Below are 57,671 nucleotides of genomic sequence, written 5' to 3'. Positions count from 1 at the left end.
CGTCAGCGACGTCGGTGCGCCACAGCGTGTCCACCTTCGTATCCGCACGCCCCGGCCCGCCATTGATCACAGCGGTAGGTTTGCCCTGCTTCTTCGCATCCAGAATGAACTTGTAGCCGCTCATCACCGCAAGCGACGTGCCAATCGCAACCACACCCGTCGACTCCGCCAGCCACTGATCGGCCTGTGTTCGCGTGGCCTTTGGCACGTTCTCGCCGAAGTAGACCACGCTAGGCTTCAGGCGCTCCGAACCACAGTTCGGGCAGGTGATCATGCGGAAGCGCTCCACGTCCTCTTGGCGCAGTTCCACGTCGCCGTCCGGGTTGATCATCGTCCCGACCACCTCGACAGAATTGAAGTAGTTGGGGTTGGCGGCGGTGAGGAGGTCGTCGATAAGCGATCGCTCATGCATCACATTGCAGTCCAGGCACACCACATGCTCCATATCGCCATGCAACGCAATCACGTTTCGCGAGCCCGCCTGTGTGTGCAGTCCATCGACGTTTTGCGTGACAATGCCACGAATCAGGCCGGCCTGCTCGAGCTCCGCAAGCGCAAAATGCGTCCGGTTTGGCCGCGCCGCCCGCATGAACTGCATACCGACGAACGCACGCGCCCAATACCGACGCACCTGACGCGGCGAATGCGCGAACTCCTGAAACGTCATCGGACGGCCCTTGGTCAAACGGCCGGTTTCGGAGCGATAGTCGGGAATGCCCGAATCCGTCGACACACCCGCGCCCGTGATGACCAGCGTTTTTGGGTTCCTTAACTGTTCTATGACGCGTTGCTGCGCGTTCGGGGTCGGCGTTGCCGTTTCCTTGACCACCCGCTCAATCGAACGCACAGCGGACCGATGCGCCATCGCAATCGCGGGGTCGTCGAAGAAAGTTTCCATCGCCAGGCAGTGTACAAACCACCTAGGATTTCCTGCATGGGGGAATGGAAAACCGAAATCAGAACCAACCTTGTCGACGTCCGGGGGCAGACATATCTCAGCAGCGACCTGCTTCGCCTATCCACGTCACACGCGCTGGCGCGCCGCTCGTTCGACGCCTTGAAGGTCCACCAGCAGCACTGGGCCCGGGCCTACTGCGCGGGCCTTGCCGTCCACGCCGCCGTGATCACCGGTCGCGCCTCCGCGTACCTCAACGACATGTGGGTCGTGAACACGCCGCTAGACCAGGTCGCGCTGGTGTTGCCGTCGGTGCCACGGCGCTCAACATGGCCCGCCGGCGTGCGCTACGTGCAACGCACACTCCCCGCCTCCCGGATCCGCCGCGGGGAAGCCATGTCCACTACGTCACCATTGCAAACCTTTCTGGACATTGCCCGCCTCGACGGCTTCACCCACGCACTCGTCGCCGCAGACTGGCTCGTCCAACGCGGTGGCTTCACACCGGCCCAGCTGCAGCACCTCGTCGAAACTGAGCCGCGCTTCCCAGGCAAACCCGCCGCCCGCCTGGCCGCGCAGCACGCGTCGACCCTGTCCGAATCCGCACCCGAGGCCTACGCGCGCGCTTTGCTCATCGAAGCCGGCATCACCGACGTCCGCGCCAACGTCACACTCACCCGGTGGAGGTACCGCGTTGACCTGCTGATTAACGGGTGGTTGGGAGTTGAGATCGATGGGCGCGTGAAGTACGACGACACCACCTTCGGCCCTGCGCACAAGGCACTTCTCGACGAGAAAACGCGCGCCGACCGCCTCGGCAACGCCGGCCATCCCCTGCTCCGGTACGCGCCGCGCTACCTGGAGGAGCACCCCGAGGAGTTCGTCGGGGCGGTGCGGGCGCGCCTCGAACTTGGCCGTTAGGTGTGCGAGGTTTTGTTCATATGCAGGGCTCGATATGCGTAAGTGCAGGTCAGCGCGTTTTCAGAAATTTCGGCCAATTTTCCGCAAAACGCCGTGACCAGGGGTTACGCATATCGAGCCCTGCATATGAAGCCGCGAAGGGCCTACCGGAACGGGACCTCACCGATCGTGCGGCGCAGCTTCCGGGTCCGGAGACGTTCGGGGCGCCGGGCAAGCTTCTCCATCGCACGCACGGCACACATGACGTGGGCTTCCTTGGAGTTGGAGTAAAACGCCTGGGCGCCGGCGGGCAGTTTCGGCACGGCATGCAGCGGCAGGTCGGACACCGCGAGCAGGGCGCCGTACGGGACGCGATAACGGTAACCGTTGGCGGCGATTGTGCAGGACTCCATGTCTACGGCTGCGGCGGTGGATCCCCGGAGCCATTCCCACAGGTCCTGCGGGTCTTTCCACTCCCAGTTCCGGTCGCCGGTGGACAGGACGGTGCCGGTGCGCATCAACGACGTGTCGTCGCCGTACACCTTGGTCACGGCCTTTTCCAGGGTGCGTTGCACTTCGGGGACGGCGGGGATGGGCAGTTCGCGGCGCAGGTAGTCGTCGAGAACGTGGTCGTGGCGTTCGTAGGCGTTGCCGAGGATGAGGTCGCCGATGCGCATGCGGGCGTCCAGGCCGGCGCAGTGGCCGATCATGATCCACGCTTCCGGACGCAGAACGGCCAGCGAGTCGGTGATGGTTTTGGCGTTGGAGGGGCCGACGCCGATGTTGATCATGGTGATGCCGTCGCCGTTTTCGGTGATCAGGTCGTAGCGCGGCATCTGGAACTTCGACCCCAGCTCCAGGTCTTCGAGCGCGACGGTGTCGGAAACTGTTTCGCCGGAGGGGAGGACGAGGCGGGTGTAGCGCGAGTCGGGGTCGGAAAGTTCACGCAGGCCGAAGCGCACGAATTCGGTGACGTGCATGGCGTAGTTGGTGAACAGGATGTAGCGCTGCAGGGTGTCTACGTCGATGCCGGTGTAGTGCTCGAGTCGCGCGATGGCGAGGTCGAAGCGTTGCGGGCCGAAGTGGAACAGGGGTTTTTCCGGACCGTGGAAGGCGTCCCAGTGGCCGTCGACGATGGCGTCGTGGACGTCGTCGAGGGCGGGTCGGGGCAGGTTGCGTGTTTCGTCGATAGGCGGTGTGCCCTTGATGTAGGCGGGCGGGATGACGATATCGGAGTACTCCACACGCATGGAGCACGGATAGTTCGAGGTCAGCGCCTCGAGTTGGGCGGTGAGGTAGTCCTCGAGCAGGTCGGGGCGGGAGAGGACGGCGGAGTAGGTGCCGGCTTTGTCGACGTAGCCGAAGGTTTTGGAGCGGTCGATGGGGCGCCATTCGAGCACGTCAACGGTGAGTTTGGGGTAGCGCACTTCCCCGTAGCGTTCGAAGTCCCCGGCGCGTGCAATGTCGCACGACGCGTTGTACAGGGCTTTTAGCTTTTCGACGACCTCACGTACCTGGTTCATACCCCGCCAGGCTACTCACGAATGAGCACGCGGCGCACGGCTTCGGCGCGGCGACCAAACTCCTCTGCGGGAACGCCTTCGCGGATGCACTGCTCAATGAGTTGCTGCATGCCTGCGATGTAGAACCGGGCCATATCGTCGACAAGCTTCATGTCCGCGTTTTCCCAACGGGCGGCGCGGGGCAGGAGTTGTTCGCGCATGGTGGGCAGCATGACCTCGTAGACCTGGTTATCCAGGAGGCTGTGGATCGGCGAGTCGATGATGCGCGTGGCGGCGGTGTAGTGACCAGCGGTCGCCTGTGCCAGTGCAGTGACCGACGCTTCAAAGTTCTTGTCAATGCTGAATCGTTCCGCGAAACTGCCGTAGGCCGCCAAGACCCACTGCGCTGCGGTGGCGAGCACGAGGGCGTCGCGGTCCTCAAAGTGCTGGTAAAACACCTGACGGCTCACGCCTGCTTCTTTCACGATTTGCGAGACGTTGAGCTCAGCGACTTCGTAGTCGTTGAGGAGGCGCATGGTGGCGTCGATAAGCGCCTTTCGCGTGCGCAGTGCACGCGGGTCTTGGCTGTCCGAGCGGCGGCCCGGGAGGGTAGTTTCAGTCATCCCATGTCTCCAAAAGATTTCCGACATTAGTGTTATGTGGTATGAGCCTAACCGATGACACCCTGGAACTGTTACATGCCCTTATTAGAAATAGATGTGTCAACAATCTCACGACAGATTCTGGACACGAGGAAAGAAACGCCCGCACGCTGCAGGAATTCTTCGGGGATACCCGTGTAGACGTAGAACGCTTCGAACCCCATCCGGGTCGAGTTTCCGTAGCGTTTTCCATCGAAGGCACCGACCCCAACGCTGAGCCACTCACCCTTTTGGGCCACACCGATGTCGTGCCCGTCGACGAGGATAAATGGACAGTTGACCCGTTCGGGGGTGAGATCAAAAACGGCCGCATGTACGGGCGCGGCGCCACCGACATGCTCTACATCACCGCCGCCATGGCCGCCGCTGTCCGCGACGTCGCCCTCTCCGGCACGCAACCCAAAGGCACCCTGACCTTCGTGGGCTGCGCCGACGAGGAAGCCCGCGGCGGCCTCGGCGCGGCGTGGCTCGCCGAAAACGCATCCTTCTCCTGGGCGAACTGCTTATCCGAAGAGGGCGGCTCACACCTGCCCGTGTCTGACGGCTCCGACGCGCTCGTGATCGTCGTCGGCGAGAAGGGCGCCGCACAGCGCCGCTTGACCGTGCATGGCGACGCCGGCCACGGCTCCGCGCCGTTCGGCCGCGACATGGCGGTAACCAAGATCGGTGAGGTCGCGCGCCGCATCGCCACCATCACGCCCGAGGTGCGTAGCGACGACATCTGGGAGGGCTACGTCCGCGCCTGGAAATTCGACCCCGACACCGAAGCGGCCCTGCTGCGCGGCGAAGGCTACGAGACGTTCGGTCAGCTGCAGAGCTACTCCCACGCCATGAGCCACCTCACCATCTCCCCCACCGTGCTGCGTGCCGGCGAGGCGATCAACGTGTTGCCGTCCGTCGCCTGGATGGAGCTCGACATCCGGCCCTTGCCTGGCCAAACGCAAGAAGAGATCGACGATCTGCTGCGGGAAGCGCTCGGCGACCTTGCCGACGAGGTGGAGATCACCCACCTCATCACCGAACCCGGCACCGTCTCCCCCACCTCGGGCCCGCTTTACGACGCCATCGTGGACACCTTCCACGAATTCTTCCCCGACGTCCCCGTCGTCCCGACGATCGCGGCGGGTGGATCCGACCTGCGCTTTGCTCGTCGTAAAGGTGGCGTCGGCTACGGATTCGCCCTCCACGGGCGCGGCGAAACGCTGGGGTCTGTTCTAGGTGAGCTCCACAGCCACGACGAATCCGTCTCCCTCGAAGACGTCGACCTCACCGTCCGGGCGTACCGTTCCCTGATCCGCCGCTTCGTCGGGGCGTAGTTCCGCCATTTCGGTTCATATGCAGGGCTCGATATGCGTAACCGCTGGTCACCGCGTTTTCCGAATTTCGGCCACAATTTCTCGAAAACCCTCCTACCTGGACTTACGCATATCGAGCCCTGCATATGAAGGTTTCACGCCCTTCCAAGGCTCGCACCACCTGTCACATCTGCCCCATCCGTGACATACTGTCCCGCATGAAGTTTCGTACTCTCGCTATGACCGCGGCGCTGGCCGGCACGATCGCCGCCGCGCCGACCGCCCAGGCTGACGCCATCGACGACACCCTGGCGAAGCTGCCCGCGGGTCCGATCTCCTGCGACCAGGCCTCCCGCTACTGGACCAATGACGCCGACTACCAGCAAAAAGTCCGCCAGGCGCGCACGATCGCGATGTTCGACCGTCGCGGCCCGCAGATCCTGGACGCGCTTTCGCGTGTCGACGAAGCCGCGAACCGCTGCGGCCTCAAAGGTACAACCGGCGGCAACAACAGCAACTCCAACAACGCCAACAACGCTGCGCCGAAGCAAAACGCGCCCGCGCAGCAGCCAGCACCTGCCCAGCAACCAGCCCCGCAGCCAAAGCAGCAGCCGAAGATTCAGCCGCAGTTCCCGGAGCGCATCAACCTCACCCCGGCTGGCGTGCCGTCGGTTGATGTGCCGGTCGCGGGCGTGACCACGCTGCAGTTGCCGGACCTGCTGAAGATGCTGCAGGACGCGTTGGCGCAGATCCTGGCTTACTTCAACATCCAGCTGTAAAGCTCGTTGCCGTCGGCGTGGATGCGCACGCCGGGCGTGGGGTCAAGCCACAGGTCAGTCTGGAGGGTGTGTTCGCCGTCGGTGCAGGTAAACGAGATCGTTTCGTTGGTTTTATCCAGCACCTCAACGCGTGCGCGTGTGAGCCATGCGTTGCGACGACGCACCCCAATCAGCTTCTGGTACTCCCCATAAATCCAGCCGCCCAGGGGTGAGAGTTCCGCCGGGGTGGCTGGCAGGGCGGGGCGGACGGCGTCGTCGGCAGACCAGCCCTCGCCGCGCGTGCCGGTGAAACCTTGCTCGTCTCCGTAGTAGATCGATGGCATACCAGGCACGGTCATCAGAATCGCGGCGGCGAGGACGAGTTTGTTGGTTCCAACCGTGGAGGCGATCCGGTCAACGTCGTGGTTGCCAATGAACGTGTTGGTCAAAAGGTCTGCGGGGTGGCGTTCGAGGGCGTGGGCGAGTTCCCAAAAGTTGGCGTCCACAAGCGATGACCAGGTGGCTTTCCATAGTTCATACTGGGTGACTGCGTCGAGCGTGCCAGCTGCGGCGATCTCTGCGTAGTCGCCGTGGATGACCTCCCCGAGGAACATTGCGTCAGGGAACTCCTCGCGAACGCGGGAGAGCACGTCGCGCCAGAATTCGGACGGGACGGCGTAGGCGACGTCGAGGCGCCACCCCGCGATGCCGCGGCGCAGCCAGTGGCACATGATGTCGACGACCGCATCCCGGATCTCTCGCTCGTCGTGGTGGAGTGTGGCCAGTTCGTTGTGACCCTCCCAGTCCGTGTCGCCGGCAAGACCTTGCTCAACCCAAGGGTGGGTGCGGGCCACGTGGTTAAAGACCCCGTCGAGCATTATGTTGATGCCACGGGTTGCGCAGGCGTTGATAAGCCAGTCGATGTCGGTGTCGTCGCCAAGCCTTGCGTCAATGCGCAGGTGGTCGAGGGTGTCGTAGCCATGGGTGACCGACTCGAAAATGGGACCGAGCAGCAGGCCATTGCAGCCGAGTTCGACCAGGTAGTCCAGCCACGCCTCGAGTCCGCGTAGGCGGTGTGCGGCATCTTTAGTGTCGCGGATCGGCGCGCCGAGCGCGGCGAGCGGGTAGACGTGCCACCAGATTGTGCGATCCAACATGTGCCCGAGCCTACGCACCGAGCAGCGCCAGCGGTACGACCGCGATTCCGTCGGGGCGGCGGTAGGCGCGGGTGCCGGTGGTGAGGATCACCGCGTCCACAACATCGTCCGGGAGTTTCTCGCGCAACCAAAGCAGGTGCTTGACGTCGTCGTCACCCACGTTGGCGGCCAGTTTGACCTCCAATGCCACGATCGCACCGTCTTGGTCCTGCGCAATGAGGTCGACCTCTCGATCCCCTTTGACCGTGCGGAAGTGGCCGACGGTACCGAAGGATGCTTGCGCCGCTACCCGCACGGTGAGGGTGGCGAGCGACTCGAACAGTGGTCCGAGCAGATAGTTAAACCGCCCCGTGAGTTTCGCAGCTGGAATCTCCAGCAGACGCAGGACAAACGCTGGGTCCGCAAGCTGGTGTTTCGGTGCTTTCGCGAGGCCAGCGAACGGGGAGCGTCGCATATCCCAAGCTGGCACGGGGTCCAGCATCCACAACTCGGCGAGTTTTTCTCTGTACACCATCGTCGTGGATTTAGCGGGTTTGTTGGTTTGTCCGGGCGTGGCTGCGTCGAGAATCTCCTGGTAGCTCGTCGTCGTGGAGCTGGCTGCTGCGTACGCCGCTAGCCAGTTCATCAACGCTGTTGGGTTGCGCGCGGTGTAGCCCTGCTCAGGGAGGTCGCGATCCACCACACGGGTGAGATAGGAGTCCAGCTGCTGGTTGCGGAGTACCGGTGGCGCTTCATAGAAGCCCGGGAAGCCGCCGGACGCTATCGCGTCAATGTAGTCTTTCAGGGTTTTGTCGGTCTCGCCTGCGATGGTTGCGTCACCTTGAAAAAGTTCGCGCATGCTTATCGACGACTCCCAGCCACGCCGTTCAAACAACGCCAACGGTCTCATTCGCATTGACAAGATGCGCCCTGCTCCGCTGTGAGTATCAGTCCCGGCTACGGGAGTGGCTGAGCCGGTCAGGAGAAAACGCCCGGCGGGAGCACCATTATCCACCGCCCGCCTGACGTAATCCCAGGACTCGGGGTGGCGCTGCCATTCATCGATCAAGATCGTGCCATCAGGGCTTGCGGTGAACGCCGGATCCGAGGCGAGAACTCCGGCACCCTCATCCGTGTCGAGCTTGAGCACCGTCGACGCTCGCCGGCGCGCAGTTTCGGTTTTGCCGACACCTTTCGGCCCCTCAACCGCAATAGCAGACGCATACGGAAGGAGCTGGTCAAGTTGGGTGTCTACGGCCCGTTGCAGGTATCCCATAGACACGAACCATACCAATTTTCCGTCGTGAATCGGTCGTTTTTTCCGTCATGAATCGGTCGAATTTTCCTCCCTGCGCCCGATGAGCGGCTGCAGGCCCTTGGCAATGCGTTCCTTCCATGCGGAGGCGATTTCTTCGTAACCGCTGTCGTGGGGGCGCATGCCGCGGTGGGTGAAGTTGACCTTGGTTTTGCCGGACTCGTCCTCTTCGATGTCGAAGATAAGCGACGTGTCGTCCCACTCGTGGTCTTCCTTGGGGTTGTCGGTTGGTTCGACGTCCCAGACGATGCGCTTGCCGTCGTCGGCTTCCTTGACGGAGAAGCCGACGTAGCGGTCATCGTCGGAGTAGTGGAACTCGGAGCCTTGTTCGGCGGCGTCGCCTTCGACGCGTTCATCCCACCAGGTTTTGGGTTTGGTGATCGCTTGGTAGACCTCTTCGCGCGTGGCGGGGACGGAGAAGGAGGCGGTGAAGTCGCGGATGGCTTGGGCTGTGGTGCCGTCGGCAAACTCGTAGTCCGACAGCGTGTGGTCCGGGTCGTAGATGGAGATGTTGTAGCCCTCGTCCCGGTACTGCATGAGGCCGTCTTTGATCAGGTCGCGGCCGGCCTTGTTAAATGCGGTCACGCCAGAGACGTCAAGGATGAGGTTTGTGCTGGTCAGGCGACGCTGGGAAAGACCACGGAGGATCTTCTCGGCAGAGGTGAACGTGATCATGCCTTGTAGTTCGACGATTTCGGCGTCATCGCGGCGTTCGATCCGGCGGATGCCCGGCGCGAAGTAGAAGTTCGACGACAGCAGGTTCAGGCCCATGGAGCTGGACAGTTCCTGGAAGATTTTTACTCCGCGCACGGAGTTGCCCTGTTTATCCAGGCGCGGGCTTAGCGACGCAATACCTAACTGGCCCGGCAACGTCCCGATCAAGCCACCGGCCACGCCTGACTTCGCGGGGATGCCGACGTTGACCATCCAGCGCCCGGAGGCGTCGTACATGCCGGCGGAGACCATCACGGCTTGGGCGAGTCGGGCCGCTTCCGCCGAGACGATGCGCTCCCCGGTGACGGGTTGGATGCCGGCGTTGGCAAGGGTTGCCGCCATCACCGCGAGGTCCTTGACGGTGGCCAGGATGGCGCACTGGGCGATGTAGGAGGCGACGGCGTCGTGGGCGTCGTCGCTAATGGTTCCAGCTTCACGCAGCATGTGGGCGAACGCCTTGTTGCGGTCGGCAGTGGCCTTTTCGGATTCGAATACCTGCTGGTCGATGCGCAGTTCGCGGCCGGCGAGGCGGGAGAAGTAGGCGCGGATTTTCTCGCTGCGCTGCTCCACGGGGATGTCGGGGCCACCGATGAGTTGGTTGACGGTGATGGCGCCGGCGTTGATAAGGGGGTTGGCGGGCCGGCCTTCGCTATCAAGCGAAAGTGCGTTGAAGGCCTCGCCGGAGGGCTCGACGCCGACGTGGGTGTGGACCTCGTCGGGCCCGTACATGTCCAGCGCGAGCGCGTAGACGAACGGTTTGGAGATGGACTGGATGGAAAACTCGTAGTCGCAGTCCCCGACCGCGTAAAGCTGTCCGTCCGCAGTGCAGAGTGCGAGGCCGAGCTTGTCGGGGTCAGCGTGTTTGAGCACGTCGATGTAGTCGGCGCGGTGGCCGGAGTCGTGGTCGCGCACGGATTCGACGATGTCCTGCAGGTATTCAGTCACTGGCGAACGCATGCCGCAAGTGTAGGACCTGCGGAGGATACTAAGGCCGCTTGGTCAGACGGGCCCCGCACTCCCCTGGCCGGTCGTGGGGGCGCAACTGCACCTTGAAGCCGTCGAGGCTTTCCTCCAAGAACCCTTCGTGCAGCGCACAGATGACCGGGGCAGGGCGCTTGCCACTCTCCGTGATGAAGGGACAGGCGTTGAGGCCGAGTTCCCGCACTTTCCGCGTTGTGGCGTCGGGGCGGTGCAGCGGATCGAAGCCCATCTCCCGCAGCATCTCGGCGGTCTGTCGCTCCGCACAGTCCAGGTCTGTTGCGGTACCGCTTTCAGGGCGGGCGTTGATCCGGTTGGCCCATTCGCGGCCGATGGCCTTAGCGGTGGTGGCGGTGGCGTCGTCAGGCAGTTTGCTCGCAAGCACCTCCACCAGTGCCACAATTGCGCGCGATGCACTGCTCGTGCGTGCAACCCGAGCGGTGTACACGTGCGACGGGCGGCCCCTGCCTGATCCGGTAGCGACGTGGCGGCTGACCACGCCTGCGCTCATCAGTTCGTCGAGGTGGCCGCGCACTGTGTTGGGGTGCATGCCAAGCGCCTCGCCGATCTCGGCGACTTGGACTCCCTCAGGGTGGCGCTGCACCTCGTGGAACACGTCGACCTGTTTCGCGGTCAGCCGGTGAACGGCTGCGATCAGCTCACCAGATGGTCGCGGTGCATGTCTGCGTTCCATGCGCATTCTCCTGGACGTGTTACGGGCATTCCTGAAATTATATGCCTTACTGAGTTGTACTCCAATTTGATTTTCGCGAGTCGTACAATGAGTGTTACGCAAACTCACTACTAAGGAGCCGTCCGTGGCGCGCAACACCCACATCGCAGCTTGGTCCGTGGTCGCGGCCCTGATCACTGGGACTGCATCCGCAGCAACACTCCTGGCGCCTGCCCAAGGCGAGCTTCCAACTGGCGACGACGTCGTCCACGTTGATGTGGACATCGAAGGCATGCGGTTTATCCCCGACCGTGTCGAGGTTCCACGTGGCACCAAACTCGTGGTCAACCTGACAAACTCCGGCGACAAAGAACACGACCTGAAAGTTGGCGAGGGCTACTCGGGACGACTCAGCCCCGGCGAGAGCGCGAGCGCCTATTACGGCGAGTTCAACGTTGACACACTCGGCTGGTGCACCATCGCGGGACACAAGACGATGGGAATGCTCTTTAGGGTCGACGTGACGCCTTAATCAGCGCAACCTGCGCCTTTACCGCGCGGGTCAGCAGCGGGATAAACGCCACAAGCACGCCAAACACGAGGAAGGACAGGACAATCCGCGCGTAGGAGTTGTTCACCGCAAGCCATGCCAAAAGGGCCACGTTGAATAGGCCGACGCGCAGGTAGGCACCACGGTTGAGTTCCCGCAGTCCGGACTTTACCGCTGCTGGACCGCCGCCCATCATGGTTGGCATGAGGTAGCTCATCGCGCCGATGAGCAGTTGTGCTGCAAACCCGAGCAGCAGCGGCAACGTTGGAATGTCGGCAGATCCGCCGAACAGGCGCACTGCGTACCAGGTCAGCCCGCCAATCAGCCACGCAACCGCGAACAGGGCCGATAGCGCTGGGTAGGTGATGCGACCTCGGGGATCGCGAAGCACCGTCAGCGCGTTAACCACAAAGCCCTGGTAGAGCCACGCCCAGCCCGCAACGATCACCATGGTGCCGATGCCGGTAACCACGGACATCCGCAGCAGCGCACCCGCGACCGCCACGGTGACGCCAGCGCCAGCGAGCACCAGTGCCACACCGACCCTCCCCACGGCGCGCGTGCGCCACATCGCGGGAAACAGCACGCTCAGCGCGCCCATGGCTGCAAAGCCGACGAAGCCGCCAACGTTGATGAACATGTGCGCCTGGCGCACCGCACCGTGCCACTGACCAGGCAGTCCGGCCGACAGCGCCGCGCCGAACAGCGCACCGACCGGCAGACAGCACGCCGAGGCCACGAAGCCGTACACACTCGCATTGCTTCGTTGCGACGCCCTCACCTGCCCCGCCAACACCACCGCATGCCACGCCACCACAATGCCGACGACCAGCGCGCCGACCCAGGTCAGCCAGTACCACAGCAGCATCTGGCCAATCAGCGTTGCGACGATGCCGGCGTTGAGCAGATAGGTGCGGGTGAGCTGGGCGGGGCGGGTGGCGTCGTCAAGCTTGCGCCCCAGGAAGCGCTCAGTGAGCGTCTGCGACCACAACAGGATCGAGTTTGTCAGAATGCCCAGCGTAAAAATGTGGATGAGCAGCCACGATCCCTCAGGGATGAACGGGTGGACAAGCCCCACGATGATGAACACGCCCATCCAAATGCTCACCGGCTTGGAGGCTTTGCGGTGCCACGCCCGCGGATTCATATCAGGCATTGACCGACCCCGACTTCGGGTTGTCGCGGAAGCACCACCACGTGGCCGCCGCGAACACAACCGCAGATACGGCCAGCACGAACAGCACATTCTCGTACGACTCGGTGTACGTCGCGCCACCATCCAGACCCCGCTGGAGCAGCGAACCGGTCAGCGCGACGGTGGTCAGGGTGCCGAACTCGTAGGAGACCTCCTCCACACCCGCCGCCATGCCGGAACGGTTCATCGGAGCCGCGCCAATGATCGCAATCGACGACACACTCATCACCGAGCCCACCGCAAAGCCCAACACCGCAAGCGACACAACCTCGAACAGCACGCTATGCGACGACGCGCCCACCACCAGCAGACCAGCCCCCACCACCGATAACGCGAAACCACCAGCGATCAACGGCATGAAGCCAACCTTGTGCAAAAACGCACCACCGAGCGTCGACGCGGGAATGGCGGCCACGGCCATGGCGACGACGGTGGTGCCGGCCTTCAGGGGCGTAAATTCGTCGACAAGCTGCAGCTTCTGCGTCGTCATCAATTCCGCGCCCGCCATGATGAACATGCCACCCGCCGCGGCAACAACGCCGCCGGTGAACATGCGGGACCGGAAGATGTCGAAGGTGAGCAGCGGGTCATCGAGGCGCGCCTGACGCCGCACAAACAGCCACGAGCCCAACACGCACGCCACGATCGAGCCGACCAGCAGCGCGACGCTTTGGGTGTTCGCAGCCTGCTTGATCGCCATCGTCAGGCCCGACAGCGCAACCAGCGAATACAGCGAAGATATGACGTCCCACGCCTTGTTCGGATTCGGCAGATTCGGCGGCGCCAGCCACACCGTAAGCACGAGCGCAAGCAACACAATCGGCACGTTGATGAGGAACACCGAACCGACCCAGAAGAACTCCAGAAGCAGACCACCAACCACCGGTCCGAGCGCGCCGCCAACCACGGCAACCGCGCCCCAAATACCGATGGCAAGGTTGCGCTCACGCTCGTCGGAAAACGTCAGACGGATCAACGCCAACGTCGCCGGCATCATCACAGCCGCACCAACACCCAACATGGCGCGCGCCGCGATCATCTCAGCCGTGCCCGGCGCGAACGCCGCACCCAGCGACGCCACACCGAAAATCCCGAGACCGATCAGGAACATCTTGCGGTGGCCCACCCGGTCCCCCAGCGTGCCTGTGCCAAGCAAAAGGCCCGCAAGTGCAAGCGGGTAGGCGTTAATGATCCACAGGCCCTCGCTGGGACCTGCGCCGAGACTACGTTCAAGCGCGGGCAACGCCGTGTACAAAATTGAATTATCCAGCCCGATCATGAGCAGGCCGAGAGATACAACAGCAAAGAAGCCCCAGCGCTGCGCGGGTGTGCTGGTGGATTCCATGCGGGGAATACTACCGCGCGGTTCTTTTTCACCTTGTCGCAGGATCTACGCCAGGTAGGCCGCACCTTGCTGCATAAGTCGCTCTAAGTACAAATAGCGCTGCTTAGTCACCCAACCACTGCCTTTACCGGACGCAGTATTTTCAATTTCACTTGGCAAAGTCCGATGCGCTCCAAGTGGTTGCGTTTCGTCCTTTGAGGTCAACACAAACGCTTGATACCGACCTTCAACCCCACTGCCATCACACCATCCATTTTGAGATAGCTCTTCAATGGCTTGCGCGATTTTCCGCAGTTCAGGCCTGTTGCGGTCTTTTGCCTCTTTCCTTAAGAGCCGCGCCTCGTTCAAATTCCAGGTGATATTGTCCTGCCGATACTTGACCGCAGGAATCTCAGTTTGAATCTTTCTGTCAACATAAAACGCAAGATGACGCACAGGACGAAACGTTCGTCCTGATTTACAGACATACACAGACGTCTTTTTATAAAGCTCCCATTCCTTCTTTCCAGGAACTAACAAAGTATCTGCTGGTTCGGTCGGGCGCCGGTTGTACAGGGACTCAACGCGGTCTACTGCCTTAAGAAAATGCTCGAACGCAGGATCAACATAGTTCGCCACCGCAAATATTCGATCGCATTCAAACGGGACATCGGTATCAAGAATCGAATCGTGGTGAGCCACGCGATTACGAAAGTTCCTAATCCCTTCCACTGCGGCGCCAACTTCGCTACGACTTCGGGCATAAGGGAACGCGCGTTGCAAACAGAGGCGCCAGAGCTCGTCGTTGCCTTTTCCGAGCATTCGAGTCCAAAATCCGAAATGCAAGTTCGCGGTTATCTGCTCCCGCGAATCTCGGTGGTGGGGACTTAATCCCTCCCTTGTGTCTTCAACCCTTTCCCGGACTCCTTCTCCAATTAAAGGATTTCGAGAGAATATCCACGGCACTGAGCCAGCATCGTGTTCGAAATGCTCCCTGAGAGCCTTATCGATGACGTTTCTCAGCCCAACTTCAAAATGGGCAAGTAACTCCAGACCTGCAGAGGCAACCTCCCCAGCCCAAAGATAAAGCTCTCTGGCTTTCTGCACATCGTTGTTTGCTTCCTGCAGATACGGCGCAAAGCGCGAGTCACTGACGAGCTTTGAGAAGAAAAACTCGGAAGCAGGACCTTCAACCCCATCTAAGGACCCCAAAGTGTCAACCCCCTTGACCTTTTATGAATGTGCGCACAAATCCAGCACCTATGCTTGGACGTAGCGCCCTTTAAGTGTAATCTCTTTCTCGTACGCCCCGGTGTCGCCTCTGCTCAAGCAAGCGCCCGGGGCTTAAAATTTCCGGGTTAAGTAGCAAAATGTGTGTCCGGTCGGCGTGTCGTCGGTCGGACACTTTTTGTGCTATTTCATGGGGCCTTTTCTGATTCGTATCGAGTGGTTGTATTCGGTTGGGATAGCGTTGTCGTAGAAGGCTGGTCGTCCTGTTTCTTGGTCGGCTTTGTTGTGGTCTTCTTCGGCAAGATCGTTGACTTTGGCGAGTTGGTCTTGTCCGAAATTGCACTGCCTGGCGATCGTGAGTGGATCGTCAGGTCCGTCTAAGAGTCTCACGCGGGTGCAACGGTGAGGGGTGTAGAGAACGCACGGTGGGCGGTTGCGAATAAGTGACCACGCTGGCAGCCGAGAGGTACGAGCGATGAAAGATCAGCTCGAGCATTAGCGAACGTACTGACGTCGCTTTATTAGGTGTACTGACCGGGTACGTTGCGGGCACGCCGGTTCGGCGCACCGCCACAGCCGCTTGCGCCACACCAGCAGCACCGGCCGCCCCGCCGAGGGGATGTCACGCACCAGATGCTCACGCCGGCCGCGGGCCACCGCGACCACCCCGCACCGCGGGCACCCGGTCACCGACTCGGAGGTCTCCACCAACAGCTCCAGCTCACCGCCGTACTCACCGGCGGCAAGCACCACCAACCCCGAGATGCCGAGCATCGCAGCGGGCAGGACGGTAGCCTCAACACTCACCTGGGACTCCTCTCGATCCGTTGCTTGGTCGCTACGAATCGTGGAGTCCCAGGTCCGTCTTCACCAGCCCAACCCGGTCAGCGCGTCGCAACCCGGCTACCACGCTTGGTGAGGAAGATCTGCTAACGTGGGTTCGGCGACGGCCCGGGCACGTCCTTGTTCCTAACCGTCGTGCGCTGGGGTCCGCGTGGACCGCTCGGCCAGCGTCCATCCAGTCAGGAGGCAGTCAGCAGATGTTCGACGACAACGGCTCATTCCTACTCGCCATGTTCGAGTTCTTCATCTTCTTCGCATGGTTCATGTCCCTGTGGTGGATCTTCGGAGATCTCTTCCGCAGCAAGGACCTCGGCGGCTTCGCGAAGGCGCTGTGGGTGGTGTTCATCGTCGCGCTGCCGTTCATCGGAATGCTCGCGTACCTGCTTGTTCGAGGTCGGGGGATGACCGACCGCGCGGCCGAGGCGCACCAGGAGCTCCAGCAGCGGCAGGAGGAGTACATCAAGTCCGTCGCCGGCGGCTCCGCCGGATCGAGCCCGACCGATGAGATCGCCTCGGCGAAGGCCCTTCTCGACTCGGGAGCGATTACCCAGCAGGAGTTCGACCAGATCAAGGCAAGGGCGCTCTCCTCGGTCTGACCCTGGTCCGCTCACTCGCCAGCCGCAGCGTCGCGGTCCGAGGGCGAAGAAGTACCGTTCTAATGACAACACCCCGCAGGGAAACCTGCGGGGTTATTTTTGGGTTAAGGGTCAAAAAGGGGTTAAGTAGCAAAATGTGTGTCCGGTCGGCGTGTCGTCGGTCGGACACTTTTTGTGCTATTTCATGGGGCCTTTTCTGATTCGTATCGAGTGGTTGTATTCGGTTGGGATAGCGTTGTCGTAGAAGGCTGGTCGTCCTGTTTCTTGGTCGGCTTTGTTGTGGTCTTCTTCGGCAAGATCGTTGACTTTGGCGAGTTGGTCTTGTCCGAAATTGCACCGCCTGGCGATCGTGAGTGGATCGTCAGGCAGTTGCGTTTTTGCATACAGGCACCACTCGAGCATTTTTCGTTGGCGTTCTCCTGACCTGCCGCGGTGTGCATCGGCGATGCGTTTGAGCTGGGCGTTGATGCCGCCTTCGAGGCTGTTGGTTGTTGAGACCCACCGGTTTGGCTCGAGTGCGTTTTTGGGCGGCTGCAGGTAGGTAAACAGCCATCCTTTCCGTGAGAGGTGCAGCAGGGAGTTGTATGCCTTGCGAACTCGCAGGTGGGTCCATTCCCACTGGTGATTCAGCGTGCGCCGTTCTTTTGGCACGGGGGTCTTTTCGTCGAGGAATGCTTTATAGACCTGTCCGAAGTCGTGGAGACGCAGTGTCCATTCGCGTGCCTGGTCAAGTGTGGTGATGCGGGTCAGTTTCAACGCCAGTGCGTAGATCGCCTTGCCCGCGTCGGTGCGTGGTTGGGTCGACGTGTAGCGACGGATCGCGCGTTGGGCATGGACTAGGCAGCGCTGAATGAGCGTGTTTGGCCAGCACGCTTTAATGGCGGTGAGTGCTCCTTGTCCGCCGTCGAGGACCACACATAGTGGCTCGGCGATCTTTTTGAGCAATTGGGTGTAGGCGTGGGCGGTTTCGCTTTTCGCCCAGTGCCATGCGATGACGTGGTCATAGCTGGCCGCGACGAGGAGGCAGCCAGCGGCGGTGTAGGTACCGTCGATGAAGATCTGGTCATAGACGCGGTGAGGTTCACCATCGTTGGGCACATCGATGAGCCAAAACGGCGCGAATCGGCGATCTAGGGTCCACCGGCTGATGTTTCGCAGGCGAGCGACCTCGGCTAATGAGGCGGTGCAAGTCGCATAAGAGATGAACGCTTGAAAGTCGCGAGTTTGGGTGTGATCGGTGCGGCGGCGTGTCGTCGAGCTGCCGCAATCTGGGTTTTTGCACCGCCACCTGGTTGTGCCTTTGGAAGTGGTGCCATTTTTCTTCATTTCCCCAGCGCATACTGGGCAACGTGGTCTGTTTCTACTCACCCAGAAAGCACACCAATCCCCGACTAGCACATGAGGATGCCATTCCGGTGGATTGAACGAGAATCGAGCATATATAAGGTGCGAAACCTTATATACGGCCGATTTATGCCGTCTGAGCAGTGAGGACTGCGAAAATCAGACACACATTTTGCTACTTAACCCAAATTTCCTACCACCTTCAGGGGTCAAAACAGCAAAAGCCCCGACCCACACTCCGGAGAGTATGTGTCGGGACTTAGTTTGTGCCCGGGGGGGGACTTGAACCCCCACGTTCTTGCGAACACTGGCACCTGAAGCCAGCGCGTCTGCCAATTCCGCCACCCGGGCGGGCGACTTGATAAATATAGAACGACCCGCGTGAAAAGTACAAACCGCCAGTCCACACCAGGTTTTAGACACGCGCGCCGCGTTTTCGGATAGGTCGTGTCGGGGTGGGCACCTATACTGTCCGAGTTACTTAAATTCGCATGTGAAGAAAGGAGGTGCGTGGGAAGTGGCGGTAATGGACAAGCTGGCAAAGCTCGATAGTTCTCTGCAGCGTGGCTTGGATAACTCTATGGCTGCGCTGTTTGGCGGCAAGGTTGTGCCGGAGGAGATTGAGGTGCTGGTCAAGCAGGAGGCACAGGATTCGCTGGTGGTCACGGATCGGGACGAGTATGTCGCTCCGAATGTGTACGCAGTGGGTGTGTCTTCGAAGGACTTGGAAAACTTGTCTAGGAATCGTGATCTTCCTGCGGACCTCGCCGATCAGCTCATGCGGTACGTGCGTAATAAGCAGTGGTTCTTGGATGGGCCGGTTGTTGTGCGTATCGCTGAGGAGTCGGGTTTGAGGACGGGTCAGCTCCGTGTGTCGTCGTATATCGACACGATGCCGGATGTGGTGAGTGGATTCGACGCCATTGTGGCGGAGCCGAAGAAGCGTGCTCGTGCCTTGAGCTCGGAGAGTAAGGAGGATGCAATGTCCGAACCGAATGCCGCCAATCCTGCAAACGGTGGCGAGTCAACTGGGCAGAATGCCACGGTGAGCCTGCTGCTGCAGGATGGCTCTTCGCGTACGTACTTGGTGCACGAAGGGTCCAACATTTTGGGCCGTTCGAATGATTCTGATTTCCGTCTGCCGGATACGGGTGTGTCGCGTCAGCACGCGGAGATCACCTGGGATGGCCAGGTTGCGGTGTTGGTGGATTTGCAGTCCACGAACGGCACGACGGTCAATGACGAGCCGGTGGATAACTGGATGCTGGCGGATGGCGACGTGATTACGCTGGGCCATTCCAACATCGAGGTTCGTATTGTTGGCGGCCAGGATGAGGTGCCGATGAATGCGAATGAGCCGGACTTCACGGATTCGGTGTCGCACCCGAGTACTGAGTATTTCCAGCCGTAAAGCACCGGAAGGTTTGAGATGGATTCCACAATTATCCTCAGCGCGCGTTTTGGTTTGTTGGCGCTGTTGTGGGTCTTCATCCTGCTGGTGATGTGGACGCAGCGTAAGGATGTTGTCTCGGCGGGTGGGGCGGTTCGTCGCCAAGCGGTGGCTTCTTCGCCTGCGCCGAGGGAAAAGGCGCGCACTCTTGCGGTTGTTGCGGGCCCGTTGCAAGGCTCCCACATGGAGATTGCCAGCTTGGAGGAGTTCACTGTTGGTAGGGCTGGTGACAATGACTTCCAGCTGGGTGACGATTATGCGTCGTCACGCCATGCGCGCCTGTTCCGGCGTGGCAGTGACTGGTTTGTGGAGGACTTGGATTCGCGCAACGGCACCTTTGTCAATGGGGTGCGAATTGATCAGCCTGAGCGGGTGACCGTGGGCATGGATATGAAGATGGGACGCACGATTGTGAGGCTAATGCCGTGAAGCTCGCGCTAGATTTCGTCGCCGCGTCCGATCGCGGCCTGGTCAGGACTAATAATGAGGACTCGGCGTATGCGGGTCCGCACTTGTTGGTGCTTGCGGATGGCATGGGCGGCCACGCTGCTGGTGAGGTTGCTTCCCAGTTGATGGTGGAGCACATGGAGCACCTCGACCGCGACCCGAAAGATGCCGACATGTTGGCGTTGTTGGGTGCGGCGGCAGAGGACGCGAATGCGTCCATCGCGGAGTCTGTGGGGACTCACCCGGAGCAGGCTGGCATGGGTACGACGCTGACGGCGTTGATGTTCAACGGCCAGCAGTTCGGTCTGATTCACGTGGGTGATTCGCGAGGCTATTTGCTGCGCGACGGAAAACTTACGCAGCTCACGGTGGATGACACGTTTGTGCAGTCGCTTGTCGACGAAGGCAAGCTCGCCGCCGAGGACGTGTCCAGCCACCCGCAGAAATCCCTGATTCTCAAGGCGTATACGGGCCGCGAGGTCGAGCCCCACCTGGAGCTCGTAGAGGTCAAGCCGGGCGACCGCGTGTTGTTGTGCTCCGACGGGTTGTCGGATCCGGTCACGCGCGAGACGATCGAGATCGCGCTCGGCGACGGCACGCCTGAGATGGCGGCGCAGCGCCTGATTGAGTTGGCGTTGCGTTCCGGTGGTCCGGACAACGTCACCGTAGTGGTGGCCGAGGTCATCGAGGTTGACGACGACGCGGACGTCCCCGAAACACCCGCCGCAGTGAAAGCCGGCGCGTTGGTGCCGGCTGTGGAACAGACACACCCAGATTCCTCCGCGAGCCGGGCCGCGGCGCTGCTGCGCAAGTCGGAGACGATCACCCCGGACCACAACCGGGCGAAGACGCAGGAGTCGGATTCCGCCGACTCCGACGAGGAGTCCCACTCAGCAACCGCGAAGGCTAAGCAGCCGAGCTCGGTGTGGCCGTGGGTCGTCGCCACGCTTGTGCTGCTGTTGGCGCTGGTTGTTGGCGGTGCGGTGTGGTCGAAGTCCCGCATTGTGGACGAGTACGCGCTGACAGTAAACGACGACAGGCAGTTCGTCGTGGAGCACACCTCGCGCAGCAACCCATTCGCCGCAGAGAAGGTCGAGCGCATCCAGCACGCCTGCCTGAGCAAGGACGGCGATCTGCGTGTGATTTCGGCGAACTCTACGCCGGAGGACTGCCACCTGTTTAGCGTCGATGACCTGCCGCAGGAAGAGCGCGAAGCAATTGTCGACGAGGGCTTTACCGGCACGTACGACGAAGTGCTTGGCCGGTTGAAGGACTTGGCGGATGATGCCTTGCCGGGTTGTGTGGATAAGCAAAAGCCCGAGGACAACAAGTGCCGGGAGGTTCAATGAGCAGGCTGACTGCACGTAGCCGCGAACTGCTGCTGCTCCTGTTCGCCACCGGCCTGCTGCTGCTCATGCTGTTCGGGCTGGAGACCAGCCAGGGGCGCACCCTGTCCACCGAAATGCTGTACCTCGTGGGCGGGTTCATCGGCGTGTACGCGATCGCGCACCTGTCGCTGGCGTTTCTTGCGCCACACGCGGATCAGGTATTGCTGCCGATGGTGGCGCTGCTCAATGCGATCGGACTGGTGGTGATTTACCGGCTTGACCTCGCCGAACGCCCTGGATACGGGCCTTTGGCAGAGCGGCAGATGATGTGGTCGCTCGTCGGCGTGGGGCTGATGGTGCTCACCCTGCTCGTCGTGCGCGAGCACCAAGCGCTGTCGCGGTACTCGTACCTGCTGGGCCTGGTTGGCCTGATTTTCCTGGCGCTGCCACTGGTGTGGCCGCAGCCGGAAGGCCACGCGGATGCCCGCATCTGGCTGTGGCTTGGTCCGTTTTCTATCCAGCCGGGTGAGTTTTCCAAGATCCTGCTGCTGATCTTCTTCGCTCAACTGTTGGCGCAGAAACGCGCCCTGTTTACGGTGGCGGGTCGCAGGTTCCTGGGGTTGACGTTCCCGCGTGTGCGCGACCTCGCGCCGATTCTGATGGTGTGGGCGATTGCCATTTTGATCATGGCGGCATCCAACGACTTCGGCCCGGCGCTGCTCTTGTTCGCCACCGTGCTGGGCATGGTGTACTTCGCCACCGACCGCATCTCCTGGCTGGCCATCGGCCTGGCCCTCGTGGCCGTCGGTGGCTACGCGGTGTACCAGGTGAGCGGGAAGATTCAGGAGCGCGTGGCCAACTTCATCGACCCGTTCGCAGACTTTGAAGGCATTGGCAACCAGCCCGCCAACGCCCTGATCGGCCTGAGCTGGGGCGGTATGACCGGCACCGGTTTGGGCTACGGCCACCCAGAACTCGTGCCGGTGGCGCACTCCGACTACATCCTCGCCGCGATCGGCGAAGAGCTCGGCCTGGTCGGTATCGCTGCCGTGCTGTGTCTGTTCGCCATCTTCATCACCCGTGGATTCCGCACGGCGATGCAGGTGCGCGACTCCTACGGCAAACTGCTGGCTGCGGGCCTTGCGCTGACGACTGCGATCCAGATCTTCGTCGTCGCCGGTGGCGTGTCTTCCATGATGCCGATGACAGGCCTGACCACGCCGTTTATGTCTGCCGGTGGTTCGTCGGTGATGGCGAACTACATCCTGCTCGGCCTGCTGCTGCGCATCTCTAGCAGCGCGAACCGCCCGGCGGAGTACGACGAAAGCACACAGCGACGCCAGGTGGTGGGTGCCCGATGAACAAGTCGATCCGTTACGGCGCCGTCGTCTCCCTGCTGCTGATTACCGCGCTGCTTGTGAACTTCACCATCATCCAAACCATGCGTGAAGACGAATATGCCCAGGACCCGCGCAATTCCCGCACGGTGATGGAGCTCAAGCAGATCAACCGCGGCAACATCAAGGCCGGAGATCTGACGCTTGCAGAGTCGTTCAAGAACGAACAGACCGGCTACTTCCAGCGCACCTACCCGAACATGCCGTGGTCCTTCGCCCCGGTGGTCGGCTACGTGTCCGACCAGTACGGCACCGCCCAGCTTGAGGCGGGGCTCAATGGGGAGCTCACGGGTGAGGGTGGGTCGTCGTCACGCTTCCTGCGCACCGGGCTCGAGGATTCGAAGAAGGGCGACGATGTCGAGTTAACCATCGACCCGAACCTGCAGGCGCTCGCATTCGACCAGCTTGCGCAGCCTGGTTACAATGGTGCTGTGGTGGCGCTGCGGCCGTCGACGGGCGAGGTGCTCGCTATGGCTTCGACGCCGAGCTACGACCCCAACGAGATCGCCAACCCTGCTACTGCCGGCGACACGTGGGCGCGCGTGAACAACGACCCGGGCCGCCCGCTGCTCAACCACGCAACGCAGGAGCAGCTGCCTCCGGGATCGATCTTCAAGATCATCACGACTGCCGCTGGCCTGCGCAACGGTTACACGCCAGAGTCGCCGCTGACCGGCGACACGCAAATCATCCTGCCGGGCACGGACAACATCCCGCTGACCAACGACGGCGGCCAGCCCTGCGCCGGCGGCGGGCAGGTGCCGCTGCGCACCGCGTTCGCCCTGTCCTGCAACACCGCGTTCGTGCAGATGGGCCTCGCCATGGGCCCGGATGCGCTGCGCGACGCCGCCGCCCGCTTCGGCGTGGGCGAGCGCTACAACCTGGGCCTGCCGAATGCCGCCGGCTCGCTGGGCGATCTGCCCGGCGGCGCCGAGCTGGCGCAGTCCACCATCGGTCAGCGCGACGTGACCATGACCGCGCTGCAGGCGGCGATGATGTCTGCGACCATCGCAAATAAGGGCAAGCGCATGGAACCGCACGTGGTGCGGCAAGTGCGCAACGCCGACGGCAAGGTCCTGCACGAAACCGAGCCGGTGGAACTCAACGAGGCCGTAACGGAAGAGGAAGCCGCGACGATCACGGACTTGATGTTCGCGTCCGAGCGGTGGACCTTCGGCTACGACGGCAACGGATTCGCCTCCAAGACCGGCACGGCCGAGCACGCCGAAGGCGCCGCCCCGCACGTGTGGTACGTCGCCTTCGACCCGGCCAAGGACGTCGCCGTTGCCGTGGTGGTGAAAAACGGTGGCAACATGGGCGAGGCAGCCTACGGCGGCCAAGTCGCCGGGCCGATCGGACGCGCCGTGCTGCGCGCAGCACCCGCCGCCCCCGCACCCGTGGAAGGAGCACAGTAGATGAACACCGAAAACCGCGAGGACCTGCAACAGCTCGTCGGCGACGGCTACCAGCTGCAGTGGATCATCGGCCACGGCGGCATGTCCACCGTGTGGCTGGCAGACGACCTGGCCAACGAGCGCGAGGTGGCCATCAAGGTGCTGCGCCCCGAGTTCAGCTCCAACGCGGAGTTCCTCGCCCGCTTCCGCAACGAGGCGTTGAGCGCCCAGAGCATCAACTCCGACAACGTGGTGGCCACCTACGACTACCGCGAGGCAGACACCGACGCGGGCTTCACCGTCTGCTTCATCATCATGGAGTACATCCGCGGCGAGTCGCTGGCGGACCTCATCGCCCGCGAGGGCCAGTTGGATGAGGCGGTCGCGCTTGACGTCCTCGAGCAGGCCGCGCACGGTTTGGCGGTGATTCACCGCATGGGTCTGGTGCACCGCGACATTAAGCCGGGCAACCTGATGATCACCCAGAACGGGCAGATCAAGATCACGGACTTCGGCATTGCCAAGGCGGCAGCCGCGGTGCCGCTGACGCGTACCGGCATGGTGGTGGGTACTGCCCAGTACGTCTCCCCGGAGCAGGCCCAGGGCATGAAGGTGACGTCTGCCTCCGACGTGTATTCGCTGGGTGTGGTGGGCTACGAGATGCTCTCCGGCAAGCGCCCGTTCACCGGCGATTCCTCGGTGTCGGTCGCACTCGCCCACGTGTCCGCCGAGCCGCCTGCGCTGCCGATTTCGGTGTCTGCCCCGGCGCGCGAACTCATCGAGATCGCCCTGCGCAAGACCCCCGGCCAGCGCTTCCGCGACGGCAACGAGTTCCAGCTCGCCATCGCACAGGTCCGCCAAGGCCTGCGGCCTGCCCAGCCTGGTGGGAACACGCAGGTGGTGGCCATGGAGCCGTCCGCCACCGCGTCGACTCAGATGTTGGCCAACGTTGCCAGCGAACGCACTGCCCGTCCCGCCGGCGCGTACCCGCCGTCCGCAGCGCGAGCCGTTGCTTCTCGACGACCCCCCGCCCCCGCACCCAAACCAGCCCCGGCTGCCCCGGCTCCGCAGAAGAAATCGGCGGCTGGGCCGGTCGTCGCTACGCTGCTCGGGCTCGCGCTTGTCGGTGTGATCGCAGCTTGGGCGTACACCGCAGGCGTGTTCGACCGCTTCATCGGCGGCTCCACCCCGACCACGACTCCGACCGTGGCCACCCAAACCGCAGTGGAGGAAGAGGAGCCCGAGACGGATACCGTGGCTACCACCACGCACCACGAGCGCACCACGGTCACCGAGACGCACGCGCCCGGCACCGTGAGCTTCGTCGAGCCACCTGAGCAACACGAACCTGCACCGGACGACGAGGCACCCGAAACAACCGCGCCGACCTCGGCAGAGCAAGCCCCCACGTCGGCACCGGCAACCAGCGTGGCACCAGCCCCGACGCAGGAGACGAATGCGCCGGCGCCTGGGATAGAATTGCCAGACCTTGAAAACTTGTTCGGAGGTGGCAGGTAAATGCTGATCGCGGACCGATATGAACTCGGCAACATCATCGGCACCGGCGGCATGTCAGACGTATATGCCGCCACTGACGTCGCGCTTGGGCGTGACGTCGCCGTGAAGATGCTGAAGATCGACATGGCGCGCGACGAGAACTTCCGCGAGCGCTTCCGCCGCGAAGCCCAAAACTCGGCGCGGCTGAACCACGAGAACATCGTGGCGGTCTACGACACCGGGTCGGTGGAAACCTCCGGTGTGGACGTGCCCTACATCGTCATGGAGCGCGTCAACGGCATGAACCTGCGCGACATCGTGCGCAACGAAGGTCCGCTTACGCCCGAGCGTGCGGCGAAGCTGCTGCTGCCGGTCACCCGCGCGCTGCAGGCCAGCCACGACGCTGGCATCATCCACCGCGACATCAAACCCGCCAACATCATGGTCACCAACACCGGTTCGGTGAAGGTGATGGATTTCGGCATCGCGCGCGCGTTGGACGATTCCACCTCCGCCATGACGCAAACCTCCGCGGTGATCGGCACCGCTCAGTACCTCTCCCCCGAGCAGGCCCGCGGCAAACCGGCCGACGCACGCAGCGACATTTACGCACTCGGCTGCGTCATGTACGAAACCGTCACCGGTGTGCCGCCGTTTGAGGGCGAATCCCCCTTCGCCGTCGCCTACCAGCACGTGCAGGAGGACCCGGTGCCGCCGTCCGAGCGGATCCCGAACCCGCTGACGGACAACGAGGCCGTCAACGTGGATTCCGTTATCCTCACCGCGATGGCAAAACACCCGGCGGATCGCTACCAGACCGCCACCGAAATGGGCGAAGACCTGCAGCTCCTTGAGCACGGCAACGTCACCACCGCTGCGCGTAATCACCTGTCCGCCGCCGAGCACGACGCGGGTGCGCACGCTGTGGACAACACGGTTGTGGTTGAGGGTGCGGTCAGTGGGCCGGCTCCGCGTCGCAGAGAAGCAATGGCTCCAGAGGCCGCACAGCACACCCGCTACGCCGACCACCGCGCCGCCAACGAGAAGACCTCCTCGAACACGCTGAAGTGGATCGCGGCGCTGCTGAGCCTGGTGCTCGTCGGCGCAGTGTCCTGGTTTGCGTACGACTACTTCTCCGAGGGCAACAAACCCGCCATCACGCAGGAAAAGATGGTGCAGATCCCCGATCTGACCGGCAAGCCGCGCAACGAAGCCATCCAGGAACTCGAACGTCTCGGCTTCCAGGTCTCCGTCATGGACGAGCCGAGCCCGGACATCAAACGCGGCGACGTCATCGCAACCAATCCGGCAGCAGGCTCCGAACTGAAGCAGGGTGCGGTGGTGAAACTGACCGTTTCCTCCGGCAAGGAGATGACGGACGTGCCAGACGTGACCAACCTGACCACGGACGAAGCGATCGAGGAGCTGGAGAAGGCGGGCCTCGAGCTCAACCCGAACGTGCGCCGCGAATCCAGCGACAATATCGAAGAAGGCATCATCCTGGGCCAGCAACCCGCTGGCGGTACCCAGATTGCCAAGGGCTCGCGCATCGCGATCACCGTCTCCTCCGGCCCCGACATGGTCCAGGTGCCGTCGCTGGTGGGGCTGAACGTGGAGCAAGCCACCGCGACCCTGTCGTCGCTGCAACTGCGCGCCACTGTGACCAAGGTGGACTCCGAGCGTCCCGAGGGTGAAGTGCTCGCCGTCGCCGGTGAAAACACCGACGTGCCCACCGGCACCACCATTGAGCTGCGCATTTCCAACGGCATGCTGATGAAGATGCCGAAGATCACGCACCTCGAGCCGTCGGACGCTGAGCGCGTGCTGCGCGACGCCGGCTGGAGCGGCCGCATGGTCGCCGGGCCCACCGTGCCCACCGGCGCGCTTGTCGACGCCGGGCAGATCGGCCACCAAGAAATCCCCGCCGGCGACCTGATCCGCAAAGACCAGGCCATCAACTACAACCTGTGGAAGTTCGACGCCGGCGCCTTGCTGCCGCAAAATAACGCAGCTGCAGGTGAGGCTGATACAGTTTCACCCCAGAACGCTGTAAACGCGGCAAACGCGGTACGCAACATGGAACGCAGGCTCGGCCTGTAACCCCAGAAAGCAACGGAGACAACGATGCCTAAAGCGAAAGTAACCAAGGACCCGGTCCGCCCGGTCAGCAGCACCTCCACCGGCGTGTCCCGTACCCCTGTCAAGGTCAACACCGGTGGCACCCCAGTGTGGTACAAGGTCATCATGTTCGGCCTCATGATTCTCGGTCTGGCGTGGCTGATCCTGTACTACCTCGCCGGTGACCAAATTCAGTTCCTCGCCGAACTCGGCCCGTGGAACTACGCCATCGGCTTTACCGGCATGATCCTCGGTCTGCTGATGACCATGGGCTGGCGCTAAACCGGTTTTCCCTGCTTAAACGGGGCGTCGCGGAGTGTTTCCGCGGCGCCCCGTTTGTTTCGTTTACCCCCGGATTCGGTGAATTCTACAACAGTTTTCTGCACAAACCTGTGCACTCGATTATCACTTTATCAGTGAGAGTTAAATCTCACCTCAACGTTTTCAAAGGAAAAGTCACCGAGAAAGGACCGCCCGTGCGCGCAATCCGTTCCGCCGTTGCAGCACTCGCAGCCGTCGCCATCGCCGGCTCCGCAGTCACCGCAACCGCTCAAACCCTTGAAGAGTCCTATCCGGAGACTCCGGCAACCAACGATGCTCTGCCGATCATCCACACCTACCGTGGTTCTGACCACCTGAAGGCCAACGTCCTCAACCCACGTCCGGTCTGCAACTCCACCGAGGACTACCGCACCGTCGTGTACAAGGTGAAGGACAACTTCCTGCCGGTGGGCACCATCTCCACCACCAACCTGTCCGACAAGGCCATCCCGCTGTCCCAGGATCTGTCCCGTACCCAGTCCATCTCCGCGTCCGTCAACGGTTCTAAGACCGAGACGATCACGCTCGGTGGCTCTGGCTCCAAGGACGGCCTGCAGGGCAACATCGGCTACTCCCTGGCCAAGTCCCTCGGCTGGGACGTCTCCGGCTCCCTGAGCTGGTCCGTCGGCCAGCAGATCGGCCCGTACGAGGTGCCGGCAGGCAACACCGGCGAGGCCACCTACGGCTTCCGCACCGTCACCATGACCGGTACCCAGCAGCGCTGCCGCCCGAACGGCACCTGGGCCACCCCGACCGCCTGGATCGCCAACATGCCGGTTAAGAACGAGGTGCGTGTCAAGAACTACGCCACCCCGGCTGGCTCCTGGGCACCGAACAAGGGCGCACAGGTGACCACCCCGGTGGACAACCCGAACCCGGCGTACAACGAGGACGTCAAGAAGATCGAGACCGGCGCGAACCTCGATGACGTTGACAAGGTTGAGGACGACAAGGCAGCAGACGTCACCAACAACGACATCACCGACGAGGGCACCAACATCATCAACGAGGTCGAAGAGACCAACACCGGTGAGGTTGAAGAGGTCATCGAAGCAGAAGAGAACGCTGTGCGCGAGCTCGACCTGCAGCCGCACTTCACCACCTCCACCTGGAAGGCTTCCGGCTTCGCAGGCTCCGTCGCGCTGCGCGTGAAGAACGTCGGCGACAAGCGCTACTGGGGCGAGTTCCCGGCTGTCACCTTCCGCGTTGAGGTCGGCACCTTCGCCGGCCCGGAGGGCGTCGACCGTCTGATCACCACCACCCGCTACAACGGCTCCCACGTCCGTGACCTTGGCTACGACTTCGACCGCAACGTCCGCGTCTTCGAGGTCACCCTGTCCAACCCGGTCAACGCTGGCGACGACATGCTGCTCGCCGGCTTCTCCTTCGGCGACGGCAACACCAAGGAAGGCCGTCTCCACAACACCCTGACCGTCACCCAGACCGGCCGCCTCGCAGGCGACACCTCCCTGTACAACGACCAGAAGGTGTCCTCCCTCGACGCAACCACCTCTGACTTCGGTCGCCAGGTCCGCGGTACCTTCTAAACCCTTCTAAAACCGCGAAGCTGACAAAGCCCGTTGAGTCTGTTGACTCAACGGGCTTTACTGTGCGTTAGTTGTTCTGTGCCGCGCGCTTCTTCGCCAGCGACTCACGAACCCTGGTCTCAAGGTCAGTATCGACCTTGCCCCAGTACTCGTAAACGCGCTCCTCGACGTCCTTGTTCTTAATCGCCATCATCTTGTTGGTGATGTTGTGAACGAAGCGCTCCTTCTCCCCGTCGTCGAACACGTCGCGGTAGAGCGTGCCAGCCTGGCCGAAGTCGTCGTCCTCCGCGTGCTTGACGTACGCAGCACGCACAAGGTCAGTACCCTCCGGATCCGGGTTGACATAGAGGTTCTCCGCCTGGCCGTAATCGGTGAAGTTGGAGGAGGAATCCTCGCCGTTGTCCAGGTAGCCGGCACCCTTGTCGGTGCGGTTCGGCGAGTAGTTCGGCTCATTCTCCTCGTTGAAGAAGTACGCCATCGAGCCGCGCTCGGCGTAGGTGTTCACCTCGTTGATCGGGCGGTTGACCGGCAGGTCCTTGTAGTTCGTACCGATGCGGTAGCGCTGCTGATCCGAGTACGCGAACACGCGCGCCTGCAGCATGCGGTCCGGCGACAGACCCACACCCGGCACCAGGTTGGCCGGATCAAGCGCAAGCTGCTCAATCTGCGCGTGGTAGTTCTTCGGGTTGCGGTTCAGCACAAAGTAACCGACCGGGATCAGCGGGTAATCCTTCTGCGACCAGGTCTTGGTCAGATCGAAGGGGTTGAAGCGGTAATCCTTCGCCTCCTCGAACGGCATGATCTGCACCTTGACGTCCCAGATCGGGTAGTCGCCCTCGGCAATCGCGTTGAACAGGTCCGCACGCTGGAAGTCCGGATCGGTACCGGCCTTCTCGGTGGCCTCCTCGTCGGTGAAGCACTCCCAACCCTGACGAGTCTTGAAGTGGTACTTCACCCACACCGGCGTACCTTCTTCGTTGATCCACTGGAAGGTGTGGGAACCGAAACCATCCTGGTGGCGCGACGTCTTCGGGGTGCCGCGGTCGCCCAGGAGGTAGGTCACCTGGTGTGCGGACTCCGGGGTGCGGGTCCAGAAGTCCCACTGCATCTCGTCGTCACGCAAGCCCGAGTTCGGCTGACGCTTTTGCGAGTGAATAAAATCCGGGAACTTCATGCCGTCGCGCAGGAAGAACGTCGGGGTGTTGTTACCCACAATGTCGTAGTTGCCGTCCTCCGTGTAAAAACGCAGCGCGAAACCGTGCACGTCACGCCAGGTATCCGGCGAGCCAGTCTCGCCCGCAACCGTGGAAAAACGCGCCGCCATCGGCGTGACGGTGCCGGGCTGGAACAGCTTCGCCTTCGTATACTGCGACACATCCTCCGTGATGTGCAGCTCGCCAAACGCGCCGTGGCCCTTCGCGTGCGGGATACGCTCCGGGACGTTTTCCCTGTTGAAGTGGGCTAACTTCTCGATCAGGTGGACGTCGTTAAGCACATTCGCCCCCTGACGACCCTGCGTCACCGAAATGTTCTCCGACGCAACCGGCTGACCACTCAACTCAGTGGTACGGCCCTTGCCCGCAGGACGCTCGCCCTTAGCGACGATCTCCTCCGCCTTACTCTTCTCAGCCATGCTCACTCCTCAGTTCGCTGTTGTTGTCGTGTACCCCGCCCAGCGTAGGTACTTCCGCATGAACCGGTTGCCGAAACATTCGTAAGCAGCCTCGACGGTGGCTACCAAGTACGTTTTCTACGCTTCTCTACGTCGCCACCAGAAGGCGGCTCCACGTTGTAGCCGAGGTCCTACAGCCTCTTTCTCCACGCTTAACGCTCCCCGAGAAGTGACTCCACCCTGCGCAACTCGTCGTAGATGTCTCGCTGTTCGTAGGTGAACCCGCCTGACCAGGCAAGCTCCTTCAGTACGTCATCAGATGGCAACGCCATCCCCAACGATTCAGTTAACTTCGCGCGCAAATCGCGTTGGCGTGCTCGCAGCTCTGCATTGGTAAAGCGGCGCACTTTCAGCTTCATGAGAATCACCTTCTTCCTTTTGGCTTTGATCCTAACCAACGGCAGCGACATTGCTCTCCCGTTATTCGAACACTAACTATCCACACCTGTGGATAACTCTGTGCACAACTCCACAGGCACCGTGGATGTGCTGGGGATTATTCGAAAATCCCAGGTAACTTCGGCGTGTCGTTTTCGCTGTTCGACGTGTCGTTCGAGGAACAACACGCGTGTAGTTCTCCACATTGTGGATAACGCTTGTGGATAACTCCGGTTAGTACACAGGGATCGTCGACGGCAACGTCAACACCCACACCACCGGCACCGCAGCCACCAACGCCGAACACGCCGCCACCCACCGCGTGCGCACATTCGGCGAGGTCAGCCACCACCCCATCACCGCACCCGCGACCAGCCCACCCAGGTGCCCCCACAGCGACACCGTCGGCGACATCAGCGAATACACCACGTTCACCGCCACCAGGGTGAGTGGGGCGCGCAGGTCAGTTGATCGTCGATAAGCAACTGCGATGAGCACCGCCATCAGCATGTACAACGCCCCCGACGCGCCCGCCGTCGGCGTTGTGAAATTAAACGCAAGCACGCTAATCGACGACCACAGCACCCCCGCGCAATACGCCACCGCAAACGGACCCGACCCCACAAAGCGCTCCACCTCCGCGCCAATGAACACCAACATGAACATGTTCAACGCAAGATGCGTAATGTCCAGGTGCAGAAAACCCGCGCTCAACGTGCGCAAATAACCCCAGTCGTACACCAACGGGCCGAACAGAATCATCTGCTCCCCCACCGGCGAATCCCAAATCACGTCCATCACACTTCGCGACTGCACCGCCGTCACCACAAACACCAACGTGCACAACGCAGCAATGACAGAGGTGGCCGGCGCATTCTTCAACGTGTTCTTCAAAGCGTTGGGGAACATGGCCCTCAGCGTACTTCGGACACGAAAAAGCCCCCGCCAACTGGCAGGGGCTGATCGAGGCGTGTCTCGGGCGTGTCTTCTTACTTGACCTCGACCGAGTTGATCACAACGTCCTCAACCGGACGGTCCATGCGACCGGTCTGAACGTTCGCGATCTCGTCGACAACCTTCTTCGACGCCTCATCCGTGACCTCGCCGAAGATGGTGTGGCGGTTGTTCAACCACGGGGTAGCGTCCACGGTGATGAAGAACTGGGAACCATTCGTGCCCGGGCCCGCATTCGCCATAGCCAGCAGGTACGGACGATCAAACTGCAGCTCCGGATGGAATTCATCCGCGAACTGGAAACCCGGGCCGCCCGTGCCGGTGCCGGTCGGGTCGCCGCCCTGGATCATGAAACCCGGGATGATGCGGTGGAAAATCGCACCGTCGTAGAACGGGCCCTCGGTCGTGCCCTGGGCGTTCTTGGTGGCGTACTCCTGCTCGCCCGTCGCCAGGCCAGTGATTACCTCAACCGTCTTCGGCGCGTGGTTGCCAAACAGGTCAATCACGATATCGCCGTGGTTCGTGTGCAACGTCATCGTTTGTGTCTTCTGAGTCATGCCGACCAGACTACGCGGAATCGTCCGAGGGCGTTCGCCGGGTCGGCGGTTGAGCGTGCCGAGCCGTCCTGGGCTGTCTTGGTGTCCTGGGCTGTCCTGGGCGGTCCAGGACTTTGATCGCAAACCCAGCGAACCAATCCCAGCGAATCGTCGAAAACTGCCGATTCGCTGGGACTGGTTCGCTGGAAACTCGATCGGAGGCCTCGGTTAGCACGTTGCTCTTGTGCATCGGCTCCCCAGCGGATACTTTTAATCCAGCATCATAAACCGGGGGGTCATATGGTTGGGGAAAAGTTGACGCAATTGCTCGTCGGCCAGGCGGTCGCCGAGGCGGAAGCATGCGTAAAAGTTGCATCGCGTCGATACGTGCGCCTCGAAGCGTGGAACGCGCTGCGGCCGTACGAGCGCGAGTACTTACGCTGCTACGCAGCAGGTTCATCGGCCCATCGCTCGGTGTTGGTGAGTCGCTCGGCCGCCCGCCTACTGAACATGTGGACCATCCCGGACGGCAAGGAAGTCATCGAGCTCGCACAAACGCACGGTACGCCACCATCCACGAAAGACTGGCCCGACGGTCTGCGTTACCGTCACATGCGGATCCCTGAATCGGACGTCTACTGCATCCACCGGACCGACTGCATCGGTGCGGACCGAAAAATACAGGTGACAAGCCCAGAGCGCACCGCGATCGACATCGCGCGGTTTCACGGCGTGCGTCAGGGCGCGGTCGCGATGGACTGGCTTCTAAGCTTCGGCACCCTCCAAGAAAAGCGGAGACGATGGGAGACCATCCAAGCGAAAATTGCCCGTCTCAAGGGAAAACGAGGGATTGCGAACGCACGGCGGGCACTCGAACTTGCGTCTCCTTGGTCAGAGTCACCGTACGAGACCCTCCTGCGTGTGATCCTCCACGAAAACGGTATTGAGGTGGAGATGCAACTGTGGATCGGACCAGATTTCCGAGTCGACCTGATCTGGGGAAACCTCGTTATTGAGATCGATGGCCTCGATAAGTTCGAGAACAAGCCTCACGATGCCGTCCTCTCTCAACTCAAGCGCGAAACTTGGATTCGTGAGCAGGGATACGAGGTCATCCGATTTTTCACACGGGAGATACTCCGGAATCCGGAGGAATGCGTCCGCCGGATACGGGAGGCGAAAGCACGGGCAGACAAGCGCGGTGAGCCGCAAGTCGCCGCGACCCAGCAACGTCCAAGGCAACGCCAATCCCGATTCCCGTAAAGCGCGCCGCGCCGCACCCCTGAAACGAAGAAACCAGCGAACTACACCCAGCGAATCGCACATTTTGGGCGGTTCGCTACAACTAGTTCGCTGGAAACTCCACAGCGGGGGCGCGGGGCTGGCGCGCGGGAGGAGGAGGGGCCAGAACCCCAGAACCTACAGGCCGGCGACGACCTCGTCGCGGGCGGCGACCAGGTTACGCAGGGACGGGTCGACCTCGGCGTAGCCGCGGGTCTTCAGGCCGCAGTCCGGGTTGACCCAGAGGCGCTCGGTCGGCACATTCTTGAGCGCGGCACGCAGCAGGCCCGCGATTTCCTCGGTGGACGGCACGCGTGGGGAGTGGATGTCCCACACGCCGGGGCCGATTTCGGAGTGGAAGGTCTCGTCGATATCTTCCAGCAGTTCCATCTTGGAGCGGGCTGCCTCGATGGAGGTGACGTCGGCGTCGAGGCCGGCGACAGCGTCGATGATCTGGCCGAACTCCGAGTAGCAGAGGTGGGTGTGGATCTGGGTCGACGGCTTCGCGTTCAAGGACACGAGGCGGAAGGCGCGGACGGCCCAGTCGAGGTAGGAGGCGCGGTCGTCGGCACGAAGTGGCAGCAGTTCGCGCAGGGCTGGCTCGTCGATCTGGATGACGTTGATGCCGGCTTCCTCGAGGTCGGCGACTTCGTCGGCAAGGGCGACGCCGATCTGGTCAGCGGAGACCGAAAGCGGCACGTCGTCGCGCTTGAAGGACCAGGCCAGGATGGTCACCGGGCCGGTGAGCATGCCCTTGACCGGCTTGTCGGAGAGGGACTGGGCGTATGCGGACCAGTCGACGGACAGGGCGTTGGGGCGGGAGACGTCGCCGACGACGATTGGCGGACGGGTGCAGCGGGAGCCGTAGGACTGGACCCAGCCGTTTTCCGTGACGACGAAGCCGTCGAGGAGTTCGGCGAAGTACTGGACCATGTCGTTGCGCTCGGCTTCGCCGTGGACGAGGACGTCGAGACCGATCTCTTCTTGCAGTTCGATGACCTGCTTGATTTCGGTCTTGAGGGCTTCCTTGTAGTCGGCGTCGGAAAGGGTGCCTTCGCGGTGGTCGGCGCGGGCCTTGCGGATTTCCTGGGTCTGCGGGAAGGAGCCGATCGTGGTGATTGGCAGGGTGGGCAGCTTCAGTTCTTCGCGCTGGACCTTGATGCGCTCTTCGAAGGCCGGCTCGCGCTTGACTTCGCCCTCCGGCAGCTTTGCGACGCGGTCCACAACCGCCTGGTTGTGAATCGTCGTCGATTCTGCACGGGTGCGCACAGCGCGGTCGGACTGGGCGAACGCCTCGGCTGCGGCCTCCGGGCCGGCGACAAGTGCCTGGATCTCGGCGAGCTTCTCGTCAGCAAACGACAGCCACGGTGCGACCTCGACCGGCAGGTTGCGCTCGGCCTTGAGGGTGTGCGGCACGTGCTGCAGCGAGGTGGAGGTGGAGACGGATACCGGGCGGCCGAGGGACTCGAGGACCTCGGTGCGTTCGCGCAGGTTGGCGGCCCAGACGTTGCGGCCGTCGATGATGCCGGCGACGAGGTGGGTGGTCTCCGGGATGGTGGTGCGGATGCGCTCCGGGTAGCCGGCGTCGGCGTCGAGGGTCCACGGGGAAAGGTCGACGTGCAGTGCTTCCACGCCGAGTTCGCCGAGGACCGGCAGGGCCTCGCGGGCGGAGCCGTACGGGGTGGTCAGGTACACGGAAGGGCGGTCCTCGCGGCCAAGCAGGTCGGACCATGCGGAGCGCAGGTACTTGGCAATCTCGGCGTCCGGGGTGGACAGGTCTGCGACCACGGCCGGTTCGGCGATCTGGATCCACTCCACGCCGGCGTCCTTGAGGGCCTTAAATACCTCGGCGTAGGCGTCGACAAGCGCTGGCAGCAGCGACCACTCAGCAGGCTTGGACAGCGCAATGAGGGTGACCGGGCCAACGAGGAACGGGCGAACCTTGTGGCCGGCCTCGGCGGCTTCCTCGACGATGCGCAGGATGCGCTCCGGCACGGCCTTAATCTCCTGACCTGCCTCGATCTCCGGCACGAGGTAGTGGTAGTTGGTGTCGAACCACTTGGTCATCTCCAGCGGCACGCGGGTGGCGTTGCCGCGGGCGAGCGCGAACTCCTCGTCCAGATCCACCCCGCCCGGCACGAGGCCCACGGTCAGGGCGGTCTCGAGCACCTGGTCGTAGAGGGCGACGTCGGCGGGGATGGCGTAATCCTCGGTGAGGCCGAGGTCGCGCAGATGGTTGTAGTTGTTCACGCGGAGGGCGCGGGCGGTGGAGCGGAACGTGTCGGCGTCGATACGCCCTGCCCAGTAGCTCTCAAGCGCGTGCTTCAGCTCGCGGTTCGCGCCGATGCGCGGGTAACCCTCGATGGTTGCCTTGGGGAAGGTGGTCATGGTTTGTCCTTTATCTATTGGATGCCGATGCGGTCCAAGAAGTCCCGCGTGACGGCCAGGTTGTTGTGGGTGTACACGTGGAGTCCGCCGGTGCCGGCGTCCAAAATCTCCCGCGCAAGCTTGGCGGTGAGTTGCATGCCGGTTTCGTATTCGTCGTCAGCTTCGAGCAATTGCTTCTCGACGACCTCAGGCACCTCCAACCCCGACAACTCACCCATCCGGCGCACACGCTTCAGGGAAGTCATCGGCATAATCCCCGGAATCAACGGGATACGCACACCAGCCAGGCGTGCTACCTCGACAAAGTCCAGGTAATCCTGCGCCTCGAAGAAGAGCTGTGTAATCGCGAAATCGGCACCCAGGCGCTGCTTAGTCAGCAGCACATCCAGGTCATGGTCGAAATTTCGCGACTCCTCGTGCCCCTTCGGGTAGCACGCAACCGACAGCGCGAGCTTGCCGGCGGCGAGGCGAAACGCCTCCTCTTCCTGCACTTCCTCGATGAGGTTGAGCAGGTCGGTGGCGTACTGCAGGTGGTGCTCCGGCATGCCCGTTTCGGGCAGGTCGCCGCGGAGTGCGAGGAAGCCGCGCACGCCGGCGTCGATAAGCGTGCGGATCCACTCGGTGAGCTCCTCGCGCGTACCCGCCGTGCAGGCCAGGTGTGCGATCGGGCGCAGGTCGGTGGTTTCCGCAATCCGGGAGATCACCAAGGCAGTGCCTTCGAGCCACTCGCTGCGACGCGAGCTGGTCACGGAGACGTAATCCGGGTTGTAGGCGGCCAGGCCGGCAATGAGTTCGTCCATCTTGGCCACGCTGTCGGAGGGGCGCGGCGGAATGATCTCGAAACTCAACGCGGTGCGCTGGCGCTTCGGGCGGGGGCGGCGGATCACCGGAGCGCCCTCGCGGTCGATGGGTGCCGAGGCGGAAAGCCGGGTCGAAGGGGAGGCTTCGAACATGGCGGACCTTTCTCTCGGCTGGCTGTCATCGGGACTTGTTGCACCGTGGTTAAACGGTGACTTGAAACTTATGTTGCCCGTTTCCGCGCCACAATCAAGGTTGTCTATTTTGCCCGTTTGCGCAGGTCATGCGGCTGGTTTCCGTGAATGTAAATACCGCAAACTGAACCGCTTGGTTCATTTTTGCGTAACGCTTGGTACGGAGCCGTTCTGTGGGGGCTTCGCTACGCTAGACACCGAACCAATCGAACAAAGGAGCACCCATGAACCTCAGGACCATCGGCATGGCCTACGCCCTCGCAAACCAAGGCCTGAAGTACTTCCGCGACCAAAACGACAAACGCGAGCGCGACATTTACCAGTCCCTCATCGACACGCTTAAAGACGGCGACCTCTCCGACCTCACCGACAAATTCGACCGCGACCAACTCCAGGAGCTCTACGGCGCCGCCCGCGCCGAAGCCGGCGAAATCACCCGCCAGGCCCACGAGCGCCTCGACCGCCGCCGCGCCGCCTTCGACGCCGACGCTCCCCTGCGCGCCGCCCAACTCGCCTTCCTTAAAGACCACGCCAAGGAGAAGAAGGACGAAGGCCGCAGCGTGCTCGGCACCATCGGCTCTGTGATCAAGTGGTCGACGCTCAGCGCCGTCGCCGCAGGTAGCGCATGGGCTGCGTGGGAGTTCTTCCTCAAGGAAAAAATCGCTGAACTTCGCGACGACTCCCCCGCCGACCTCGACCTCGTCTCGGTCGCCGAGGGCGGCGCTGGTCGTGCTGGCGGTGCTGGCGCTGGTGGGACCTCCACGCTGGTCTACTCCACCACTACCGAGGACGACCGCGAAGCACGTTCGGCCGACGATTCTGACGATTCCGCAGGTCGCCACCGCCTGGAGGACTAGCGCCACGTCCCTTCCGGGCCCAGCCCCGTTCCCGAACGCCTATACGTTCGCGCGCCAGCCGGCCATGAGGTGGCGGACGAGGCGATCGCGCACGTCGGGGAGCAGATCGGCCAGGGGTGAGGCAAGCGGTCGGGTGGCCACGATCAGTTCGGTGGCGAGCTGCAGCGCGGTTTGGCCGGGGGCGACGATGTTGTGGGGCACGGCTTCGTCGATAAGCAATTGCACGTTGTGCATGAAGGTCTCGCGGCGTTCGACGATGATGCGGGGGCCGTCAGCGGAGGGTTCGGCGGCAAGGGCGGTGGCGAGCATGCCGACGCCGGAGTCGACGATGGCCCAGACGAAGCGTTCAAAGCTGCCTTGGGGGTCGTTGTCGAAGTCGGCGAGGGTGCCGTTGAGGAGGGTTTGGAGGTCGTCGATGTAGACGATGGCGCAGGCGTCGTAAAGCGATGCGCGTGAGGGGAAGTGGCGGTAGAGGGTGGCGATGCCTACTCCGGCGTCGGCGGCGATGCCTTCGAGTGTGATTTCGGAGCTGGGGCGGGTTTGGATCTGTTGGAGTGTGGCCGTGATGATTTGGTCGCGTTTTTTGCGGGCGTCTGCACGCATGGCACTCCCCACTCTGGGTTTGACAGTGATTGAATTGGGGAGCACCATATCACGAGTTAAGTGATAGTCCACCCTACGGTTAGGGGACCGAATGTCTGCAATCCTGTCGGTACAGGGCCTTGCGCTGCGCAGTGGTGACGAGCCGGAGTCGTTCGACATCGGCCGCGGTTTGACCCTGCTCAACACGGCGCGCGAGTCCGATTCGACGCTGCTCAGCCTTGCGCTGGCGGGTCGCTTCCGCCCTGCAGAGGGCACCATTCTGCTTGATAGCGAACCCACCACCCACCACGACCGCTTCCGCGATGTCGCGTTGGCGGGCGTACCGGAGATCGACTCGATTGATCGTCTGGTGCGCGTGCGGGATGCGGTGCGGGAGCAGATTGCGTGGTCGCAGAGTTTCTTCAAGCGCACCCCGCGCAGCCCGGAGGCGATTAAGGCGCATCCGTACGTGGAGAAGTGGTTGGAGCCGCTGCAGTTGGAGGAGCTGGATCTGCTGGCCAAGGTCGGCGACATTACTCCGCTGGAGCGCTTCCGTCTGCGCGTGTTGCTTGCGTTGATTTCGCGTCCGGAGGCGAAGTTGCTCATTGTCGACGACATCGATCAGGTCCGTGACATGAAGTTGCGCAAGTTGCTTCTTAGCGACCTCCGCGGCGTCGCGGTCCACCTTCCCGTGATGGTGAATACGGTCAATGAGGAGGGGCTATGAGCGGCCTGCATATCGGAACCGATTTTCGGAAGTTTTTGAACGGCAAGCTCCCACCGCTTGCCCTTGTTGCCATCATGTTGCTGCCGTTGCTGTTCGGCGGTTTATTTGTGTGGTCGTATTGGGATCCACTGGGCAATTTGTACAAGTTGCCGGTTGCGTTGGTGAACTCGGATGAGGGTGAGAACGGCGACCAGGTGGTTGACGAGCTGTTGGAGCAGCGTCCGTTGGATTTCCAGTTGGTCAGTGCCGAGGAGGCCAAGGAGGGCATTGCTAACGGCACGTATTACCTGGGTATGGAGATTCCGACGAACTTCTCTGAGGCTGTGACCAGTGTGAAGTCGGAGGATCCGCATTCGGCGAAGATCAACATCACCTTGAATGAGACGAACGGTTTCATCCCGACGGTGTTGGGTGATAAAGCCGGTGAGGCGGTCGCGGTTGCGGTGTCGAACTCGGTTGGTGAGAAGGTGGTGGACCAGCTGTTCGTCGGCATTAATACGTTGTCGCAGGGTGTGCAGGACGCCGCGGATGGCGCGGGCAAGCTCGACGACGGTGCGAATAAGGCCAAGGACGGCTCGCAGAAGCTCAACGACGGCGGCACGAAGCTCAACGACGGTATCCAGCAGCTCAATGACAAGGTGCAGCAGATGCCGGGTGCGGTGGGCAAACTCGACGGCGGTGTGGCCAAGTTGCAGGACGGTGCGGCGCAGCTTAATGACGGCATCACCACCGCATCCGGCGGCGCCTCCAAGCTCTCTAACGGCCTGGATCAGTTGCAGGCGGGTACCCAGCAGTTGGGTGCCGGTGCGACGAAGATCGCCGGTGGCGTGGATAAGCTCACCGGCTTTGCTGGCACGTTGAACCAGGCGCAGGCGGCATTGGCTGACGTCAATGCGAACCTGGACCGCGTGATCGCGGATCTGGACCGCTCCCCTATCCCGGGCTCGAACGAGTTGGCCGCGCAAGCTCGTGGCGTGAAGGCACAGTTGAACGCTGGTCCGCTGCAGGCGGTGCCGGGCAACGACCTGGTTGGCCAGTTGATGCAGTTGCAGGCTGGCGCGCACGAGTTGGCCACGCAGTTGTCTGATCCGACCGCGCAGTACCGCGGCGGCGTGGATAGCGCCGTAGCGGGTGCCCGCACTCTTGCGGAGGGTCTGGCCCGCCTGCAGGACGGTTCGGGCACGCTGCTGGCCGGCATTACGACGCTGAAGGACGGTACGTCGAAGTTGGTCGTCGCTGCGAATACGGCGACGGATGCGACCTCGAAGTTGGCGGCCGGCTCGAACCAGTTGGTGGTGGGCCTGAGCGATTTGAACGACGGCCTGGTGAAACTTTCTGACGGCACCGGCGAGCTCTCCATGAAACTTGCGGACGGCGCCAAGGAAGCCCCGAAGTGGGAAGGCGAACGCCTGGACAAGGCGATCCACGCCGCCGCGGATCCGGTGACCCCGCAGCACACGGGCGACAGCGTGACTTACTTTGGTAAGGGTTTGAGCCCGTTCTTCCTGGCCCTGTCGCAATGGTTCGGTGTGCTGATCACCTACATGATCATGAAGCCGTTTAGCCGCCGCGCCATCGACTCGGGCGTGAGCGCGTTCCGCGTGATGCTGTACACGATGATCCCTTCCGTGATCATTGGCTTTGCGCAGTCTGTGGCGCTGTGGGTGGTGCAGGTTGGTGTGCTGAAGGTGGAGCCGCACCACCCGTTGGCGCTGTTCGGCGTGTTGGTGTTCGTGTCCTGGGTGTTTATCTCCGCGATTATGGCGTTGAACACCACGTTGGGCCCGGCGCCTGGCCGTTTGGCCACGATGGCGTTGATGTCGCTGCAGTTGGTGGCGTCGAACGGCCTGTATCCGCCGGAGGTGCAGCCTGGGTTTATCCAGTGGGTGCACACGTGGGATCCGATGCGCTATTCGGTGGATTTGGTGCGCTACGCCCTGTTCGGTGCGCCGTCGTATGACCCGCGTCTGTGGACTGCGCTTACGGTCCTGTTGTTCGTGGCAGCCCTGTCCATCGCCATTACGTGTTTCGCGCTGCGGAAGCGTCGCACGATGGCGTTCAAGGACCTGCACCCTGAGTTGACGGTGTGAGACGCCCCCTAGCCATCCTGCTGTCCGCTGCGCTTGTGCCGCTCGCGGTGCCACAGGCGCAGGCGTTGCAGTTGCGGTGCCACCCCGTGCATGTGATTCAGGCGGCGGGGTCCGGGTTTTCGCATTCGTGGCATCCGTCCGCGCGCGAGTCGCTTTTCGACGACGCCTCCTCCCCCGCCGACGACCTCCAAACCCGCTTCGGCGCCCGGACGGTGTCCACGTTTCAGGTGAAGTACCCGGCGTCGCTGGGCCGCTTCAGCGTGTTCGGTACCTCGGGCAACGTCCCGGAGGGCACCGAGGCGGCCACTTATGGGGAGTCGGTGCGCTACGGCCGGGACGTGGCCACCTTGGAGATGGAGACCGTGGCCCGGCATTGCCCCGGCACCAGGTTCATTTTGATCGGCTACTCCCAGGGCGCCCACCTGGTCGGTGATGCGGCGGCGGAGGTTGCCGCCGGTCGCGTGCGGGGTGTGGGTGCGGATGACATCGCCGCCGTCCTTCTCTTCGCCGACCCCGCCCGCGCGCCGCTGGGTGACCCGGCACCGCAGCAACCTTCGCGCCTCTACACCGAACCACCTGCGGGCGTGCGCGGCCGCAACGGGGAGACAGTCCAGACCGGTGGCACGACGCTCAACCCCGCGTTCGAGGGCCTCGCCGGCACCCGCACCACGCCGTTTACCGGCTTGGAGGGCAAGGTGCTCTCCCTGTGCAACGGCGCGGACATGGCGTGCGCGACCGACCCCACGAGCCCGCTGCGCACGCTTGCGGATGTGGCCATGCGCGATGTCACACCCGGCCCTTTCAACGCCATCACCGGCATCCGCGTCGCCCGCTTCCGCGACTTACGCGCGCAGGGGCTGCCGGTGCCCGAGGCGTTTGAGCAGTCGGGCCTCTCACTTATCGACGCCACCCTCATCCCCCAAATCATCATCGAAGCCACCACCGCCGCCACCGCCCTTGGGCAGCACGCGGCGGGCACCAGCACCACTCCCCCAGCCGAACAAGCCGCCATCGCGCTGCTCGCCGCACTGCCGGAGTTGGCCAAGGAGGGCGTGACCTGGCCGTGGTTGTTCCAGGCGCTTGAGCCTCTGCGCGATCAGGCGGCGCAATTGCTTGACGACGACACCACCGCCTGGCTCGATCTCACCCTCGAAGTGTTTCGCACCATCCATGCCGTGGAGCAGTTCAGTTGGCAGCTGCATCGCCTCGGCGTGATCCCCCGCACCCCAACCGGCACCGAGGGCCGCCAGGCGTGGACGCATGGTGCGGTGGCGGCGTTGTGCGGGCAGGTGCTGGATGTGACCGGCCTGCGCGCCGCTTACGAGGATCCCCAGAATGCTGTGCTGGTGTCGTCGGCCCAGCGTGCTGGCGATTTCGGGCCGCGGCACATGTCGTATTACAAGTTGGGCTTCACCGACATCCCCGGTGGGTTCAAGGTGGGTGGCCAGACGGGTTACGACTATGCGTTGGGGTGGCTTGACCGGGTGGTTCGTGGGGTCGTCGCAAAGTAAATGCGCAAGAGAAAACCCGCCGGGCTTTCGCCTGGCGGGCTAGCTCACTGCGGGTTTACTTGTCCTCAGCGGGCTTATTCTCTTCGGTGCCCTTGTCCTTGGACTCCGGCATCTTGTCGGAGGAGCCCTTCATCAGGGTCTCGTTGCCGGTCGCCTTGCCCACCATGTAGGAGGAGGTGTACTCACCTGCACCACATGCGCGCATGACGCCGTCAACAGCGAGCAGACCCAGGGTGATCGCACCCAGAGCGCCGGCTGCGAGGCCGATCATCTGCGGGTTCTCGATAGCGAACGCACCCTGGATGCCAGCCGCGCGGCGTGCACGGTCGTCGTTGTGGATGCCCAGACCGCGTTGGATCTGGTCGTTCGCCTGACGGATTGCCGCGTTGACCTGGGCGGAGACCTGCTCTAGGCCCGGGATCTGAACCTGCGACAGGATACCCAGCGGGATAGCCAGCAGCAGCGGCGCGGTCATGCCGACGATGCCAGCGATGCACGTGCCGTCGAGCTCAGAGGAGCCCTTGGTGGTCTGGTTGTTCGTCTCACCGGTCACCTTGACATTGAGCTTCAGGGTACGGACGTAGGACTGGTTGCCATTCTTGTCAACCAGGACGTACTTCAGGCTGTCGCCAGGTGCGCCCTGATCGGTCTCGACAACGACCTTGCCGTCCTTTTCCTTGACGCTCTTGACCTTGCCGCCGTTCTCAACCGGAACGAAGCTCTTCACACCATCCGGCAGGGTGATGGTGATCGTGCCGGTGGTCGGGTTGTTCGTGTATTTGATCTCCGGCAGATCTTTGTTCGTACCAGTGGACTTGCCGTTGGAGACCAGCACACCAGACTCTGCAGTGTCCACCGGAACAATGTCCAGCAGGATCGTGCGCAGAACGGTGCCTTCGCCGTCACGCTCTTCAACGCGGATGACCTGGCCGACGGTATCCGGCTTCGCCGTGACTCGGAAGTTGCCTTCCACCGTGCTGGTGGTCACGTACTCGCTGCCCGAGGTGATGAAGAACTTACCGCCATTCTTCATCGGCGGGATGTCGGTGTAGCCGGTAACCGGGATCACCGAACGCTGCTGACGGTTGGTAGAGACGCGGCCCTGGACGACGTTCACCGTGTAGCGGTTCAGCACAGAACCGTTGGAGTCGCGCTCTTCAACGACGCCAGTCTTGCCTGCGGCGTCAGCCTTCGGCTTGAGGATCCACTCGCCATCGGTGGTCTTCGGCTCCTGGAAGAACTCGCCGCCCTCAACGAGCAGGAAGCTGTTCTTGCCGTTGACAAGGGTCGCACGGAACTCGGAGTTCGTGGAGACGGTGTAGGTGGACTCGCCCGACTTCGGAGCGACCATGTTCAGGTGGTACTCGGCCCAAACGCCACGGGCGTCCTTGACCTGGATCTTGACCAGACCAGTCTTGTCCGGCAGACCCGTGATGATGAACTGATCGTTCTTCTCATCACGCTCGATCTTGACAAGGTCCTTGCCCTCGGTGATGACAGCCTCGTCATCCTTCGCGCCCGGAATGCGTGCGGTTGCGTTCCAAGCCATCTCGCGCACGAGCGGCTTGACCTCAGCGTCGCGGCCCGGGGTCACGTTGATGGTGTAGCGCTCGAAGACGAAGCCCTCGTCCGTGAGGTTCTCCAGAACGATCTTGCCGTCGGCGTTGCGGTTGAACTCGATCTTCACCGACTTGGTATCACCCGTCGGCAGCGAGTTCTCGTCAACAACGAGCTTCTTGGCCTCGTCCTTGTTGTCATCGACAACACGAAGGTTCGTGCCTTCCAGCTCGAGCACGTTGTCGGAGGTGACATCGTATTCGAGGTTGCGGACCGGAGCCGGGGTGACGTTGTAGGTGAACTTGGTGATCTTCTCGTACTTGCCGTTGGCGTCGTCCTTGAAGTTGAGCGCGGTCTCGAGTACCTGGACCTGGCCCTTTGCACCCGGCTTGAAGACGAGCTTCCAGTCGCCGTCCTCGGCAATCTTCGACTTATCGAAGTCGATGATGTCCTTGTAGACAGTCTTGTAGTGCTCGAGCATCTTGTCGAAGGAGTCGAACTTCTGGTCAACATCGAAGGTGAAGCGGTTCGAAGCCCGTCCATCGGCGTCCTTGATGCTGTAGCCCAGGGTGAGATCCACAACCGCGCGGTCAACGATGTTGCGAGGCTCAAGCTCCTTGAAGTCGAAGCCATCAGAGTCCTGAGCAGGGTTGACCTGGATGTTCCAAACACCGATCAGGGTTCCGGTCTTCTTGTCGATGACGTGGATGATCGCCTCACCCGTGAAGCCATTGCGCGGCTTCACGGTCCAGACGTCCTGCTCGGCGTCATCTTCGCCAAGCTTGCCACGGCCTTCCTTGACATCAACGTCGCCGGAGATGACCTTGATGTCCCACTCGTTGCTGCGCTCGATGTTGACCGAGCCGTTGCTCTGAATCTCGTAGTTACGGATGCGCGGGCCAGAGTTGACATCCTTCTTGATGTCAATCGTGTACTTGTATTCGACACCGTTCTTGTCGGTGAAGACAACGACGACCTTGCCCTCGCGGTCCTTGTTGTTCGGCGTGATGACCCAGGTGTCGTTGTCACCCTCCTTGATGTCCACCAAATCGTTGCCTTCGACGATCTTGTACTTGCCGCCACGACGCTCCACGATCGCCGTGGAGGTGCTCAGGATCTCGCGAACAACATCAAACTTCGAGGTGGTGTTCTCGATGGTGACGATGTTCTCGCGCTCGTTGCCGCTCTCGTCGACCGTGGTGACGACAACCTGGCCGCGCAGGTTGGTGTCGGTGACCTCAACCTTCACGCCCTGCTCGTCATCAGCAACATCGATGCTGCCCGGCATAACCTTGTGCTCCACGCCGTTTTCATCGATGTAGACGCGCTTCTTAATCTTGTCGCCCGGGTTCAGCGGGATGACCTTGACGCGGTTCTCGCCGTTCGGGTTGAGGGTGTAGAAGAAGTTGTTGACCGTGACGTTGGTCTGGGTCTTCACCGTGATGGTGTCGGACACCTTCACGCGGTAGATGTACTGGTTGCCGCGCTCATCGGTGATGAGGATCTCGACGTCGCCCTCGCCCTCGAAGCCCGGCTTCGGGGTGATGATCAGCTTGCCATCCTCGGTGCGCTCCACGATGACGATGTCGCGGCCCTTGGTGACCTCGAAGGTCCAGGAGCCCTTAATGCCACCCGGCAGCTCGATCTCCTTGGACTTGTCCTTCTTGGTAAAGCCAGCGAAGTAGTAGTACTCGTGGATTTCCTTAACGGACTCGTACACCTTCTCGGTGTAGTAGTTCTCCGTGAGAGTGACCGTGTTGGTGGTCGTGACCGGCTTCGGAGTCTCGGTCTTCGTGGTGGTAACCGTCGTACCCGGAACGTCCACAACGGTGGTACGCGTCGGGGTGGACCAGTGGGTTGCGGTAACCGTGGTAGCCGGCTTGGTCACGACGACCGGGGTGTCGCTGATCGTCTCGGTGACAGTGGTCGGCTCGCCCTCAACGGTGGAGGTGACAGTCTTCGGAGCCGGGGTCTCGGTAACCGTCTTGGTGACGGTCTCGCCGCCAACGACCTCGGTCGTCGTCCTGACAACCGGATCGGCCTTTTCAGTCTCGGTGACCGTTTTGCGCGGACGGGTGGTACGAACCGTCGTGTACGCGGTCGGGAGCTCCTTGCGCTCCGTCACCGTCACCTCAGGGTGGGTGTAGGTGGCGGTTACCGTACGCGGGCTCTCCGTGACCGTCTCGGTGGTCTTGGTCGCCGGCAGCGTCTCGATTGTGGTTACGGTCGTCGGATCCTGCGGGATCGTCGTCGTTTCCTCGATGGTTTCCTTCACCGGTGGCGGCTTCGGGCCCGGCAGGCCCGGCTGCACGATCGTGATGATGCGCTGGAAGGTCCAGTGCTTCTTCGGGTTCAGGTTGAGGTTGTAGTTCTTCGGAACCAGAACGGTGACGTACTCGCCCTCGGTGTAGTTCTCCTTCACCGTCTGGAAGTTCGCGTTCTTCACCAGAACGTAGTTCGGGGTGCCGTCGCCCTGAACGTCCTGACGCTTCCAGATAATGTCGAAGCCGGTCAGGGAGGAGAAGAGGTACTTGTTCAGGCGGTTCTCGTGGAAGTAGCCACGGATCTCATTCAGCGAGCCGAGGTTGTTGGAGAGCAGTGCCTGGAGGATGCGGTTCTTCGTCTGAATCTGGTACACGAGGTTCGAAGACGGGTTCTTCTGGTACTCCTCGTAGTCCTTGATCAAGGACTTGGTGACGTTGATCGCTGCGAGACGCACGTCGTCGTTAATACCCAAGCCATCGCCGAAACGGCCGGAGGCACCGGTGAGCTTACGGACCTCGTAGCCACCGATCTCATTGTTCCAAGGGTTGTCGATACCCCAGTCGATGCACCAACCCGACGCAACCTCGTTCGGCAGAACGAACGTGTTGACGTCGAACGGCTGGTTACGGAGGTCTTTGTAACCATCAGAGTAGAACTGGCGCAGTTCCTGCTCGCTGAGCGACTGGTAAGCACCGACGATCTGCGCGCTGGAACCGGTGTAGGTAAGTGCCAACGCGTCAGGCGCAACACTCACTGCGGTACCGGCAATCAGGGTGCTCGAAATGAGCGCAGCCATGGCGCGCTTCTTCAAATGTGCGTTCTTCAACGGCTTCATTCCTTACAACTCGGAGGAGATATTCGAAGCAGCCTTGAGATCACCTGAACACGGATCTCCAAACTGATAACTACATATTTAAGCGCAATATCGGCTTGGAGAATAGTCCGAAACCCCCTACAGAAAGCCAAAACGCCAGATCAACACCAAAAACTTAGAAACCTGACCCTCTGAACTGGACGTTTAGACAGTACTCAGGAAGAAAACCACAAGGTGATTTTCACCACAATCCGAGCAATTGTTCAACAAATCCTCAAAGAACGCCGAAAGCCCGAAGCCAAGTCGGCTTCGGGCTTTCAGGGATCAGAACGATTTACTTCTTGGATTCGTCCTTCTTGTCCTTTGCGCCAGCTTCCTCGGACGGCTTTTCAGCCTGGTCCTTGGAGCTCTTGCCGGAGGAACCGTACATCATCCATTCCTGACCGGTGGCCTCACCGATCTTGTAGGACGAGGTCATCTCCTCCTGGCCGCAGGCACGCAGCACACCGTCGATCAGGAACAGACCGAGCGTGATTGCGCCGAGGGAACCAGCGGCGAGGCTCAGCATCTCCGGGTTGGCGACGTTGAACGCACCCTGGAAGCCAGCTGCGCGGCGAGAACGGTCCTCGTTGTAGATACCCAGACCGCGCTGGATCTGGTCATTCGCCTGACGGATGGCGTCGTTCACCTGAGCGGACAGACCCTCCAGACCCGGGATGCGAACCTGGGAGAGGATACCCAGCGGGATGGCCAGCAGCAGCGGCGCAGACAGGCCGACGATGGAGGCAATGCACTTGCCGTCGAGCTCAGAGGAGCCCTTCTCGGTCTTGTTGCCCTGGAGGTCAACGCCAAGGTCGATCTCGACGTAGTCTTCCCGCTTATCGCTGCGGACGCCGTTCTCAATCGGAACGACGACGAGCTTGCTGCCGTCGGGAACCTTGCCCGGATCGACCTCAAGGTGGCTGCCCTTGTCCACAACCTTGTTGTTCGGGACGATGGTGCAGCTGCCGTCGCCGGTGCAGATGTTGATCTCAACGTTGTTCGAGCCACCCTCGAAGTCAACGATGTAGCTGCCCTCCTTGCCCGGGTTGGGCTTGATCGACGGACGCGGCTTCGGAAGCTCGCCTTCCGAGGTGTCCGGGATGACAGCATCGACGACGCGGACGAGGTTGCCTTCCGGATCGCGGATCTCGATCTGTGCCAGACCACGCTTGCCAGGCTGTGCCTCGATGGCGAGCTTGCCCGGCTCCGGCTCGGTGACCGTCACCAGATCCTTGCCGTGAACAACCTTGTAGGTGTACTTCTCGCCGAAGTCGACGGAGTCCTTGATGTTCTTGTACAGAACAGTGCGGAACTCTTCGAAGTTCAGCTGCTTGCCCTCCGGGAGGACCTCGATGTTGTAGCGGCGGACCACAACATCACCGCGGCGCTCGATGACCTTCACGGTCTTGCCGATGGACTCCGGGCCCTTCGGCACGAGGCTCCACTTGCCGTCTTCCTTGACCTCCTTGACCCACTCTGCACCCTCGATGATCTCGATCGTGTTGTCGTTGATGCGGGTGATGGTGAAGCGGCCGTCAACGCTGAGCTTGTAGTCGTCGGACGACGCGGTGTTGCCGCCGTTCTTGCCCGGAACAACCGTGTAAATGTAGCGCTCAACAACGGTGTTGCCAGACTTGACCTCAACGGTCGCGGTTCCGGTCTTGCCGTCCTTCGGCGTGACCAGCAGGGTGTCGCCCTCGCGCTTGACGTCGATGACGTCCTCGCCCTTGACCTCGAAGGTGAACTCCGAGGAGTTCATGGTGATCGAGGACTCGGACTTCGGCGTGAGCTCGAACTTCTCCTCACGTGCACCCTGCGGGGTCACGACGTAGGTGTGGCGCTCGTGCGCGATACCGCGGGAGTTAAGGACCTCAACAACAACTTCGCCGTTGGCACCGTCGACGAACTTGAGGGACTTGTTCTTGGAGTTGACCATAATGTCGCCGCCAACGAGCAGCTCATTGCCCTTGGTGACCTTCGTGTCACCCGAGATACCGATCGTTTGGCCGGACGTGACGTTCTTGCGCACCTCCTTGATCTCGCTCGGAGTGACGTTGATGGTGTACTCGACGAGCTCGTCATCACCGAACTTCTCGACGATGACGATCTTGCCGTCCGTGCCAACCTTCGGCAGGACCTTCCAGTTGCCGTTCTCATCCTCTTCCTTGTCGAAGAGACCCTTGCCTTCCTTGACCTCAAACTCGTTACCCGGGGTGCCGAGCTTCAGGATGACGGTGTTGCGGTCCAGAACATCCTGGGTGACCTTGGCGGTCGGGTACTTGGTGTCACTCTTCACCTTGGCGACGATGGTGTAAGTACCAATCAGGACGCGACCGTTGTCGGTCTCCTTGTACACGTTGAAGACCAGGGTGCCGTTGGTGACGTTCGTGACCTTCCACGGGTTCTGCTCGTCCCACTCCCAGGTACCGGACTGGGAGACCGGCTCCTTGGTCAGATCGGAGGTGTCGTCGCCGTAGTCGATCGTGACAGTGTCGCCCTCGTCCATCAGGCGGGTGACGTTGTCCACGGAAACGTTCGTACCGTGCTCGATCTTCAGGTTGAAGGTGTAGGTCTTACCTTCCTTGTCAACGGCCTTGATCACAACATCGCCGGTTGCGTCCTTATTCGGGGTGACAACCCAGGAGTCGCCGCGCTTCTCGATCTTCTCAATCTTGTCAGCGCCCTCAACGATCTCCGGCTTCTCCTCAACACCCTCGATTTCGAGGATGTAGGAGTTGAGGTTGCCGATGACGCGGGTGTAGGTGGAACCACCAGTGGTGGTGTCGATCATGAAGATGTAGTTGTTCTCGGCACCGGTCGGCTTGCCGTTGACCTTCTCAAAGACGGTGACCTTGATCTGGCCCTTGGTCACCCCATCCTTAACCTTCAGCTTGTACTGGTTGGAGGAACCCTCAACCTTCACCAGCTCGCCCGGGCCGTCAACCTTGTAGTCCCAGCCAGCCGGGACGGTGATGGTCTGGTCGATGTTGGAGACACCCACGTTGAAGAAGTGGTTGTTCACGGTGACGTCGTTGACGGTGACCTTCTCGGTCTTCTCGTTGACGATGTTGACCGTGTACTCGTGGCGGTTGCCTTCGCTGTCGGTAATGACGAAGCGAACGGTGCCCTTGCCCTCACGCTTCGGCACGATCTCGATGACGTACTTGCCGTTGCGCTCAACCTTGCGGATATCAACGAGGCCGTTGGAGTCGTCGATAATCTCGAGCTTCCAGTCACCGAGCTTGTCAACGTCGATGATCTGCGTCTTGTCGGTGCCCTCGAAAGCGAAGGCGTAGGTGAAGTGGCGGGTGTAGCGCTCAACAGTGGAGGTGCGCTCAACCGTCTTGTAGTTCTTGTTCACCACGGTGGTCTCAACAACCTTGGTGGACGGCTCAGCGGTCACCGTCTGAGTCTCGGTGCGCGGGGCACCGCTCCGCTTCACGGTCTCGACGACGGTAGTGGCCGGCTTGGTGACGGTCACCGTCTCGGTTGCACCCTCAACGGTGTCAGTTGCGCGGGCCGTGGTGGTCTCGGTGACAGTCACCGGCTCAACCTGTTCAACGGTGACGGTCTTCTGCGGAGCGGTCACCGTCTCGGTTTCGACCTTGGTCGGCAGGGTGGTCTTCGCGGTTGCGGTGACCACATCCGGACGACGGGTGGAGGTAACCGTGAGCTCCTCCGGCGTCTCAGTCACGGTCTTCTCGACGATCGGCTGGATGTACTCCGTCTTCGTTGTAGTACCGGCCACCGTCTTGGTCACGGTTGCGTTACCCGGACGCACAGTCTCCGTCTCGGTGACGGTCGACTGCACCGTCGAGGTCACGGTCTTGGTCTCCTGCGGAGAAACGGTCTTGGTGACCGTCTCGCGGATCACGTCCGGCTGGTAGTTGTCCAGACCCGGCTGCGCGATGATGAGGATGCGCTGCTTCGTCGGGTCGCGGAGAACATCCTGGTAGATGTTGTAGTTCAGCGGAACGAGGACGGTGACGTACTCGCCCGGGTTCACCTTCAGCGCGTTGAACTTCGCGGAGTTCTTCACCAGGTAGAAATCCGACTGACCAACCGTTGCGGTGGCGGTGCGGCGGATGCTGAAGCCGGTCCAGCTCTCAAACTCTGCGGCGGTCAGCTTCGGCGGGTTGTTGGACCAGCCGAAACCATAAGCAGCCCAACGCGGCTTAATGTCGCCAGTAATGTAACCACGGATCTGGTCGAGAACTTCCTGGTTGTTGGACACCAGTGCCTGCATGGCCAGGGCCTTCTTACGGACCTCTTCGTGGCGGCCAGCGTAGTAATCATCCAGCATCAACTTGGTCAGGCTGATCGAAGCCTTCTCAATGTCCGGGTGGATATCAAAGCTGCCGCCCGAAACAAGGTTGAAGCCGTAAAGACCGGAAACACCGTCGAGCTTGCGGACCTCGTACTGGGTATCCAGGCTCGGACCCGGCAGCGCAGCGTCGATGCACCAGCCCGGACCGTACTGGGTCTGGAGCATGTCCATACGGCCCTTGAGCTTGGCACCCTTGTTGTACTGCAGTGCAGCCTTGTTAGCGTCGCTCGGCAGTGCGGAATATTCGCTAGTTACTCGCTCGTCAGCGTCAGCGGTCGGAGCTACGACCGTTACGCCACCAAAAGCCACCGTGGCGGAAACCAGGGTGGCCAGGACGCGCTTCTTCAGATGTGCGTTCTTCAACGGCTTCATTCCTTACAACTCGGAGGAGATATTCGAAGCAGCCTTGAGATCACCTGAACACGGATCTCCAAACTGATAACTACATATTTAAGCGCAATATCGGCTTGGAGAATAGTCCGAAACCCCCTACAGAAAGCCAAAACGCCAGATCAACACCAAAAACTTAGAAACCTGACCCTCTGAACTGGACGTTTAGACAGTACTCAGGAAGAAAACCACAAGGTGATTTTCACCACAATCCGAGCAATTGTTCAACAAAGCCCATTTCAGGCGCGGAGAGGGCCTGGGCTTTTGTCGCCGCGCAGGCGCTTCAGCACATTTTCAGCGGAAATCAAGCACATCGGCACGCCCACCCCAGGAACGGTCGTGGCTCCGGCGTAGTACAGCGCTCCCAGCTTCTTCGAAGCATTCGCGCCCCGCAGAAACGCCGACTGCTTCAGCGTGTGCGCCGGCCCGATCGCCCCACCCGACCACGCGTGGTAGCGGTCGCGGAAGTCTACAGGACCGAGCGTTTGCTTAACGACGACCCTCTCGCCCAGGCCCTCAACCCCACACCACTTCTCGATCTGTGCAATGGCAGCGTTTGCAATCAGGTCCACCTGCGGGGAGGCCCCATCGCGGTACATGTTGCCGTGGCCGATCGTCTCCTCGGCGGCGACGGGCACGAGTACGAACAGGTTCTCGTCGCCTTCGGGCGCCACGCCGGGGTCGGTCGCGCTCGGCTTGGACACGTAGATCGACTGCGACGCCCCCAACGGCCGCACCGCAGGTTTGCCCTCGAAGACGGTGGCGAAGTCATCGTCCCAGTCCTCGCTGAACAGCAGGTTGTGGTGCGCCAACTCGGGGATCTCACCCTTCACACCCAGCATGACCAGCACGGTGCCCAGGCCCGGGTCACGGCGGGAGAACCACGACTCGTCGTACGTGCGCAGCTTCGGCGGCAGCAGCCGGGTTTCGGTGTGGTGCAGGTCGGCACACGAGATGGTGAGGTCGGCGGGGATGAGGGTGTCGTCGATAAGCGAAATGCCCGTGGCCCGCCCACCGCTGTACGTGATGGAAGCGACGTCCGCGTTGAAGCGGAACTTCACGCCCTGCTCGAGCGCCAGCTCGTAGAGCGCATCCATCACCGCCGCGAACCCACCCTGCGGATACAGCACGCCCTGGGTGAGGTCCGTGTGGCTCATCAGGTGGTACATCGACGGCGTGCGCGCGGGATGCGACGACAAAAACACCGCAGGGTACGTCAGCATCTGGCGCAGGCGCATGTCCTTGAACTGGCCTGCGACGAAGCGATCCAGCGGCTCGACCAGGTAACGCAGCAACTTGCCGTACTGGCCGCGGATCTTGGCAAAAGGCTTCAGCGTGGAAAAGGTGGTGTAGAGGAAGTAGCGCAGCGCCAAGTCGTAGGTCTCGGCGGCGCGGTCGAGGTAACTGGCCAGTTGGGCGCCGGCGCCGGGCTCGATGTTGTTGAAAAGCCGGATCGCGTTGTCGCGGCCCGACTCCACATCGATCGGGTCGTGGTTCTCGGGGAAGAGCCGGTATGCGGGCGTGAGCGGCTTGAGATCCAGCACGTCCTCGGTGCGCTTGCCAAAGAGTGCGAAGAAGTGGTCGAAGGCATCCGGCATGAGGTACCAGCTCGGGCCGGTGTCAAAGCGGAAACCCTGGACGGTTTCGTTGCCGGCGCGGCCGCCATGCGAGCCGAGGCGCTCGACCACCGTGACCTCGTAACCCTCCCGCGCCAGCAGCGCCGAGGTAGCCAAACCCGCCGCCCCCGCGCCGATCACCACCGCAGTTGTCACAGCCCTGTCCTCGCAATCGCCTTCGCCGTCAGCGCAACCTTGCGGCGCTGCGGCACACTGATGCGCTGCTGGGTCAACTGCGCGGCCGGGGTGCGCTCCGCGATCTCCGTGAGTTCACGGAACAGCGCCTCCGCGGCCGCCACTCCCCCACGCACCCCGCGGGGCAGCAACGGGATCGTCTCTAAGGCCTGGTCAAGTTCGGTGTGGATGGTGGTGGTGATGGCGTGCTTGGTGTCGTCGTCAAGCATGCGCCCAAAGTACGCCCGCCCGAGACTGTCCTGATCCTCCCCGAAATCGCGCAGGAAGTTGATGCGCTGGAACGCCGCACCAAGCGCGCGGGCGCCACGCTGAAGTTTCTCGGGATGGGGTGTCTGGCGCTCTGGGAAGAAAATGTCCAAACACATCAAGCCAATCACCTCGGCCGACCCATATATATAGGTCTCCAACTCCGCCGGGGAAAAAACGTGCGGGTTAAGGTCCGCGCGCATCGACGCGAAAAACGCCTCGAGGTGCTCCGCGTTGAGGCGACAACGCCGATACGTATTCGCCCACGCGTGCAGCACCGGATCCGTGTGAAAGCGCTGGTTAGGGGCCTGGAGGACCTGCTCCTCGTAGGCGTTAAGCAGGGTCTCGGGGTCTGCGTTGGCCTGCTGCGCGGCGCCGTCGACGATCTCATCTGCGATACGCACCACCGCGTAGAAATTACGAATATCGCGCCGCACCCCCGGTGCCAACACCTTCGTAGCCAACGAAAAACTCGTCGAATACTGCGCAATCACCTGAGCAGCCGCACGATCCGCCATCGTGTCGTAACGGGAAAGGTAAGAGTTCACGCAGGCGCTTTCTATTTGCAGACTTTTCCGGGAGCTTACCGCGCAGCAACCGCTGCCTGGGCCCCTGGTGACCACCAACGCCAAAGGCCAGGTCCCCGGGAGGACCTGGCCTTTGTGTTCCTGTGGAGCATAGGAGAATCGAACTCCTGACATCCTGCTTGCAAAGCAGGTGCTCTACCAACTGAGCTAATGCCCCGTGCCCTTTCGGGCTGTGGGCCTAGCAAGAATCGAACTTGCGACCTCATCGTTATCAGCGATGCGCTCTAACCGACTGAGCTATAGGCCCTGGGAACGAATAGGAATATTACAGAGCACTGCTATAACCGCCAAATCGCCAGGTTGTTGCGTGTTTTTATGCTTATCGTCTAGCTGCTTGTGCATTGCTACTAGACGACCCGCCTGCACCCTCCACATATCCCCAGGTGATGTTGGCGATGGTTTTCAGTATCAGCGTGATCGTCTGGTTCGCCGGAACGGGAGCTAGACGATCAGGGCACAACAACCGCACTCCAACGACACCTCAACGACACCCTCGCGGAACGGGGGTAATTTGCGGGGGTAGGAGGCCTGCACAAATTGGTGAACAATCCGCCCAACCTGGCCTTTTCGCCACTCAGCAGCGCCCCAAGACGGCGCCAAAACCTGTTTTTATACGAGCGTGACAGGCAAAACTCCTGGTGAGGGCCAGATTCGAAGTTGTATACCCATACATATACAAAACAATGCATAGTATGCTGCTCCTCCGGATTGTTGAACGAACCGAACCGGAGCGCAAAAGATCGTTCAACAACCCGGCGCGACAGCCCTAAAATCAGCTCGGATTGATGAAAAATCCGCACGATAAACGGGGTGAAAACGTTGAACAATCCAAAATAAACGTTGAACAATCCGGCCTCGAAAGGGCCGAAAATTCGGCGGGTTTACCAGCGCATACTTGGTGCATAAACTCGAGGGCAGCAAAGGAAATGCGGTGTTTACCGCAAACACCGCAGATAAGTAAGGAGCAGGAAAATGCGCGCAGCACTTCGTACCGGTCTCGCAGCAGCCCTCGCCGCCACCGTCGCCTTCGGTGGAGTTGTTCCGGCTAAGGCTGCAGAGCCTGCTGACGTTGTCGTCGATAATCAAGCGATCTCCGCGGAGCTCATCGACTCCGACGGCGACGGCATCCCCGACCTCTGGGAGCGCAACGGCGTTGTCCTCGAGGACGGCACCGTGCTTAACCTGCCTGCTTACGGTGCGGACCCGAGCCGCCCGGACCTGTTCCTCCAGCTCAACTGGATGGAGTCCGAGTACAAGACCCTCGGCTGCGACGTCGAGCCGTCCGAGGCTTGTGCCAACGCCAACACCAGGGAATACGGCGTGAAGGCCGAGTCCCTGCAGGAGATGGTTGATCTTTTCGACGACCACGGCATCAACCTCCACGTCGACGCCGGCGAAACCTTCAACAACATCCCCGGCTACGAGGCTCGCGGCGGTGAGACCCTGAAGTACGTCAAGAACTACTTCGAGAACGAAAGCCAGGGTTCGAAGCTGCTGAACAACATCGACGAGATGCTCGGCGAGCGCCAGAACATCTTCCGCATCGGTGTTATCGGCGACCAGATCGACGCCTACAACCTGTCGTCCGGCGCCTCGCTGGTCAACGACACCTCGTTCTTCGTGGCTAACCACCGCTTCATGAACTCGGAAGAGATGCTGCGCAACACCATCCTGCACGAGCTAGGCCACACCCTCGGCCTGCGCCACCAGGGTGCGCACGCGGTGGTCAAGGACATCCAGGGCATGCGTCTGGATACCTCGGCCTACAAGTCGGTGATGAACTACGACTACCAGTTCGACTACTTCAACTACTCGGAGAAGCCGTACCTGCTCGACACCCCGTTCGGTGTGCGCGAGGTTCCGGCGGACTGGGAAGCACTGGCCATCAACGCTTGGCGCATCGGTGCCCGCGGTGTTGCCTCGGCTCCGTCGCAGGAAGGAGCGGTCAACGACCCGGCTCCGAAGGAGCAGCCTGAGGAGGAGAAGCCGGCAGAGCAGCCAGCACCTGAGGCCGAGAAGCCCGCCGAGAAGCCAGCCGAGCACGAGCAGCAGGCTGAGCAGAAGGACAAGCCGGCTCCGGTTGTTGAGAAGGACGTCAACGTCGCGGCGATCGTCGCCCCGATCGTGGCAATCCTGGCCTTGATCGGCATCGGCTTCGCGGTGATGAACATGATGCCGGGCCTGGGGTTCTAACCCAGCGCAGGCCAGCACAAGTTAGTGAAGCGTGCCGTTTCCGTGTAGTTGGTAGGGGCAAT

The 57,671-nt window shown here is 61.8% G+C and carries 43 protein-coding genes, 3 tRNA genes and 1 pseudogene (1 of these 47 running past the window's edge); 20 read left to right on the top strand and 27 right to left on the bottom strand.

Going from position 1 to position 57,671, the window contains the following annotated elements; all coding sequences use genetic code 11:
• Positions 1-898, bottom strand: partial view of a Sir2 family NAD-dependent protein deacetylase gene (locus HMPREF2617_RS01825; protein WP_070839397.1) — the 5' portion only. 35 nt of this gene lie to the left of the window's left edge; 898 of the gene's 933 nt are visible here — the first part of the coding sequence; its start codon is at positions 896-898; the stop codon falls past the left edge of the window.
• 36 nt (positions 899-934) lie between these two features.
• Here HMPREF2617_RS01825 and HMPREF2617_RS01820 point away from each other — a divergent pair, with 36 nt between their 5' ends.
• Positions 935-1,816, top strand: a complete 882-nt coding sequence (locus HMPREF2617_RS01820) for a hypothetical protein (RefSeq protein WP_070452012.1) — start codon at positions 935-937, stop codon at positions 1,814-1,816.
• Positions 1,817-1,959: 143 nt separating this feature from the next.
• Here HMPREF2617_RS01820 and amn read toward each other — a convergent pair whose 3' ends face one another.
• Positions 1,960-3,318 (bottom strand): AMP nucleosidase, encoded by a 1,359-nt coding sequence (gene amn, locus HMPREF2617_RS01815; RefSeq protein WP_070839394.1) that lies wholly within the window; start codon positions 3,316-3,318, stop codon positions 1,960-1,962.
• Between the two features lie 11 nt (positions 3,319-3,329).
• Complete coding sequence (locus HMPREF2617_RS01810) at positions 3,330-3,920, bottom strand: TetR/AcrR family transcriptional regulator (protein WP_070421969.1); 591 nt, start codon at positions 3,918-3,920, stop codon at positions 3,330-3,332.
• A 41-nt stretch (positions 3,921-3,961) separates the two neighbouring features.
• Between HMPREF2617_RS01810 and HMPREF2617_RS01805 the strand changes: the two genes are divergently transcribed.
• Positions 3,962-5,275, top strand: coding sequence for a M20/M25/M40 family metallo-hydrolase (locus tag HMPREF2617_RS01805; RefSeq protein WP_070839393.1), 1,314 nt, complete (start codon positions 3,962-3,964; stop codon positions 5,273-5,275).
• A 197-nt stretch (positions 5,276-5,472) separates the two neighbouring features.
• Positions 5,473-6,033, top strand: coding sequence for a hypothetical protein (locus HMPREF2617_RS01800; RefSeq protein ID WP_070839427.1), 561 nt, complete (start codon positions 5,473-5,475; stop codon positions 6,031-6,033).
• Here HMPREF2617_RS01800 and HMPREF2617_RS01795 read toward each other — a convergent pair.
• The 4 genes from HMPREF2617_RS01795 to HMPREF2617_RS01780 are packed head-to-tail and all read right to left on the bottom strand — an operon-like array spanning position 6,012 to position 10,993.
• The gene (locus HMPREF2617_RS01795) at positions 6,012-7,169 is read right to left on the bottom strand and encodes an alpha-amylase family protein (RefSeq protein ID WP_070839385.1); all 1,158 of its coding nucleotides are present in this window, start codon (positions 7,167-7,169) and stop codon (positions 6,012-6,014) included. The genes HMPREF2617_RS01800 and HMPREF2617_RS01795 overlap by 22 nt on opposite strands.
• A gap of 10 nt (positions 7,170-7,179) precedes the next feature.
• Positions 7,180-8,424, bottom strand: coding sequence for an ATP-binding protein (locus HMPREF2617_RS01790; RefSeq protein WP_070421966.1), 1,245 nt, complete (start codon positions 8,422-8,424; stop codon positions 7,180-7,182).
• A gap of 48 nt (positions 8,425-8,472) precedes the next feature.
• Entirely contained in the window at positions 8,473-10,134 is a 1,662-nt protein-coding gene (locus HMPREF2617_RS01785) for a glutaminase (RefSeq protein WP_070839366.1), read from the bottom strand.
• A 28-nt stretch (positions 10,135-10,162) separates the two neighbouring features.
• Positions 10,163-10,993, bottom strand: a complete 831-nt coding sequence (locus HMPREF2617_RS01780) for a MarR family transcriptional regulator (protein WP_371441284.1) — start codon at positions 10,991-10,993, stop codon at positions 10,163-10,165.
• On the opposite strand from HMPREF2617_RS01780, the gene HMPREF2617_RS11975 reads away from it, so the two are divergent.
• Complete coding sequence (locus tag HMPREF2617_RS11975) at positions 10,974-11,360, top strand: cupredoxin domain-containing protein (RefSeq protein WP_070839361.1); 387 nt, start codon at positions 10,974-10,976, stop codon at positions 11,358-11,360. The two genes, HMPREF2617_RS01780 and HMPREF2617_RS11975, sit on opposite strands and share 20 nt — an antisense overlap.
• On the opposite strand, the gene HMPREF2617_RS01770 is transcribed toward HMPREF2617_RS11975, so the two are convergent.
• The 5 genes and pseudogenes from HMPREF2617_RS01770 to HMPREF2617_RS01755 all read right to left on the bottom strand — a co-directional run bounded on the left by HMPREF2617_RS01770 (position 11,338) and on the right by HMPREF2617_RS01755 (position 15,934).
• Complete coding sequence (locus HMPREF2617_RS01770) at positions 11,338-12,534, bottom strand: hypothetical protein (RefSeq protein ID WP_070820021.1); 1,197 nt, start codon at positions 12,532-12,534, stop codon at positions 11,338-11,340. The two genes, HMPREF2617_RS11975 and HMPREF2617_RS01770, sit on opposite strands and share 23 nt — an antisense overlap.
• The gene (locus tag HMPREF2617_RS01765; RefSeq protein ID WP_070421960.1) at positions 12,527-13,918 is read right to left on the bottom strand and encodes an MFS transporter; all 1,392 of its coding nucleotides are present in this window, start codon (positions 13,916-13,918) and stop codon (positions 12,527-12,529) included. Before HMPREF2617_RS01765 ends, HMPREF2617_RS01770 begins: the two co-directional genes overlap by 8 nt.
• A gap of 45 nt (positions 13,919-13,963) precedes the next feature.
• A complete protein-coding gene (locus HMPREF2617_RS01760) occupies positions 13,964-15,109 on the bottom strand; it encodes a hypothetical protein (protein WP_083319421.1) in 1,146 nt (381 codons plus the stop codon).
• Positions 15,110-15,310: 201 nt separating this feature from the next.
• Positions 15,311-15,499, bottom strand: a pseudogene (locus tag HMPREF2617_RS11805) (IS256 family transposase); the annotation flags it as partial.
• 123 nt (positions 15,500-15,622) lie between these two features.
• Positions 15,623-15,934 carry a transposase family protein gene (locus tag HMPREF2617_RS01755; protein ID WP_007000757.1) on the bottom strand — a complete coding sequence of 104 codons (312 nt, stop codon included), beginning with the start codon at positions 15,932-15,934 and terminating at the stop codon, positions 15,623-15,625.
• 233 nt (positions 15,935-16,167) lie between these two features.
• Here HMPREF2617_RS01755 and HMPREF2617_RS01750 point away from each other — a divergent pair, with 233 nt between their 5' ends.
• Entirely contained in the window at positions 16,168-16,566 is a 399-nt protein-coding gene (locus tag HMPREF2617_RS01750; protein ID WP_038592207.1) for an SHOCT domain-containing protein, read from the top strand.
• Positions 16,567-16,743: 177 nt separating this feature from the next.
• Here HMPREF2617_RS01750 and HMPREF2617_RS01745 read toward each other — a convergent pair whose 3' ends face one another.
• Positions 16,744-17,934, bottom strand: a complete 1,191-nt coding sequence (locus HMPREF2617_RS01745; RefSeq protein ID WP_141758841.1) for an IS256-like element ISAmas1 family transposase — start codon at positions 17,932-17,934, stop codon at positions 16,744-16,746.
• A 243-nt stretch (positions 17,935-18,177) separates the two neighbouring features.
• Positions 18,178-18,261: transfer RNA gene (locus tag HMPREF2617_RS01740), tRNA-Leu, on the bottom strand.
• A gap of 166 nt (positions 18,262-18,427) precedes the next feature.
• Here HMPREF2617_RS01740 and HMPREF2617_RS01735 point away from each other — a divergent pair.
• The 9 genes from HMPREF2617_RS01735 to HMPREF2617_RS01695 all read left to right on the top strand — a co-directional run bounded on the left by HMPREF2617_RS01735 (position 18,428) and on the right by HMPREF2617_RS01695 (position 29,409).
• The gene (locus tag HMPREF2617_RS01735; protein WP_070839358.1) at positions 18,428-19,321 is read left to right on the top strand and encodes a DUF3662 and FHA domain-containing protein; all 894 of its coding nucleotides are present in this window, start codon (positions 18,428-18,430) and stop codon (positions 19,319-19,321) included.
• 18 nt (positions 19,322-19,339) lie between these two features.
• On the top strand, positions 19,340-19,789 hold the full coding sequence (locus HMPREF2617_RS01730) for an FHA domain-containing protein FhaB/FipA (protein WP_070421956.1): 450 nt from the start codon (positions 19,340-19,342) through the stop codon (positions 19,787-19,789).
• Positions 19,786-21,156 (top strand): PP2C family protein-serine/threonine phosphatase, encoded by a 1,371-nt coding sequence (locus HMPREF2617_RS01725; RefSeq protein ID WP_070839355.1) that lies wholly within the window; start codon positions 19,786-19,788, stop codon positions 21,154-21,156. Before HMPREF2617_RS01730 ends, HMPREF2617_RS01725 begins: the two co-directional genes overlap by 4 nt.
• Positions 21,153-22,496, top strand: a complete 1,344-nt coding sequence (locus HMPREF2617_RS01720; RefSeq protein ID WP_070839352.1) for an FtsW/RodA/SpoVE family cell cycle protein — start codon at positions 21,153-21,155, stop codon at positions 22,494-22,496. Before HMPREF2617_RS01725 ends, HMPREF2617_RS01720 begins: the two co-directional genes overlap by 4 nt.
• Positions 22,493-23,947, top strand: a complete 1,455-nt coding sequence (locus HMPREF2617_RS01715) for a penicillin-binding transpeptidase domain-containing protein (RefSeq protein WP_070421953.1) — start codon at positions 22,493-22,495, stop codon at positions 23,945-23,947. Before HMPREF2617_RS01720 ends, HMPREF2617_RS01715 begins: the two co-directional genes overlap by 4 nt.
• On the top strand, positions 23,948-25,444 hold the full coding sequence (locus tag HMPREF2617_RS01710; protein WP_070839350.1) for a serine/threonine-protein kinase: 1,497 nt from the start codon (positions 23,948-23,950) through the stop codon (positions 25,442-25,444).
• A complete protein-coding gene (gene pknB, locus HMPREF2617_RS01705; RefSeq protein ID WP_070839348.1) occupies positions 25,445-27,523 on the top strand; it encodes a Stk1 family PASTA domain-containing Ser/Thr kinase in 2,079 nt (692 codons plus the stop codon).
• A gap of 24 nt (positions 27,524-27,547) precedes the next feature.
• On the top strand, positions 27,548-27,823 hold the full coding sequence (gene crgA, locus HMPREF2617_RS01700; RefSeq protein ID WP_070449902.1) for a cell division protein CrgA: 276 nt from the start codon (positions 27,548-27,550) through the stop codon (positions 27,821-27,823).
• Between the two features lie 194 nt (positions 27,824-28,017).
• Positions 28,018-29,409 carry a hypothetical protein gene (locus tag HMPREF2617_RS01695; RefSeq protein ID WP_070839346.1) on the top strand — a complete coding sequence of 464 codons (1,392 nt, stop codon included), beginning with the start codon at positions 28,018-28,020 and terminating at the stop codon, positions 29,407-29,409.
• Between the two features lie 67 nt (positions 29,410-29,476).
• On the opposite strand, the gene HMPREF2617_RS01690 is transcribed toward HMPREF2617_RS01695, so the two are convergent.
• The 4 genes from HMPREF2617_RS01690 to HMPREF2617_RS01675 form a co-directional block, all read right to left on the bottom strand.
• Positions 29,477-31,042 (bottom strand): catalase, encoded by a 1,566-nt coding sequence (locus tag HMPREF2617_RS01690; RefSeq protein WP_070839342.1) that lies wholly within the window; start codon positions 31,040-31,042, stop codon positions 29,477-29,479.
• 191 nt (positions 31,043-31,233) lie between these two features.
• Complete coding sequence (locus HMPREF2617_RS01685; RefSeq protein WP_141761172.1) at positions 31,234-31,440, bottom strand: hypothetical protein; 207 nt, start codon at positions 31,438-31,440, stop codon at positions 31,234-31,236.
• A 253-nt stretch (positions 31,441-31,693) separates the two neighbouring features.
• Positions 31,694-32,368 (bottom strand): rhomboid family intramembrane serine protease, encoded by a 675-nt coding sequence (locus HMPREF2617_RS01680; protein ID WP_070839339.1) that lies wholly within the window; start codon positions 32,366-32,368, stop codon positions 31,694-31,696.
• A gap of 80 nt (positions 32,369-32,448) precedes the next feature.
• Positions 32,449-32,970 (bottom strand): peptidylprolyl isomerase, encoded by a 522-nt coding sequence (locus HMPREF2617_RS01675; RefSeq protein WP_070421945.1) that lies wholly within the window; start codon positions 32,968-32,970, stop codon positions 32,449-32,451.
• Positions 32,971-33,249: 279 nt separating this feature from the next.
• Between HMPREF2617_RS01675 and HMPREF2617_RS01670 the strand changes: the two genes are divergently transcribed.
• Positions 33,250-34,212, top strand: a complete 963-nt coding sequence (locus tag HMPREF2617_RS01670) for an endonuclease domain-containing protein (RefSeq protein ID WP_070568176.1) — start codon at positions 33,250-33,252, stop codon at positions 34,210-34,212.
• Positions 34,213-34,368: 156 nt separating this feature from the next.
• On the opposite strand, the gene metE is transcribed toward HMPREF2617_RS01670, so the two are convergent.
• Both metE and HMPREF2617_RS01660 read right to left on the bottom strand, forming a co-directional pair.
• Positions 34,369-36,618: a 5-methyltetrahydropteroyltriglutamate--homocysteine S-methyltransferase gene (metE, locus tag HMPREF2617_RS01665; RefSeq protein WP_070839336.1), complete on the bottom strand. Its 2,250-nt coding sequence runs from the start codon at positions 36,616-36,618 to the stop codon at positions 34,369-34,371.
• 14 nt (positions 36,619-36,632) lie between these two features.
• Positions 36,633-37,571: a methylenetetrahydrofolate reductase gene (locus tag HMPREF2617_RS01660; protein WP_070839333.1), complete on the bottom strand. Its 939-nt coding sequence runs from the start codon at positions 37,569-37,571 to the stop codon at positions 36,633-36,635.
• Positions 37,572-37,834: 263 nt separating this feature from the next.
• Here HMPREF2617_RS01660 and HMPREF2617_RS01655 point away from each other — a divergent pair, with 263 nt between their 5' ends.
• A complete protein-coding gene (locus HMPREF2617_RS01655; protein ID WP_070613797.1) occupies positions 37,835-38,467 on the top strand; it encodes a hypothetical protein in 633 nt (210 codons plus the stop codon).
• Between the two features lie 39 nt (positions 38,468-38,506).
• On the opposite strand, the gene HMPREF2617_RS01650 is transcribed toward HMPREF2617_RS01655, so the two are convergent.
• Positions 38,507-39,070 (bottom strand): TetR/AcrR family transcriptional regulator, encoded by a 564-nt coding sequence (locus HMPREF2617_RS01650; RefSeq protein ID WP_070839330.1) that lies wholly within the window; start codon positions 39,068-39,070, stop codon positions 38,507-38,509.
• A gap of 91 nt (positions 39,071-39,161) precedes the next feature.
• Here HMPREF2617_RS01650 and HMPREF2617_RS01645 point away from each other — a divergent pair, with 91 nt between their 5' ends.
• The 3 genes from HMPREF2617_RS01645 to HMPREF2617_RS01635 are packed head-to-tail and all read left to right on the top strand — an operon-like array spanning position 39,162 to position 43,377.
• Positions 39,162-39,776, top strand: a complete 615-nt coding sequence (locus HMPREF2617_RS01645) for an ATP-binding cassette domain-containing protein (protein WP_070839327.1) — start codon at positions 39,162-39,164, stop codon at positions 39,774-39,776.
• Positions 39,773-41,866: a YhgE/Pip domain-containing protein gene (locus tag HMPREF2617_RS01640; RefSeq protein ID WP_070839323.1), complete on the top strand. Its 2,094-nt coding sequence runs from the start codon at positions 39,773-39,775 to the stop codon at positions 41,864-41,866. The genes HMPREF2617_RS01645 and HMPREF2617_RS01640 overlap by 4 nt, the downstream gene beginning before the upstream one ends.
• Positions 41,863-43,377, top strand: a complete 1,515-nt coding sequence (locus tag HMPREF2617_RS01635) for a cutinase family protein (protein ID WP_070839320.1) — start codon at positions 41,863-41,865, stop codon at positions 43,375-43,377. The genes HMPREF2617_RS01640 and HMPREF2617_RS01635 overlap by 4 nt, the downstream gene beginning before the upstream one ends.
• A 55-nt stretch (positions 43,378-43,432) precedes the next feature.
• On the opposite strand, the gene HMPREF2617_RS01630 is transcribed toward HMPREF2617_RS01635, so the two are convergent.
• The 6 genes from HMPREF2617_RS01630 to HMPREF2617_RS01605 form a co-directional block, all read right to left on the bottom strand.
• Complete coding sequence (locus HMPREF2617_RS01630; protein ID WP_141762979.1) at positions 43,433-48,034, bottom strand: hypothetical protein; 4,602 nt, start codon at positions 48,032-48,034, stop codon at positions 43,433-43,435.
• Between the two features lie 313 nt (positions 48,035-48,347).
• Positions 48,348-52,754 carry a hypothetical protein gene (locus HMPREF2617_RS01625; protein WP_141762978.1) on the bottom strand — a complete coding sequence of 1,469 codons (4,407 nt, stop codon included), beginning with the start codon at positions 52,752-52,754 and terminating at the stop codon, positions 48,348-48,350.
• A 257-nt stretch (positions 52,755-53,011) separates the two neighbouring features.
• Positions 53,012-54,544, bottom strand: coding sequence for a phytoene desaturase family protein (gene crtI / locus HMPREF2617_RS01620; protein WP_070839311.1), 1,533 nt, complete (start codon positions 54,542-54,544; stop codon positions 53,012-53,014).
• Positions 54,541-55,347 carry a phytoene/squalene synthase family protein gene (locus tag HMPREF2617_RS01615; protein ID WP_070839424.1) on the bottom strand — a complete coding sequence of 269 codons (807 nt, stop codon included), beginning with the start codon at positions 55,345-55,347 and terminating at the stop codon, positions 54,541-54,543. Before HMPREF2617_RS01615 ends, crtI begins: the two co-directional genes overlap by 4 nt.
• Positions 55,348-55,500: 153 nt before the next feature.
• Positions 55,501-55,573 (bottom strand) — tRNA-Ala (locus HMPREF2617_RS01610).
• Between the two features lie 16 nt (positions 55,574-55,589).
• A tRNA-Ile gene (locus tag HMPREF2617_RS01605) sits at positions 55,590-55,663 on the bottom strand.
• 725 nt (positions 55,664-56,388) lie between these two features.
• Here HMPREF2617_RS01605 and HMPREF2617_RS01600 point away from each other — a divergent pair.
• Positions 56,389-57,609 (top strand): hypothetical protein, encoded by a 1,221-nt coding sequence (locus HMPREF2617_RS01600; RefSeq protein WP_070839308.1) that lies wholly within the window; start codon positions 56,389-56,391, stop codon positions 57,607-57,609.
• Positions 57,610-57,671: the final 62 nt, after the last annotated feature.

The organism is Corynebacterium sp. HMSC070H05 (assembly GCF_001837615.1).
Classification (GTDB): Bacteria; Actinomycetota; Actinomycetes; order Mycobacteriales; family Mycobacteriaceae; genus Corynebacterium; species Corynebacterium coyleae.
The sequence above is the reverse complement of the archived record's forward strand: the minus strand, read 5'-3'. Positions and strand labels throughout refer to the sequence as shown.

Excerpts from the sequence above, each read along its gene's own strand:
- HMPREF2617_RS01690 (WP_070839342.1), bottom strand. The coding sequence starts at position 31,042 with ATGGCTGAGAAGAGTAAGGCGGAGGAGATCGTCGCTAAGGGCGAGCGT.
- metE (WP_070839336.1), bottom strand. The coding sequence starts at position 36,618 with ATGACCACCTTCCCCAAGGCAACCATCGAGGGTTACCCGCGCATCGGC.
- pknB (WP_070839348.1), top strand. The coding sequence starts at position 25,445 with ATGCTGATCGCGGACCGATATGAACTCGGCAACATCATCGGCACCGGC.
- HMPREF2617_RS01600 (WP_070839308.1), top strand. The coding sequence starts at position 56,389 with ATGCGCGCAGCACTTCGTACCGGTCTCGCAGCAGCCCTCGCCGCCACC.
- HMPREF2617_RS01645 (WP_070839327.1), top strand. The coding sequence starts at position 39,162 with ATGTCTGCAATCCTGTCGGTACAGGGCCTTGCGCTGCGCAGTGGTGAC.
- crgA (WP_070449902.1), top strand. The coding sequence starts at position 27,548 with ATGCCTAAAGCGAAAGTAACCAAGGACCCGGTCCGCCCGGTCAGCAGC.
- HMPREF2617_RS01780 (WP_371441284.1), bottom strand. The coding sequence starts at position 10,993 with ATGTGGGTGTTGCGCGCCACGGACGGCTCCTTAGTAGTGAGTTTGCGT.
- HMPREF2617_RS01710 (WP_070839350.1), top strand. The coding sequence starts at position 23,948 with ATGAACACCGAAAACCGCGAGGACCTGCAACAGCTCGTCGGCGACGGC.
- HMPREF2617_RS01685 (WP_141761172.1), bottom strand. The coding sequence starts at position 31,440 with ATGAAGCTGAAAGTGCGCCGCTTTACCAATGCAGAGCTGCGAGCACGC.
- HMPREF2617_RS01720 (WP_070839352.1), top strand. The coding sequence starts at position 21,153 with ATGAGCAGGCTGACTGCACGTAGCCGCGAACTGCTGCTGCTCCTGTTC.
- HMPREF2617_RS01810 (WP_070421969.1), bottom strand. The coding sequence starts at position 3,920 with ATGACTGAAACTACCCTCCCGGGCCGCCGCTCGGACAGCCAAGACCCG.
- HMPREF2617_RS01630 (WP_141762979.1), bottom strand. The coding sequence starts at position 48,034 with ATGAAGCCGTTGAAGAACGCACATTTGAAGAAGCGCGCCATGGCTGCG.
- HMPREF2617_RS01790 (WP_070421966.1), bottom strand. The coding sequence starts at position 8,424 with ATGGGATACCTGCAACGGGCCGTAGACACCCAACTTGACCAGCTCCTT.
- HMPREF2617_RS01730 (WP_070421956.1), top strand. The coding sequence starts at position 19,340 with ATGGATTCCACAATTATCCTCAGCGCGCGTTTTGGTTTGTTGGCGCTG.
- HMPREF2617_RS01795 (WP_070839385.1), bottom strand. The coding sequence starts at position 7,169 with ATGTTGGATCGCACAATCTGGTGGCACGTCTACCCGCTCGCCGCGCTC.
- HMPREF2617_RS01670 (WP_070568176.1), top strand. The coding sequence starts at position 33,250 with ATGGTTGGGGAAAAGTTGACGCAATTGCTCGTCGGCCAGGCGGTCGCC.
- HMPREF2617_RS01765 (WP_070421960.1), bottom strand. The coding sequence starts at position 13,918 with ATGGAATCCACCAGCACACCCGCGCAGCGCTGGGGCTTCTTTGCTGTT.
- HMPREF2617_RS01770 (WP_070820021.1), bottom strand. The coding sequence starts at position 12,534 with ATGCCTGATATGAATCCGCGGGCGTGGCACCGCAAAGCCTCCAAGCCG.
- HMPREF2617_RS01785 (WP_070839366.1), bottom strand. The coding sequence starts at position 10,134 with ATGCGTTCGCCAGTGACTGAATACCTGCAGGACATCGTCGAATCCGTG.
- HMPREF2617_RS01805 (WP_070839393.1), top strand. The coding sequence starts at position 3,962 with ATGAGCCTAACCGATGACACCCTGGAACTGTTACATGCCCTTATTAGA.
- HMPREF2617_RS01800 (WP_070839427.1), top strand. The coding sequence starts at position 5,473 with ATGAAGTTTCGTACTCTCGCTATGACCGCGGCGCTGGCCGGCACGATC.
- HMPREF2617_RS01625 (WP_141762978.1), bottom strand. The coding sequence starts at position 52,754 with ATGAAGCCGTTGAAGAACGCACATCTGAAGAAGCGCGTCCTGGCCACC.
- HMPREF2617_RS01675 (WP_070421945.1), bottom strand. The coding sequence starts at position 32,970 with ATGACTCAGAAGACACAAACGATGACGTTGCACACGAACCACGGCGAT.
- HMPREF2617_RS01715 (WP_070421953.1), top strand. The coding sequence starts at position 22,493 with ATGAACAAGTCGATCCGTTACGGCGCCGTCGTCTCCCTGCTGCTGATT.
- HMPREF2617_RS01655 (WP_070613797.1), top strand. The coding sequence starts at position 37,835 with ATGAACCTCAGGACCATCGGCATGGCCTACGCCCTCGCAAACCAAGGC.
- HMPREF2617_RS01640 (WP_070839323.1), top strand. The coding sequence starts at position 39,773 with ATGAGCGGCCTGCATATCGGAACCGATTTTCGGAAGTTTTTGAACGGC.
- HMPREF2617_RS01750 (WP_038592207.1), top strand. The coding sequence starts at position 16,168 with ATGTTCGACGACAACGGCTCATTCCTACTCGCCATGTTCGAGTTCTTC.
- HMPREF2617_RS01820 (WP_070452012.1), top strand. The coding sequence starts at position 935 with ATGGGGGAATGGAAAACCGAAATCAGAACCAACCTTGTCGACGTCCGG.
- HMPREF2617_RS01660 (WP_070839333.1), bottom strand. The coding sequence starts at position 37,571 with ATGTTCGAAGCCTCCCCTTCGACCCGGCTTTCCGCCTCGGCACCCATC.
- HMPREF2617_RS01680 (WP_070839339.1), bottom strand. The coding sequence starts at position 32,368 with ATGTTCCCCAACGCTTTGAAGAACACGTTGAAGAATGCGCCGGCCACC.
- HMPREF2617_RS01650 (WP_070839330.1), bottom strand. The coding sequence starts at position 39,070 with ATGCGTGCAGACGCCCGCAAAAAACGCGACCAAATCATCACGGCCACA.
- HMPREF2617_RS01615 (WP_070839424.1), bottom strand. The coding sequence starts at position 55,347 with ATGGCGGATCGTGCGGCTGCTCAGGTGATTGCGCAGTATTCGACGAGT.
- amn (WP_070839394.1), bottom strand. The coding sequence starts at position 3,318 with ATGAACCAGGTACGTGAGGTCGTCGAAAAGCTAAAAGCCCTGTACAAC.